The organism is Fibrobacter sp. UBA2449 (genome assembly GCF_002342555.1).
In the GTDB taxonomy this organism is placed as follows: Bacteria; Fibrobacterota; Fibrobacteria; order Fibrobacterales; family Fibrobacteraceae; genus Fibrobacter.
On sequence record NZ_DDQF01000006.1, the window covers coordinates 271,408 to 327,674 of the forward strand.

The following is a 56,267-nucleotide window of genomic DNA, read 5'->3' on the forward strand; positions in this document are numbered from 1 at the left end:
ACGATGATCGTGATGCCAATGATTCTGGGCATCGCCGTCGATGACACCATCCACATGAACAACCACATCAAATACGGTTACGAGCGCACGGGCAGCTACAGGCACGCGCTACTGCTCTCTTACCGCGAAATCGGAAAGACCATGGGCATGACCACCTTCATCCTTTGCGCGATGTTCTTCGTGTTCATCTTCAGCCCCATGGGGGCCCTCCACAACGTGGGTTTGCTCTCCATCGTGGGTCTCGGCGCCGCACTCCTTGCCGACTACACGCTCACCACGGCACTTGTTTACCTGAGCAAGCCATACGGGAAAGGTTAATACTATCTTTATGGCATGAACGAGCCTGTCTTACAAATTGCGCAAGGTCTTGCCATCCCGTTTTTAGGGACGGTTCTCGGTGCCGCCTGCGTCTTCTTTATGAAGAAGCAGATGGAGCAAAATCTCAAACGAGGCCTTTTGTCGTTTGCGGCGGGCGTCATGGTGGCAGCTTCTGTATGGAGCCTGCTTTTGCCCGCAATCAGCGCGAGCGAATCGATGGGCAAACTGGCTTTCATCCCGGCGACGGTCGGATTCTGGGCCGGCATCCTGTTCCTGTACATTTTGGATAAAATAACGCCGCACTTGCATCTGGGTAGCGCCACGCCCGAAGGCCCCAAGGCAAAACTCAAGCGCACGACCATGCTTACGCTGGCGGTAACATTGCACAACTTGCCCGAGGGCATGGCTGTCGGTATCGTTTTTGCGGGTTGGCTTTCGGGGAATGTGGCCATCACGCTTTCGGGTGCGTTTGCGCTTGCCATAGGCATCGCCATCCAGAATTTCCCCGAAGGGGCGGTGGTTTCGCTCCCGCTCCGTGCCGAAGGGGCTTCCCGCAAGAAGGCATTTGCCCTTGGCGCACTTTCCGGAGCCGTAGAACCCGTAGGCGCGTTAATCACGCTGCTTGCGGCTGAGGCACTCTCACCGTTCATGCCCTATCTGCTCTCGCTTGCGGCAGGCGCCATGATTTATGTCGTAATCGAAGAAATGCTCCCCGAAGTCAGCGAAGGAGAGCATTTTGATGCCGGCACCATCCTTTTTGCCGTGGGCTTCACGCTCATGATGGTGCTCGACAGCGCGCTATAAAATTTCACTTAGAAAATCAGCAATCCGATGTGGTAGCCGATAAAGGCTAGCCCGAGCGAAAGTGCCAAGTAGTAGCCCATGATGGTGGCTAGCCACTTGAACGAACCTGCCTCGCGGTAGGTCGTACCCATCGCCAGCACGCAGGGAACGTTGAACATTGAGGCAAACAGGAACGCGAGCGCTTCGGGCTTGCTGATGGTACTTGCAAGGGCCTCGCCCAGGTTTTCGCTTGCAGCCACGCGGGTCACAAGAGAGAACGCCTCGCCGGTGTGGTTGAAGAGCGTGCTCATGATGCCAAGCGAAGCTTCCTTGCTGAACATGCCGCCCAGATAAGAGACAAACAGTTCCCAGCGCATTCCGAAGAACATCGTCACGGGCTCAATCGCATTGCCAATTTTGTAAAGGAGCGTATTTTCCACATTCCCGTCGCTTGCGTAAGAGAGCGCCCAGAAAAGAGTCGCCACCATCAGGATCATCTTCAAGGCCTTCTTGAATATGCCCCAGGTGCTGCGCCCGACCATCGCAGCAATCATCTTCCAGTGCGGCTTGTGATACGGCGGGAGTTCCATAATCATGCCCACGCGTTCATTCTGCGGGACAAGTTTTTTGCCGAACAGGCGCGAAGACAGGTAGAAGCTTGCAAAAATCAGCGCCACGTAGCCGATGCCGAACAGCGGAGCAGCAGACCCGAAGAATGTAGACGCCAGGAACAGCACCACCGCCACCTTGCTCCCGCACGGAATCGCCCACAACAGAACAAGCGCAAGCAGGCGTTGTCCGCGGGTATCGAGCACGCGCGTGCCGCAAACCGCACCCGCCGTGCATCCGATTCCGGAAAACAGCGGCATAATCGCCTTGCCCTGCAAACCCAGGCGCGAAAGCCAGTTGTCGAACGCATACGAGAAACGCGCCATGTAGCCGATTTCTTCGAGAATGCGGAATACGAAAATGATGGAGAAAATGAAACTTGTCATACAAATTGTAATACAAGTTCCACCGACGAGCACCAGATTGATGAACGAAATCACCACAGGCCAGACGCCAAGTGCGCCGCCAACACGTTCTACGAGCGACTGCAATACAGGCTGCATTCCAAAACCGATTCCCATGCCCGGGAAAGCGAGAATCATGCACGCAATCAGCGAGACAACCATGATGCCGAAAGCAAAGAACTTGCCCTTGATATGGTGCGTGGCAATGCGGTCCCACTTGCTGAAAACTTTCTCGATGGACTTGGGCGTCGCCGATTCACGCACAATCTTCGAAACCCAGCGATACTTGGCCTCGCCGGTGAGAATACCGCCGTCGCGCCCTTCTTCGCTATCGAGAATCGCATCAATCGCATTTTTGCGGGCGAACGGAAGCATTTCTTTCACGACACCGCAAATGAGCTTGTCTTTTTCAAGGAGTTTTTCTGCAATCCAGATTTTTTCGCACACGCCATATTCAAAGTCGCCGAGGGCTGCTTCGATGCGGCTAATGACATCATCCGTTTTTTCGCCAAGCTCTCCCCCGCTAACGAGTTCCTCGCGCAGGCTCCCGCTATCCAAGCAAACGGGCGTCTTGATGGCCGAAACCATCTTCTTGAAAAATTCAGGATAACGTTCCGTTTCGGCCGCACTGAAGCCAAGCACCGGAACGCCGAGGCGCTTTTCAATCGCAGCCACGTCAATCTTCTTGCCCGCCGCTTCAGCCACATCCATCATGTTGAGCACCAGCATCACGGGCAAGCGAATGCCCACAAAATCAGCCAGCATGTAAAGGCTGCGTTCCAGCTGCGATGCATCTACCAGGATGCACACGAGGTCCGCCTTGCCGCTCTGAATGTAGTCGCGAGTCACGACCTCTTCTTCGGAGTTCGCCGAAAGCCCGTAACTGCCCGGAAGGTCGATTACTTTATATATCGTACCATCAAAAACAAATTCACCCTCGGCCTGCTCCACCGTTTTGCCGGGCCAGTTGCCCACGCGCTGGTGAAGTCCCGTAAGGTTGTTAAAAAGCGTTGATTTACCGGAATTGGGTTGCCCGAGCAAGGCAATAGTCTTGATTTCGCTCATCTTTACGATTCTACCTTGACAAAAATCTGTGAACTTTCCTTGTGGTTGACAGCGATAACCGTATCGCGGCAAAAAACGAGCACCGGCGAGCGCCCGTCGTTCTTGAGGAGCGTAAAGGCGGAACCCGGCGTAAGCCCGATGGAAACGATTCTTGAAATAAAGCGGGAATCGCCCTCGATCTGGGCGACAGTCCCGCAACGATTCTCACCCATTTCGGCGAGACTCAAACGGTCAACAAATTCAGCGTTTTTCATGCGCCAAAAGTAGCCGAAACCCGCACAAAAAACCGCTCCAAATGGACTTGCGATAATCCGGAAAGATTTGCAACCCATTCGGTTTTGGGCAAAACCATTTGGAGTAGAAATTTTAGGCTCATCTCTCTACTTTTTGCTCCGCAAAAAAAGAGGATACAATGAGCCTTCCAAAGATTAACATTGAAAGAATCAATGAGCGGTTCGGCCGTTTTGGCGAATTCTTGCTCAATCACCGAGCCATTTTGCTGATGGCGTTTGTCGTTTTGCTTGCGGTTTCAGTCGTGGGCATGAAAAAAATCTACGTCGAGGCGTCGTGGGACAGCTACTTTATCGAGGGCGACCCGATGCTTGTCGAAACGGACAAGTTCAAGGAAACTTTCGGCAACGACTACTTCGTGGGCGTGCTGGTCGAGAGCGACCATTCCATCTTGACGCCGGACAACCTGAAGCTTTTGCGCGAGCTTTCGAACGAACTGCGCGACAGCCTCTCGTATTCCGACGGCAAGGCGACTTCGATTGTCGATTTGGAATACATGCTCGGCACCGAAGAGGGCATGGAAATCACGCAGATTGTGCCCGAAGAAATTCCGACGGACGAGGCGGGACTTACCGAAATCGAGAAGCGCCTGGCCGACAAGCCGGAACTGGCGAAGAAACTGATTTCAAGTGACCGCAAGCAGGCCTTCATCAACATCAAGTTGCGTCCCTTCCCCGAAGATTCCGTTTGGAAGGCCGAAGGCGAAGCGAAGGGCGTGAAGGCAGAAGCGCCCGACATGCAGACAGGCCGCGAGACAACTGAAATCATTGCGAAGGAAAAGTATGCACCGCTGCACCCGCGTGCCACAGGCATGCCCTACCTGAGTTTCCAGAAGCTGAAATACATCGGCGAAGAAATGGGCCGCATTTTCATCATGACGATTCTCTGCGCCATCATTGTGATGTTCTTGGTGACGCGTTCATTCCGTGGCATTGTCTCTCCGCTGATTACGACTTTTGCAGGCGTCATCATGACCTTTGGCCTGGTGGGTTATCTCGGACTTTACATGGATGCGACCAACATCATGGTGCCCGTGATTTTGGCCTTCGCCGTTTCGATTGCATACAACATTCACATCAATTCTTTCTTCCGCAAGAACATGATGCTTACGGGCAGGCGCAAGGAATCGGTGCTTTACGCAATGCGTGAAACGGGCTGGTCGGTGCTGTTCTCGGGCCTTACCACGATTGTCGCGTTGCTCAGTTTCCTTTCGGTGATGCTCAAGCCGATTCGCTCCGTGGGCATTCTTTCGTCGATTGCGGTCGGATTCATTTTGCTTGTAGCGTTGACCATTTCGCCGATTCTTCTGAGTTTCGGCAAAGACAAGAAGCCGAACGCCAAGGTGCTTGAACGCGGCGACACGCGCATGGGAATCATTCTCGATTCTATCGGCAAGTTCGTTCTCGGACACGGAAAGCCCATCGCCATCGTATTCGCCGTCGTGACTGCAATTTCTGTTTTCGGGCTCACCAAGATAGAACCCGCCTTTGACGTGGAACGCACCATGGGCCGCAAGGTCGAATACGTGAACAAGATGCTCTACGTGGCAGAATCCGAAATCGGAAGCTTCTACTCTTACGACTTGGTGATTGACTTTGGCGCAAATGACAAGGCCAAGGAAGTCGAGAACCTGAAAAAGTTGGACCAGTTGCAGGAATACGCAGGCAAGTACCCGCTTACCAAGCGTTCTACCTCCATTCTCGATATCGTCAAGGATTTGGACCGCACGCTGAACGAAAATCGTCAGGACAAATACGCAATTCCCGAAACAGAAGAAGAAGTCGCGCAGTTGCTTTTGCTCTACGAAAACGCGGGCGGCAGCGAAGCAACTTACTGGATGGATTACGATTACAGAAAGCTCCGTTTGATGGTCGAAATTTCAAGCTACAACTCTAATGAGCTCCAGAAGGAACTGGAAGACTTGCAGGCATACGCAAGCAAGCTTTTCCCGGACGCGAAGGTGACTGCCGTGGGTAACTTGCCGCAATTCACCGCCATGCAGCAGTACCTGGAAGTGGGCCAGATGACTTCGTTCCTGATTTCTGTAGTCATTGTGGCTGTCCTTTTGATGATTGTCTTCGGCAGCATTCGCACGGGCCTTATCGGCATGATTCCAAACATTGCGCCTGGTATTTTCGTGGGCGGTTACCTCGGGCTTACGGACATTCCGCTTGACATGATGACCGCAACACTCATCCCGATGATTATCGGCCTTTCCGTTGACGACACGATTCACTTCATTAACCACGGGCATGTGGAATTTGACCGCACCCACGATTACCGCGAATCGATTCTCAATGTGTTCCGCACGGCGGGCCCGGCTCTCGTGATGACGACGATTATCATGGTGGCGACCTTTGCGGGCTTTACCACCTCAGCCGCAACGCAGATGTTCAACTTCGGTTTCGTGGTGTTCGTGGGTCTTGTCTCGGCACTGCTCGCAGACCTCTTCGTGACACCGCTTTTAATCAAGAAATTCAAGATTTTTGGAAAATAGGAGAAAAATATGAATATGAAATTCGCAAAAACAGCCGCGACAATTATTGTCGCCTTGAGCGCCATGGTGAGCGCAGAAACATTGACCGGCCGCGACATTGTGCAAAAAGTGCACGACCGCCCCGATGGCGACACACGCAGTTCCGAACTCTCGATGACACTCATCAACAAGAGCGGAGCCAAGCGCGAACGCAAGATTACCTCGTTCGCAATGGATGTGGGCAAAGATACCAAGCAAATTATGTTCTTCCGCTACCCCAACGACGTGAAGGGCACGGGATTCCTGACGGTCGATTACGACGACATCAACAAGGATGACGACAAGTGGCTTTACCTGCCCGCCATGAAAAAGACGCGCCGCATTAGCGGAAAGAGCTCCAAGACGGATTACTTCATGGGTTCCGACTTCACTTACGACGACGTGGGCCAGCGCAACATCGACGAAGACACCCACAAGCTCCTCCGCGAAGAAAAGGTAGACGGAATCGATTGCTGGGTAGTTGAATCCGTGCCGAAAAAGGGCGACGAAATTTTCTCGAAGAAAATTTCCTGGATTCGCAAGGACTGCCTGATTGCCGCCAAGGTGGAATACTACGACAAGCTCGGCAAGTTGCACCGCGCGCTGAAGGTCGAAAACGTGGTTCAGGTAGACGGATTCTGGTCTATCGCCAAGATGAGCATGGAAAACGTTCAGACCAACCACAAGACGCTCCTTGAATTCGGCGACATCAAGTTCAACATCCCGCTGGATGCGAAGACATTCACCGTGCCGAGATTGGAACGAGGATTGTAACAATGTCTAAAATCTGGTGGTTAGCGATTGGGGTGGCGGCGACGGCCGCTGTCGCCCAAGAAAGCCCGTTTCAATTCAACGGGTTCGTGGACACGTATCACGCCGTGCAGACGCAGCATCCGCACGATTTTACCACGTCGCGGACGCGCCTGCGTGCGGAACTCCGCGTGGATTACGAGAACGCATACCTGTTTGCAAGTCTGAATGGCGTGCACAACAGCATTCTCGAAGACCGCACCGGCGTGCAGTTGCAAGAAGCGTATTTTAACTACCAGAATGACTTCGTGGAAATCAAGGCAGGCCGCCAGATTGTGGTGTGGGGCGTCGCCGATGGGCTTCGCGTCACCGACCTGATTTCGCCTGTAGACTACACCGAATTCATGTCGAGTGATTACGATGACATGCGCATGGCTGTCGACGGTTTTCGCATCAAGTACCCCGGCGAACGCGTGAATGCCGAAATCGTTTACGTGCCTGTACCGCGATACTTCCAGATGCCCATGCAAGAAGAAAACCCCTGGCGTCCGGACTTGCCTGAAAAAGCGAGCATCGATTTCCCTGAAGGTCCCGATGCCAAATTCAAGAACGGAGATTTCGGAACGCGAGTTTCGTTCTTCCTCTCGAATCTGGATTTCTCCATTTCGGCGCTTCATACGCATAACCAGTCGCCCGTTACGGTCGCAGGCTACGACCCCGTCAAGGATTCCATTGTCATCCATGGCATTCACGAAACCATGACCATGTTTGGCGGTGACCTTTCGATGCCCCTCGGAGAATTTGTGATTCGTGCCGAAATCGCAGAATACTTCGGTGAAGCGCTCGGTTACGCAAGCAACCTCGATTACGCCCGCAAGAACACGTTCAATGCGCTCGGTGGAATCGACTGGTACGCCGGCGACAACTGGACTTTCATGGTGCAGTATTTACACAAGTACATTGCCGACTATTCGCACAACTTGGCCGCCGAAAAGAATTCTTCTGAAATGACCTTCCGTATTTCAAAGGAACTGCTGAACAACACGCTCAAGCTTTCGCTCTACGGCATGTTCGACATCGACAACCTTGCCTATTACGCGCGTATTTCGGGAGATTACTCCGTCACCGACCAAGTAATGATTTCACTTGGGTACGACCACTTTGGTGGAAAACGCGGACAGCTCGCAAGCTACGACAAGAACCGCGAAATCTGGGCGAAAGCGAAGTATTACTTCTAATAAGACCTGATGAATTTTGAAATTGAACCGACATCGCGCCCGCGCAATCCCTATTCCGCATTCACGATGCGGCGCGTATTTTGCATTGGCATTGTCGTTGCCATTTTGCTGCACGTGGGCTTTTACGCCTGGGGATTCCTGAAGCGGACGCAGGTGGTTACCACCCGCGAAGATGCCGAAGTGATTCATGTGGAGCGTTTGCTCTTGCAGCCGCCTCCGCCTCCACCCGAAGTCAAGAAAATCGTGAAGAAAGTGGTCCGCGCGAAAATTATCCCGAACATTGTGCAAGATACGGTGCCAGAACCTGAACCCGAGCCAGAGTCGGAACCGATTGTGGTTACAGACGCGGAACCCGTCGTCGAAGCGCCTCCCGAGCCCGTGGCACCTCCTCCACCCCCGCCGCCACCGCCACCACCGAAACCATCGAAGGATTCGCTGATGAAGGTGACTCGCGCTTATCTGATGGGGCTGAGCAAAGCTTTTGAAAAGCAGAAGGACTACCCCGCTACGGCCCGCCGCCTAAAGCAAGAAGGCACCGTGCGCGTGCAGTTTACGGTTGCAAAAGACGGAAGCATCAGCGGTGCGGTTGTGGCAAAGCCCTGTCCGTATTCTTCACTGAACGAAAGTGCGCTTGCCGCTGTGCAGGCCGTGCCCAAGTTTGACCCGATTCCAGCTGTACTTGGCAAGGACACCTGGAAAATGGAGATTCCAATCAAGTATAACCTTCATTAAACAGGAACACAATGAACTACATCTTAGACTTTATTCAACAGGGCGGCGTTATCGCCTACGTGCTCGTGGCGATGAATTTCGTCGGTTATTCCATCATCGTATGGAAAATCATCTCGCTGATTCTCTTTAACAGGAGCATCCGCAAGCGCCTTCCGGCGAAGATCCTGCATCGCGTTGTCACGCACAACACCGACCACCACATCATCATCGAAAGCATCCGCACCGAAATCGCGCTCGCCTTTTCGCCTCTACAGAAGGGCATGACCACAATCGAAAACGTCGCAAGCATCTCCCCGCTGCTCGGCCTTTTGGGAACCGTATTCGGAATCTTCAATGCCTTCAGCGTCATTGCAGTTTCGGGCCTCTCTGACGCGGGTGCATTCGCAACAGGCATCAAACTAGCACTCATCACGACCGTCATCGGCCTTGTGGTCGCCATTCCGCATGTCATCGCATTCAACTACCTGAACGCCCGCATGGAATCCGAGCAGGACAATGTGGAAAACGACGTGCTTTTGCAGCTGGGCCGCATTCTCAAAGAAAAGGACCACATCCGTTCTCAGAGCGCCGATTCCGCAAACGAGGATGCATAAATGGCCAAGCGCACACGCCGAATCCGGCCCGACATGACGCCGCTCATCGACTGCGTCTTTTTGCTACTGGTGTTCTTTCTGGTGACATCCGTCTTCAAGCAAGACGAATCAGTGCTCAAGCTGATTCTGCCCGAAACTCAGACCGAAACCAAGCGCGATACTCCCGAAGGCCTGTACATCGAACTTTCCGAGACGGAACTTGCCTTCAACGGCCAGCGCGGCACTCCCGACGAACTCCGCGAAAAGGCCGCCACGGTGCAGAACAAGAAATCCCCTGTCGCCATCAAGATCGACAAGGGCACGACTTACGAACGCATCGCCGTCATTCTGGACATTCTACAGGTGCAAAAACTGTACAATATCCAGCTGATTAACGAGATGGAAAAAGAATAGCCTACTTACACGCGCCCACTTGCCAACTTCATTGAAACTATATATATTTATGCATGTATTAACATATTTGCATAAACCTCGGGTGCCGGTCCGACCCGCCCCACGGAGAGACGATGAAGATTATAGACATTCTGAAGCAAGACAAGATGAGCCTTTCGTTTGAAGTGTTCCCGCCCAAGAAAGAGACGAGCTTCGAAAACGTGAAGGCGGCCACCGAATCCATCGCGGCACTCGGCCCCGCATTCATGAGCGTCACCTACGGCGCAGGCGGTGGCGTAAGCCATTTCACCCTCGACATCGCAAAGAACCTCAAGGAAAAGTTCAACATCCCGATGCTCGCCCACCTCACATGCGTCTCGAGCAGCAAGGAAACGGTCCACCAGCGCATCGAGGACATGAAGGCAGCGGGCATCAAGAACGTGATGGCGCTCCGCGGCGACCTCACTCCCGAACTCATCGAGAAGGGCCGCGACAACTGCGACTACCACTACGCCGTCGAACTCATCCGCGAACTCAAGGCTGCCGACGCCGACTTCTGCATCGGTGCCGCCTGCTACCCCGAAAAGCACCCCGAAAGCGCAAACCAGGCCGAAGACATCAAGCACCTCAAGGAAAAGGTCGACGCAGGCGCGGATTTTCTCACCACACAGATGGTTTTCGACAACAACCTGTTCTTCAGTTTCCTCTACAAGTTGCGCGATGCGGGCGTGAACTGCCCCGTGCTTCCGGGCATCATGCCCATCACGAACGCAAACCAGGTGGAACGCGCCATCAAGCTATCGGGCTCCTTCATGCCGCAGCGCTTCAAGTCGCTGGTCGACAAGTTCGGGAGCGACCCCGAGGCCATGAAGCAGGCGGGCATCATCTACGCGAGCGACCAGATTATCGACCTGTATGCCAACGGGATTACAAACGTGCACGTTTACTCGATGAACAAGCCCGACGTGGCCGAAGGCATCCTGAAGAACGTTTCCGCTATTCTCGGGAAGAATTTTGCCTAAAAAATTGTCCTCTTTTCCTGCCTTTATGCTATATTAAGGAAGGAAATACCCTCCAAAGGACAATCAGATGACCGACGAACAATTCCGCCTTTTCCTGGATGCGATAAACGCCCAGACAGACGCCATCAAGGCCCAGACCCAGGCTTTAGCACAACTCAAGAGCGTCCTTGTTTTGAACACGGCTCTCAGTCTCAGCAAGACCCGTTCTACCGAAAACATTCCCCTCCAGGAAGAAGGCGGACTTGCCGGTGCTATCGAGGATATCGGCAAATTCCTCGAAGAATCCAAGGTTCCCGAAAACTGGAAGGGCAACATCACTAACGAGATTTACGTGAAGACGTTCTCCGGCAAACCGCTAAAAATGGAAGAAATCTGACAATCATTCCATTTTGGACGATAACGCAACAAACTCTCCGGTTCATTTTATATATATTGTGCTAGAGCCCACCGGGCAAACAAGTTTTTTATCACAAGGAACAAACATGCTCTCTTACGCAGACGCCTACAAGATTGCCGCCGAAGTCCACAAAGACCAGAAGGACAAGGCCGGCGGCCCCTACATTGACTTTCTCCAGAACGTTGCGGATTACCTCAAGAACAAGGGCGAATCCGAAGACGTGCAGGTTCTTGCGATTCTGCAGGACCTGATTACGGGCGCCACCAAGAAGACCCCCGAAGAAGTCATCGCGATGGGCGTTCCGGCAGACATGGTCGAACTTATCCAGAAGATGACCTACCACAAGAACCAGGGCTGGATTGACGAGTACAGCTGCAGGCTCATGGAAAAGGGCGTACCCGCAGAAGACGCGACTTACGACGCCCGCGAGAAGGACTTTGTGCGCTTCGTGGAAACCCTCAAGGACAATCCCGTCGCAGCAAAAGCCAAGAGCGCCATCTTGAACGTGCTCATGGAAGACAAGTACATCCACAGGCAGGAACGACGCGAACTCAAGACGAAGTTCCGCCTCAAGAAGTACAAGGCCGCCATCGAAGCCCTCGGCGTGTAGGCCACAAAAGACACCTTTTCGCCCCGCACTGCGGGGCATTTTTTGTAAGGGAAAAAGCAAGGAATGATTCGAATAAAGGAACAGATTGTAAGCGGGCTCGTCGCATACCCCAAGGCGCTCCGCCTGATATGGACAAACAAGCTCACCAAGTACCTGGTGCTGCCCGTCGTTTTCAACATCATTGTGGTTGTCGCGCTCATTTTCGCGGGATTCGGTATCGGCGACTGGATCAACGGCACCATCGAACGACACACCGAGAACATGAACGGCTGGATACAGGCCGGCATGGTCGCCATCAAGATTGTCCTCCCCATCATATTCTTCATCGTCTTCATTTTCATCGGCGGCACCATTGTGAACGTCCTGATGTCGCCCATCTACACGATGCTTTCGGAAAAGGCCGAAACCATCCTCACCGGCAACGAGTTCCCGTTCGACGCGAAGCAGACCCTGAAAGATATCTGGAGGGCTCTGCTCATCGCCCTCCGGAACACGGCGAAGCAGCTGGTCCTGACCGCACTCTGCCTCCTCCTGAACCTGATTCCCGTCGTCGGGAGCGTAATCTCGATTTGCCTGATTTTCATCATCAACGCCTACTACTTCGGGAGCGGCTTCATGGACTACACCTTCGAGCGCTGGCGTTACTCCGTCAAGGACAGCCTCAAGGGCACGAGCGAACTGAAGTACCTGGCTGTTGCGAACGGGGCCATCTATTCCCTGCCGCTATACCTGTTCTGCGGGACCTTTATCGCGGCCTTTATCGGGGGCGTTTCGGCAGTCGCCGCGACAATTTCGCAAATAGAGATAAAGGGAAAATAGAGGCGACAGGAAGCATCTGCAGACCATTGCCGAGCATGGCGCATTTTGCTATTTTTACGCGCGTAATTTAAGAGTCCCCGTAAACCATGCGGGGCAAAACAAAAAGGAACACAACCATGGCAAATAAAGTCTATAACTTTAGCGCAGGACCGTCTGTCCTGCCCGAACAGGCACTCAAGGAAGCATCTGCTGCATGCATCGACTTCGAAAACAGCGGCATCAGCATTCTCTCCATGAGTCACCGTTCAAAGCCGATTGAAAACATGTTCGCCCAGACGGAACAGTACCTCCGTGAATTGATGGGCATCCCTGAAGACTACGACATCGTTTTCCTCGGTGGTGGTTGCTCCCTTCTGTTCTGCATGCTCCCGATGAACTTCTTGAACCAGGACGCTACAGCAGACTACGCTCTGACTGGCGTTTGGGCAAACAAGGCTTACAAGGAAGCCAAGCAGTTCGGTAACGCTCTCGCCGCTTGCGACACCAAGTCCGAAACCTACAGCCGCATCGACAAGAACCTGAAGCTTTCCGACAACGCGACCTACCTCCACGTGACTGCCAACAACACCATCTACGGTACCGAATGGCACAACTTCCCGAAGCCGAAGTCCGGCTTCCTCATGGCTGACGTGAGTTCCGACTTCCTCGCCCGTAAGATCAACGTGTCCGACTTCGGCGTTGTGTACGGCGGCGCCCAGAAGAACATCAGCTGTGCTGGCGTGACCGTGACGATTATCAAGAAGGGCCTCCTCGGCAAGGTGAACCGCACCATCCCGACGATGCTCAACTTCCAGACCCACATCGACGCTGCCAACATGTTCAACACGCCTCCGGTATTCGCCGTGTACGTGATGAACCGCACCCTCAAGTGGCTCAAGGAATTCGGTGGTGTCGAAGCTATCGAAAAGGTGAACCGTTCCAAGGCTGCTCTCCTTTACAGCGCCCTCGACAATTCCAAGGTGTTCGTCGGTACCGCTGCCAAGGAAGACCGTTCCATCATGAACGTTCCGTTCGTGTTCAACAAGGACGTGGTTGCCGCCGACAAGGCTGACGATCTCGCCAAGGAATTCCTCGAATTCGCAAAGGCTCGCGGTCTGCAGCAGCTCAAGGGTCACCGCTCCGTGGGTGGCTTCCGCGCATCCATCTACAACGCGATGCCGGTCGAAGGCGTGCAGGCCCTCGTTGACTGCCTCGGCGACTTCGAAAAGAAGGTTCTCGGCTAAAAAAAGATCCCCGTGCAAACGGGGATGACAAGCTGTTTTAATCGTCACCCTCGCAAAAGCGAGGGTCTTTTTTATTCTGCGTCAGACTTCTTGAATTTGTTCACGACGTCGGGAACGATGTCCATGACCTTCGACACAAGCGAGCTGTCCTTGCTGATGGGCATCACGCGCACATCGTCGCCCTTGATGACGAGGAAGGCGACCGGTTCGACCGAAGCGCCACCGCCGGAAGCGGACGTATCGCCCTTGGACTGGTGACCGCCAAAACCGAAGCCCACGGACACGCGGCTCACGGGCACAACGGTAGATTCACCGGCCTGGATGGGGTTACCGATAACCGTTTCTGCCTTAGTGATGAAACGGAGCTTTTCCAAAAGAGTTTCTGCAAGTTTTTCAATAGCCATATTTTTAATATAGATTAAAGATTAGAACCTGGCTTCATAAATGCGGTCGCTCGCCGTGAAAAAGCGACGTTCCAGGTCAAACCAGCCAAGGTAGCCCCACACGACAACGATTCGCCCACCAGGTAGACGCGATGCGATGCCGTTCACTCCTTCGCCGGCGTTGAAGTAAGTATTTTCCACATCGCGGACAACGCCCTTGGGTTCAACCTTTTTCAGTTGCGCAGCCCACCGGTCATAGGTATCGGAATCCACCTGTTCCCAGCTTCGCGCAACGTTCCACTGCAAATTCGCATCGCGATAACTCTGCACCAGAACCGGGAAATACGACTTGACGCCCAAGAAATTCTGCGTCTGGATCGAAGTCCGTCCCGCCTCGCGATGTTCGAAGGGCAGGCTCAGGAATTCCTGCGGGAACCCGCCGCGATAGCCGGGGAAATTGCGGACATACTGTTCGAGGTCGCTCCTTTCGTACCGGCGGAAGCTATCGTGACGGAATATGAAAATGCGAGCGTCGGAGCGAATACTTTGTTCCAAGAACGAGCCGCGGAGGATTGGAACAATCCCCTGGAAACGACCGCTGTTGGTGTAATAATCCATCGCATAGACATCGCTCTTGAATTCGAGAATAGACACATCGAGCGTATCGCCCGGCATTACCGGATAGCTAAAGTCCACCCGCTTCACAAGCGAAGGGATGTTCTCACCCACCGGATTTTCGTTCACGTTCACATGCGACGGACGAATGTTCTTATAAAGAATCGAGGCATGGTCCAGCGGCGGGACTTCCTTTTCCTTGCATGCGCAAACAGCCATCGCCACGAAGGCGAAAGCGGCAAGCAGGCAAAGGCGAGAGACCCGGCAATTCATGACGTTAAATTTAGAATTGAAGGATCTAGTCATGCCGAACCGCATTGTTGCAATGTTCATAGAGAGGGCATTTTGCGCACCGGCACGTCGACTCGCGACAAATAAAGTCGTTTTTTCCCCATTCCAGGTAGAACTGGAGCGCATGCGCTGCCACATAGGGGCAATCCGGACTAAGGATCTTGCAATAATCGTCCAGCATCTTCTGCTTTTTTTCCGGTTCCAGGTCCGCAAAAGAATCGTCCCGAGCAGGCCCCAGCATCGCAAGGAAACGCCTCGCCCCCATCGTCAAGGGGAGGGGCGCCGGACGTTTGGGAGATGCGCAACCAAGCCCCAGGCCAATCGGAGCGGGAATCAGCAGACGGTAGATGGCGGCACAGGCCTTCGGCCTCGGGTTTCCTTTTCCAACAAAATAAATTTCACCGAGATCGCGCCATATTCCCTCGGGGGTTCTGGAATTGAGCCACTCCAGCATGTTGCCGTGACGACGCACAAAGAGCCCGACACTCCAGAAAATTCCGGGAACATCCGGCAAGAGTTTCCATTCGTAGCCTTCGAGGGCAGATTCCGCGCACGACTGAATTTCCTTGACACTCGGCACAGGGAGATTCCAAAGGCGGTCGCCCGGGAACTGCTTCTGTAGCGCCGAGAGAACCGAGACAAACGCCGGATAATCGATTCCCTGGAACAAAGTCGTCCCCAAAAGCGTCCACGCAATTTTGGCCGAGACGTCGGATTCCCTAGACGAAACGGCGACAACCGGATCGGGGACTTTGCTGAAATGTCGTATAAAATCGACGGTCGACTTGAAAAGCGCAGGCTCGTCGCTTGCAAACCGCCTCGCCGAAACCATTAGAGTGCCTCGCCCACCTTGACCGCCATACCCACGCGGCTCTGGAAAAGGCCCGGGTTCCTTTCGCGGATTTTCTTGTCCACCACGAGAATCACGGTGCTACCCATCTCGAATCGGCCCAACTCGCCACCTTTTTCCACCTCGATTTTTTGAGGCGGATTCCAGTCGTAGCGTTTGCAGTCCCTGGGAAGCTTGCCCGCGTTCACCAGGAGGTCGTCAGTATAGGCGACCCCGATGCGGCCCACGTTGGTTGCACCCACCTTCACCACGAGCATCTCGGAACCGTCGTCCAGGCGGATGTGGCTCGTGAGGCGTTCGTTGATGCAGAAGAGGCCTTCCACTCGTTCCACGCTCCCGACATTCACCGGCCAGAGCGTCCCGGGACAGTAGCTCGCCCCCACCACTTCCCCCTTCACGGGACTATGGATGCGGTGGTAGTTGAACGGAGCGAGGTAAATCGTAGCAAAGGCGCCGCCCTCAAAACGTTTCGCCATTTCTTCGTCGCGGAGCAAATCCTTGAGCGTATAGGTCTTGCCCTTCGCCTGAATCAGTTCCTGTTTCTCATCGAAAGTGGCGGTCTGCGAAAGGACGCCATCGACAGGCGAGACAATCTCGGAATCCGCAATCGGACGCATGCCGGGTTTGAGCCTGCGGATGAAAAGTTCGCCAATATTCCTGTAATGCGAAATCGGGTATTCCGATTCCTCCATGTTCAGCTTGTAGTAAGCGGCAAAGGCGTTGCGCGCAAGCTTCGAGAAAACGGGAATGCGGAGGCGCGTAAAGACACCGAAGGCGCGGCTCGCGGCGTTCTTCGGCAAAAGCTTCATGAAAACGTAAAAAGCGGTATTCATAATTTGCAAGATAGAAAAAAGTCGCTAGTGATTTTCGAGTTTGCCCACATCCGTGCTGAACATCTTCCACAGGCGAGGTGCAAAGGGGCGAGACCATTCCTTCTCGGGAGCGACCCGGCTTGTCGTTGCTGCCGTAAATTGCGAATACGTCAAGAAAACAAGCTCCCCATACCGCACATCCCACATGGTCCAGAGGATTTCCCAGGTAAAGCCGCCCTTCTTGCCCAAATCGGGAAGCATTTCAACCTTGAGGTAAATCGGCATGGTGACATACCTGATTTCGTAGCGGGATGCGATATCGTTCAACAGGTTTTTGAGCTTGGCAGGGACCTCGCGCTGCAAATCCTGCTCTACGCTGTCTCGCGACACCCAGGGAGCCATATCCGAAAGCGGCTTCCCATCGGCGAAGACGCTTTTCAGCAAGCGGAACGACAACGTGTCCAGATAGAGAGAGTCGGCATCGGGCAGCCTCATCCCCGGAAGCAGTAGTTCTCGCCGCATTTTAGGGAACGCTTTCGCGAACAGGGAATCCTCGACATGCGCAAGGTCGAAATCGAGTGCATCTGCGCTAAAGCTGTGGCACATGCGGCAATCATCCGGACGTTTCGCCACCACCTTGAGCGTCGGGAGCACCCCCACGACCGCCGAAGAATCCAGGCGCGAATAGGCAATGCCGTTCCATTCGCGATACGACTTTTCGTCGCTGATCTTGAGTTCGATTTCGCCACGGGTCCCGCATTCCTCGCACGGCGCATCCCGCATGCCGGAATCTCCGTCACCGGAGCCGCCGCGGGCATCGTCGCGAAGGCCGGCACAACCCACAAGCGAACAGATAACAAACAAAGCAAAAAAACGTTTCATCTTCATCAAAATAACAAAAAAAGCTACAGGGAGAAAATCCGCCGCAAGTCACTCACCCTGTCCGTCACAGTCAGGGCGAGGCGCAAAAGGACTGCGGCCTTTTGCGGCGGGAGCCGTCCGGCACATATCCGGCCTGGGGCCAGGCGCTCGTTAAGCGTAACGAGCCCGTGGTGGATCCGCGTCGAGACCACCACGGGGATATCGATGCCGGACAGGGCTTCCGCCCAGCCACGGCTGAACTCGCCCGACCCCGCACCCGCAATCACGAGCCCGTCCGAAACGCTAGATGCATACAGGAGGATTTTCGGGTTCGCATCCACAGAGAAATACACGACGTTCACGCGCGGGAGCGAATCGAGCCCGGAGACATCGAAAAAATTCTGTTCCTTGAGCGCATTCCAGTTGGAACCTTCGCCGGGATAGTTCACGCCCATGGGATTCATGGCGCTCGCGCTGCACTTCTGCACGCTGCGGGCATCGAAAAGTTCGCCACCGAAATAGACCCACACCTTGTTTTCGGGAGGGTCGTCATCCACGGCAAAACCGGCTGCAGCACGCACGGCACCAAGGAGATTCGCAGGGCCATCCGGATTCTTCGCCGTCGAAGGTTTCATCGCTCCCGTCAGGACAACCGCCTTTTCGCACTTGACGGTGAGACTCAGGAAATAGGCCGTCTCGTCCATCGTGTCGGTCCCATGCGTTATCACGATTCCATCGACCGCATCGTCTTCCTGCAGTTCCTTCACGCGGTTTGCAAGCGAAATCCATATTTTGTCTGTAATATCGTCGGAATTGACATTGCAGATTTCTTCGACCCGCACGTCCGCATATTCCAAAAGTTCCGGCACGGAGGCCACCAGGGTTTCGCCCGGAATCTGGCCAGAAACGTATCCCGTATCCTTGCCGCTCTCGCCGACGCCCGCAATCGTTCCGCCCGTCGTAAGGACAACTATCCTCTTCTTCGCCATCACATCACCTCTTTTATCAGCAAGTCCGTATCAACGCCGTAGAACTTTTGCAGGGCCTCGTCGACACTCATCGTGCGCAGGCTCTTGACAAACATCTTGAAATGCGAGAAGTCCGCATTCCGCGAAAGCATGCGTTCCACCATTTTTTGCGAATACCAGTACAGACGATTGGCCACGTCGGCATTCGGCTCCTTGACAAACGGTTCCGTGAGGGCTTCCTTCGAAGGAATCCCCCCAGCCGGACGTGGATTCCCCGTCCGCGAGCCGTCTATAACCTGCGCTATGCCCTCGTTGATCCACAAGGGCACCTTGGCATGCGTCATCGCCCGCACAAAGGAATGCGTGAGTTCATGGAAAAGAACCGGACGGTATATTTCGCGGTAACGCATCATCTCTACGGGTACACGGAGCTTTCCATCGTAAACCGCGCCAACCCATTCGGGCCGCGGCCCCATGCCCTGGTACTCGTTCGACCTGTAAAGCACGAGGCTCATCTTGTTCTGGGGCCTAAAATCAAACAGGCGGCAGAGGGAATCATAGGCGACTTCGAGAACCGCAAGCGCTTCCATCACATCGCTTTTCGAAGGATGACCCTCGAATTCTACGCGGAAATGCATCGAGCGCTCTATTCCGAGTTCTTCCATTTCGCGTATGAGCTGCGCCGACTTTTTCTTCAGGAAATCGAAATCGGGGGTTTTTGTCCCGATGCTGTCGACATAGCGGATACATTCCTCGTACCTTTCCTGCTCGTACAGGATGCCCGCCAGGTGGAGTTGCAGGTTCGAATCGTGAGGATCATCACACAAAAGGGCTCGGACGCTCTTCTCCGCACATTCCCAATTCTCCGATTCCAGGCATTCCGTGGCGTTACGGACGAGAGCTTCCCTACGCTCGAACTCGAATTTCTCGGCCCTCTGCGCCTCAAAAAAACGCCAGCCCGCATAGAGCAAAAGCATTGACAAAAAGGTAACGATTAAATTTTTCATTTCGGGAAAACCGCCCTGTCCAAAATATATATTTTTTTACAAACGGCCACTTCCCGTGGCCTTGGGACAGCAACATGACCATATACGACTACACAGATTACCGTGACATCATTCGGGATTTCTATCTCGAAAAGAAGAACGGCAACGGCCGGTATTCCTATAGCGTACTCGGGCAGGCCATCGGCCTCAACGCGAGCCACGTCTTCTGCATCGTCGAAAAAAAGAGAAACCTCCCCGTCCGCTGTGTTCCCGCCGTCAAGAGAATTTTGGGCCTTACCGGCCGTGCCGCACGCTACTTCGACTTACTCCTCGCCGCATCCCGCACCAAATCCGAAAAGACAAAGACCGAAATCCTTGCAAAGGCCTTCCTGCTGCGCGATGTCAAGACGCACAGCCTCGCCGACAAGGAACAGAAATACCTGAGCGACTGGTGGACCCCCGTCATCCGCGCCCTCATCGAGGTGAACCAGGGCAAGGTCGACGCGAAGGAGATTTCCGAAAGCCTTGAACCCTCCATCGAGGAGGATAAAGTCCAGGAAAGCATCGATATCCTGAACGAACTCGGATTCATACAGGACCTCGGGAACGGCCGCGTGAAACTCGCCGACGCCCATATCAACATCGCCGGAGAGCAGAGGGCGCAGGCCATACGCCAGTTCCAGGCCAACGTCATGCAAATTGGCGCCCGTTCCCTCAACACCATCGACCCGGCCGACAGAGATATTTCTACACTTACAATGGCTGTGGACCAACAGGGTTTCGAAGACATCAAGGCCATGATCCAGGAATTCCGCAAGGACGTCCAGATCCGGGTCGACAAGTGCGGCAAGCCAACCCGCGTGTTGCAGATGAACCTCGCCCTGTTCCCCGTAGCCTTCAATAAGAAGAAAACAAAATAATGAAGTTCGCGTCGAAAATATTATTAGCGGCTCCCCTTGCGTTTTTCGCGGCCTGCACAAACTCCGGCACCGCCGGCAGCACGACAGAAACCGAAAACGCAATAGCCAAGGAAGAAGGCGGCACCGTCTCCATCCAGGTATTTAGCGGCACGGACAAGGCAGAAAAGGCCTCCTACAAGGTTCTACCCAGCTGGTTCGTCACCGATTCTACGGAAACCATCCATTCTGAAGACTACGCCTACATCGGCGAGACGGACAACCTCGGCAAGATTTTTATCGAGAACCACAAGGAAGGCTCCTACACCATCCAAATCGAGAAGGGCGATTCCGCCGCGGTGTTCCAGTACACGCTGAACAGCCTCACCAAGAACTACACCCTTTCCAAGGCGAACCTCCGCAAGCGCGGCGCCATCAAGGGATGGATTTCGCTTCCCGAAAACGCGACTCACGCCTGGGTCAACGTGGAAGGCATCGGCCGTATCCAGAAGACGGATTCACTCGGATTCTTCCAGTTCGATTCGCTCCCTGCCGGCAAGCTTTCGCTCAAGTCGTGGAGTCCAGAAAGCAACGAATGCATCGCCGACGCGAACGTATCCGTCGTCTCCGACGAGACAACCCATGTCGGCCATGTGCTCTCCCCGGCAAAGAAGGGCTACGTCCATTCCATGAAGTTCAAGCCCGTCGACCTCGTCTCCGACTGGATGCGCCCGATTAAAGCCCCCTACGTGCTTGTCCTCCGGCTCGATTCCACGAACTTCAAGTTTGCCGAAGCAAGCGAAGACGGCAGCGACCTGCGGCTTTACGCAAGCAACGGAGCCGAAGTCGAAATGGAAGTCAACGGCTGGGATGCATCCATCAAGAGCGCGACCGTCAACATCCGTCTCGAGAACCTGAAGGACACTTCCGACACCTGGACGCTCGAATGGGGCAACACCGATCCGAGCGACAGGGAGCCCGCCGATATCTGGAGGGACATCAGCGATTCGCTGTGGTACGACCTCAATACCGTCGAGATATTCCATTTCGACAGCGGGACCATCCGCAGCGACCTTCCCGCCCCCCTGACAAGGGACAACTGGTACATCCAATTCCACAAGAAGGATTCGCTGACCGATTCCGTAACGACTTCGTTCCTCAACTCCCTGAGCGTTCTCCAAAGCGATACAAAGGGCCGTTCCGGCAAGGTGATGCATATCGAATACGATGTCGAATACCCGGACATCGTCGTCTTCGGCACGCGCCTCACCCGTCACCCGCACGACTGGAGCCGCATGGATTCCGTAGTCGTATGGCTGCGCGGCGACTGTGAATTCGAAGTCATCCTCGAATCCCTCGACGAAGATCTCAACTACAAGGCCTCGTACAAGGGCGAAGCCAAATCGAACTGGCAGAGGCTCGTGCTGCACCCCGAAGACTTTACCTACAAGCTCCGCGATTACCACGGCTGGGACATCACGCGCAACAAGATAACGAACTTCACCGTGTTCATGTACAACGGCTCCAACCTCTGGCTCGACAACGTCCGCGTCTACGGTATCAACCGCGACGACCTGCGATAAAAGCAAACAACATAAAGCAACGCAAAAACCTCGGCATAATCGCCGGGGGTTTACTATATTGTAAGCACAAACACCCTCATTGGGGTAAAAAAGGAGACAAAACGTGAAGTTCAAATCCATAGCTCTATTTCTGTTCATTTTCGCGCTCTTCGGCAATGCGTTCGCAGATGACGGAGATGTCAAATTATCCCCCTCCATCGCAGGCAAGAAGCTTTCCTTCCATGACAGGAATTGGTTTATGGGCGAACAGATTGTCGACGCCGATGTCGCCATCAACGCCATAAAGTCGAAAGAAGAATCTTCAAGCGCCTACAGCACTGCCATGGGATTCTACTATCCGGGCCTGGTGCTTGCCTATGCAGGCGGCGCTGCACTGGGATACGGAGTCGTAGAATGGATCTGGGGAGACGGAGACCTCGGCATGTACCTCACCCTCGGCGGTGCCGGAGTCATAGGAATCTCGCTTCTGCTCTCGCATATCGCAGACGGCTACATGCACGACGCCATCGACCTCTACAACAAGGGAATCGGCATTTCGGAAACATCGCTCCGCCTTAAGCTCGTCCCCACAGAACAGGGTGGAATCGCCGTGGCGCTTGCATTCTAGAGCCACCCTGCAGCTCGCTTTTTTCTAAATTTACCCGCGTTCAAAGAGCGCGGGTTTTTCCGTGCATTTTCAATCGGAGTTTACCATGGGTTTCAAATGCGGTATCGTAGGCCTCCCGAACGTAGGCAAGTCCACCATCTTTAACGCAATCACCAACGCCGGCGCCGAAGCCGCGAACTACCCCTTCTGCACTATCGAGCCGAACGTAGGCATGGTGAGCGTCCCGGACAGCCGCCTCGACGAACTCGTGAAGGTCTACAACCCGAAGTCCATCGTCCCCGCCGTCACTGAATTCGTGGACATCGCCGGCCTCGTGAAGGGGGCCGCCCAGGGCGAAGGCCTCGGCAACCAGTTCCTCACCCACATCCGCGAATGCGAAGCCATCATGGAAGTCATCCGCTGCTTCGACGACGAGAACATCGTGCACGTGAGCGGTTCCGTGGACCCGGTGCGCGACGTAGAAGTCATCGAGACCGAGCTCATCCTCAAGGACCTCGACACCGTCGAGAAGCGCCTTTCTACCGAAGCGAAGGGCGCCCGCACCGGCAACGCCGAAGCGAAGGCTCGCCTCGCCGCCTGCGAACTTTTGAAGAAGACCATGGAAGAAGGCAAGGCCGCACGCACCGTGATGCACGACAGCGACGAGATGGAGCTCATCGTCAAGGACCTTGCGCTCCTCACCGCAAAACCGCTCTTCTACTGCGCCAACGTGAAGGAAGACGACATCCTCACCGGAAACGCCTACGTGGACAAGCTCAAGGAATACGCCGCCGCAAACGGCCACGAAGTCATCGTCATCAGCGGCAAGATTGAAGAAGAACTTTCCGCGATGGAACCTGCAGACAAGGCCGAATTCCTGAAGGAACTCGGCATGAAGGAATCCGGCCTCGACGCCGTAGTGCGCAAGGGCTACGAAATCCTGGGCCTCCGCACGTTCTTCACCGCGGGTGAAAAGGAATGCCGCGCCTGGACGTTCCATGCTGGCTACAAGGCCCCACAGTGCGCAGGCGTCATCCACACCGACTTCGAACGCGGCTTCATCCGTGCAGAAACACTCAGCTATGCGGACTTCCTCAAGCACGGCAGCTGGAACGCCGCCAAAGAAGCGGGCCTCGTCCGCACCGAAGGCAAGGACTACCTGGTACAGGATGGCGACATCATGTACTTCCTGTTTAACGTGTAACTAAGATAAGTCGCGCAAAGCTTTTTCGCATACGTTCTCGTATGCGTGAGGTAAGCTTGCTTGCCGAAATTTTTTTCGTGTTTTAGGAGGGTCTTAGGGAGGGCGGAGCCTTCCCTATTTTCTTTTCGCTTTGAATTCTACGATAATCGGGCGGATGATTGCGGCGAGGTTCATCGCCGTTCCGATGAGAATCAGCACGGACGCAGCATAGATTCCAGCGCCCGGCTCCACATGCAGAACCTGCATGCCCATATTGACACAGGCGCGCCCTATCTGCGAGAAGAACGCCCATAGCGCAAACATCGAGAGCATGCCCATTGTCAGTGAGCCAAGCGCCGTAAACCAGGCAAAGGCAGCCGCGAGCACCAACGCGCCAACTATCCCGAACAGATGCGGAACCGGTTCCAGCTGCGGGAAACCGGGGAGCGATTCCTTAAACCTTTCCAGGGACTTCGGGTTGCTCTGTTCCATCTTCTCAAGGTAACCCTTGGCAGGCTCCTTCAGCGCTTCATGCATGTCGAGTCCGGAAGCAATCTCGTAGAACGACGGTTCCGCAATGACCTGCGTGTCGCCACACGATACCGTCATAAGCGGCATCAGCAACCCGAGAAGGGCCAGCAGGTAGGGAACCGAGATAATCTTCCGGAATAGCTTGAATCGCTTGTCGCTCTTGAGTTCTTCAGCGGCAGTCGCCATTAGCGTCCCTCAAAAAGTTTCTTCGGGAATACGCAGCGGAACCCGATGGCGTCGGACCAGTAGCGCGGGTCTTCGTCGTCGCTTTCCGTCAGGTTCTGCATCGATTCCTTGTCCTTCCAGGAACCGCCCTTGTAAACCTTGGTCGAGCCCATCATCGCACCCGTCGGGTTAGAGGATTCCACCCAGAACGAGAACATGAAGTACTTGTCGCGGGTCCATTCGGCAACGTTTCCGGACATGTCGTAGATGCCCCATGCGTTCGGCTTCTTCGATGCGACAGGCTGCGGGCCGTAGGCTGGGCTCTTCTTGCCCATCTTGTACGAATTCTCGCGGTAGATGGCGTAATCGCCGACATCGCCGTCCTCGTCCAGGACCCAGATGGCGCCTTCGTTATTGTCGGCACGGCCGGCAAATTCCCACTGGGCTTCCGTCGGCAGGTCACCGCCAAGCATCTTGCATGTAGCACGAGCATCATCCCACGTGATATTGTGGACCGGCTTCGAAGGATTCTTGTAGACAGAGCGGTTCTTGATATGCTTGGTCGTATCCGGTTCGCGGAGCATGGTCTGGTCGAAGAGCTGCTGGCTCATCTCGGTCGTCATGATAGCGAACGGGGACATCTTGACTACGCGGCCCTTGTAGCGGAAGGAACCCGAATCAATCAGAGCGACCGCGCCGTAGGTGTTGTCGCGGATAATGCGCGGAATGCTCATCTTGCTGAAGCCCGGCATATCGACATCCTTCGCATAGACGGTATCGTTCTTCTGCTGCGCGGCGACAGCCTTCGCCTTCGCTTCGGCGGCGGTCTTCTGCTGGAGAGCAATATCGTCCGCATCATACTGGTTCAGCCATTCCTGCACCTCCGGTTCGTCCACGATATATTCCGGCAAGATGAAGTCGCCCAGTCCCACCAGGTTCTGGCCATTGTATTCGAACTCGATGCGAGTGTAGCGGTAATGGTGGCGGCCAGTAATCACGCCGTCCTTACGGATCCACACCGGCTTGTTCTGCTTGAGGCTTATAAACACCTTGACTTCGCCCGCATGGTTCTGGAAGAGGGAATAGAGACTGTCAGCATTCATGCCCTTGGCCGTTCCCTTCCACATCACGTCGAAGCGCTGGCCATCCTGGCCGAACTTGAACTTGACTTCTTTCATGGGTGCCGACGCAGAATCGACGCCTTCCCCTTCGACCACCCTTTCACGGACGGGCTCAAAGGAAACAGGAGCCATCGTTCCACGGAGCGGGAGCGCCTGCAAGCTGTCGAGCTTTTTCTTGAAGGCCGTATTGATTTCGCTAACGCCCTTCATGTGGGAATTGCGCCACGCTTCTTTCGCCCTAAGACGCACGCCTTCATAAGCGGACCTGTAATTTTCATAAGTAGCATCGCCTTCGTAGAGGCCAACCGCCACAGCAGGCTTGACCTGGGGATAGCCCTTCGCAAAAGCGTTCGTATCCAGGATATCCACGACCTTCTGCAGTTCGGCGATGAACTTGTCATAGAGGATTTCCGTTTCTTCGAGGTTCTTGGCCGCCTTGACAGAAGCTTCATCCATCGAAAGTTCGACCTTCTTGTCGGCCTTGGAGGAATCAATCTTCATTAGCTTGGGCTGCATCACGAGAATTTCGCCGGACTTGACCGATCCGATATCCACCAACGGAAGAAAACCCGGGGCAGAGAATTCGAACACGTAGGCGCCTTCCTTGAGCGGATAAATTGCCTTCGGAAGCTTTTTCAACGGAGCCTCTTCGAATGCGGACTCGAGCCCCTTCACATCGCTCTTGAAGACCACGACACCGGGCAAGGCAGTCTCATTCAGAATCTGCCACTTGCCGTTCTTGATGAACAGGAGCTTCGGCACGCGGGGAGAATAAATGAAATACTTGTCGAAGTAGAGATCGTCCTCGTCCTGGAAAGCCTTCTTGTTCTGCGAAGCGTAGAAACGCATCTGGGCAACTTCGAAGGAGTTCAAATGCGCATCCTCGAGGCTAAAGGCGTGAAGTTTCTTGAAATTGTTGTAGTTCAGCTGCCCCGGAACCCACTGGTATTCCTTCGGACCCTTCTTGTGCCTCCAGTAGAGGGTATTTGTCTTCAGCGGGAAGACCGGCTTCTGCGAAACGAGGGACGGCCCCTTCATTTCGACAGCCATGTTCGCAATGGGATCAACCACGCTTCCGGTCGTAAACTGGTTCGGTGCGACCTTGAAATTCTTGTCGGCATCGGCAAAAGAAAGCGCCGGGACCAACAGCAATAGAGGCAGCAAACGGGCAAAGGACATAACTTCTCCTGTTAATTACTCACGGCTACAGAAAAAACCATAGCCCAACCATATTTAAAGATAACATCTTTGTAAGGACTTTGTTCGTGATTATTGGTTGTTTTTGCCCATTTCGAGCAAATATCCGCCCTTTTCGCCACCGACGGGCCCGAGTTCCACCTTCCAGTCGGCGAGGCGGATAATGTCCGGGTGGTGTTCGATGACAATAATGGTATCGCCACGGGCCGAAAGCTTGCGCAACATGTTCCAGAGGATCTGAATGTCCTTGAGGTGGAGCCCTGTAGTCGGTTCGTCGAGCAGGTAGACCATTTCCTGGGCAGGCTTGCGGGCAAGTTCCGCCGCCAACTTGAGGCGCTGGGATTCGCCGCCGCTGAGCGTGGTGACGGACTGGCCGAGTTTCACGTACGGGAGACCCACATCGCGCAGGCATTCCAGCTTCGGAAGAATTTTAGGCTGGTCCTTGAAGAATTCGCAGGCTTCGGCAACGCGCATGTCGAGCACATCGGCGATATTCTTGCCCTTGAAAGTAACGGTGAGGGTTTCCTGGTTGTAGCGTTTGCCACCGCAGACATCGCAGACTTCCCACACATCCGAAAGGAAGTGCATTTCCACCGAAATGGCACCGCGGCCTTCGCAGGCCTCGCAGCGACCGCGAGCCAAGTTGTAACTGAAGCGGCCATAGTCGAAGCCCTTCAACTTGGCTTGCGGCAGTTTGGCGAAAAGCCTACGGATTTCGTCAAACACGCCCGTGAAACTCGCGGGCGTGCTGCGAGGCGTCCCTGAAATCGGGCTTTGGTCCACCAGCAACACTTCGCCGCTCTGTTTTTTGCGGCCGCGGGCCTGGAACTTCTTCTTGAGCCGCGGGTAGATTTCGTCCATGACCATGGAGCTCTTGCCCGAGCCAGACACACCGCAGACCACGCTAATGGCACCCTTCGGGAACTTTACAGACAAATTCTTAAGGTTGTTATGATTCAGTTTTTCGAATTCGTAGAATTCCGTGGAATCGGTAATAGGTTTTGCCGCGATCTCGTTTGCCATCGGGATGGTGTGCGTCAAATACTTGACCGTTTCGCTGCGCGGGAACTGCTGCAAGGCATACGGCTTGGAAAGCTGTTCCGGAGAACCTTCGGCGACGACCTCGCCACCGAACTCTCCCGCCGCCGGACCCATATCGATAATATGGTCCGCCGCCTGCATCATCTTCATGTCATGTTCCACAACGACAAGCGTATTACCGAGGTCGCGCAGGCGGTAAAGCGTATCGAGCAACATGGCGGTATCGCTTTCGTGCAGGCCCACCGTAGGTTCGTCAAGCACATAGAGCACGCCTTCGAGGCCGCTACCGATCTGGCTTGCGAGGCGAATGCGCTGCGATTCACCGCCACTGAGCGTGTCGCCCGCGCGGTCAAGGCCGATGTAGCCGAGCCCCACGCCCTTGAGGAAGTTGAGACGTCCGACAATTTCGCGGAGCAAAGGTTCGGCGACCGTCATCTTGCCATCGGGATTTTTGTCTTTTCCGAAATTGTCGCGTTTGAAGTTTTCGTTGCTGAACCATTCGAGCGCCTGGGCGATGCTCATGTGGTTCACATCCATAATGTTCTTGTCGCCGATGCGAACCGCAAGGTATTCGGGTTTGAGGCGTTCGCCGTGACAATCCGGGCAAACTTCGCCATCTTTAAAGTGACCGAGGCCAAGGCAGGTTTCGCAAGCGCCCCAGTGCGTGTTGAAACTGAAGTGTTTCGGGTTCAACGCCGAATCCATGTACCAGCCGCAATCGGGGCAGCCCGGCTTTTCGGAGCAGGCCAAGCGACCGCCCTTTTCATCTTCCACGTAGAGAATTCCGTTGCCGTCGCGGTAGCCGCGTTCAAAGGCTTCTACCAGGCGGGCACGGTTTTTTTCCTTGACCACCACCGTATCGACCACAGCGAACAACTGTTTTTCGCGGGTCGGAATCTTCGGCAGCGGAAGTTCCTCCAGTTTATTGCCGAGGTAAACCTTGCGGTAGCCCTTCTCAGTGAGGATTTTCGAAAGTTTGAGCACATCCTTGATTTCGAACGGAGCAAGCACAGTGACTTTCTTATTCAAGTCGCGGTCGAAGGCGTATTGCATCAGGTCGCCCGCGCTGTACGAAGACACAGGCTTCCCGCATTTTAAACAATGCGGGGTGCCGACCCTCGCCCAGAAAATGCGGAAGTAGTCATAAATTTCGGTGAGGGTCGCCACCGTAGAGCGCGGGCTCTTGCTCGCACTCTTCTGGTCAATCGCAATCGCAGGTGCCAAACCCGAAATGGAATCGATGCTCCCGTGGTCAGGGCGGCCCAAGAAGCGGCGGGCATATGTGCTCAACGTCTCTACAAAGCGGCGCTGGCCTTCGCTAAAGAGCGTATGGAACGCGAGGCTCGACTTGCCGGAGCCCGAAACGCCCGTCACGACCGTAAGCTTGTGGCGCGGAATCGTCACGTCAATATTCTTCAGGTTATGCTTGCGGGCGCCATGCACCTCGATATCCAGCGACAAGTCTTCGCCGCCCTTGAGCGTGCGGTCGAAATGCTTGTTCTCGCCATGCTTTTTCGCAAGCACCGGCGCGAGATAGCGGCCCGTCTCGGACTTCTTGCTCTTCGCAATCTGTTCCGGCGTTCCCGTCGCAATCACGCGACCACCATGAATGCCTGCATCCGGGCCCAAGTCGATAATCCAGTCGGCGCACTTGATCACGTCCAAATTGTGTTCGATAATCACGACGCTGTTGCCGAGGCTACGCAGACGATTCAGGCAATCCATGAGCTTGCGGATATCTTCGAAATGCAAGCCCGTCGTCGGTTCGTCGAGCAGGTAAAGCGTCTTGCCGGTACCCGGGCGACGCAGTTCAGAAGCAATTTTAATGCGCTGCGCCTCTCCCCCGCTCAGCGTTGTCGAAGGCTGGCCCAAAGTAAGGTAGCCGAGACCCACTTCCACAAGCAAATTCAGCGGTTCTGCAATCTTCGGGATGTCCTTGAAGAATTCCGCCGCATCGGCAATGCTCATATCGAGAATTTCGGAGACGTTCTTGCCCTTATAATAGACTTCGCGCGTTGCATCGTTAAAGCGCTTGCCGCCGCACACATCGCAAGTCACCTGCACGCTGGGCAAAATGTGCATATCCACAATTTTCACGCCCGCGCCTTCGCAGGCATCGCAGCGGCCGCCCTTCACGTTAAAACTGAATCGGCTCTTGCTGTAACCGCGAATTTTGCTTTCCTCCATGCTCGCGAAAAGGTCGCGGATATCGTCCCAAATCTTGGTATACGTCGCCGGATTGCTTCGCGGCGTGCGGCCAATGGGCGTCTGGTCGATTTCAATCACCTTGTCGATGTTTTCGAGGCCTTCCAGATGGTCGAACTTGCCTATCGGTTCTTCGGAATTGTAGAACACGCGGGCCAGTTCGCGGCGCAAAATCTGATTAATCAGCGTACTCTTGCCGGAGCCCGAAACGCCCGTCACCACGGTCAACGCACCGTCCAGCGGAATTTCCACATCGATGTTCTTGAGGTTGTTTTCCGCCGCACCGCAAATCTTGAGTTTCGGCGTATTCTTGTCAATCTTCTTGCGCTTCTCGGGAATCTCGATGGCCTTGCGACCGCTCAAGTACGCGCCCGTGAGCGAAGCCTTGTTCTTCTCCAGCTCCTCAACGGTTCCTGCCGCAATCACGCGACCGCCTTCCACGCCGGCACCCGGCCCCACGTCAATCACGCAGTCCGCATGGCGCATGGTGTCTTCGTCGTGTTCCACGATAATCAGGGAATTGCCCTGCGCACGCAAATGCTCCAGCATCCCGAGCAGTTTATCGTTATCGCGCGGGTGGAGCCCGATGCTCGGCTCGTCAAGCACGTAAAGCACGCCCTGCAGGCCGGCGCCCACGGCACTTGCAAGCCTGATTCGCTGCGCTTCACCGCCCGAAAGCGTGGACGCCTTGCGGTTGATAGTCAGGTACCCCAGCCCCACCGCATTGAGGAATGAAAGTCGCCCGCGGATTTCTTTCAGAATCTCCTTGCCGATTCGCTTTTCCTTTTCGGACAAGTCAATCTTATTGAAAAATTCCACCGACTTCTCGACGGACCATTCCGTCATCTCGGTCAGATTCACGCCATGGAACGTGACCGCATTCGCCGTACGGTTGATGCGCGTGCCGTGGCATTCGGGGCAAACGCCAATTTGCATGTACTTGCGGAAGTGGTAGATGTGCCACATGTCCCACAGTTCCTGCATAATCGGGATAATTCCGCGTTCCGATTCGCTCGGCGTTCCGTAAAGCACGGCATCCTGTTGCGCCTTCTTGAGCTTGTTCCACGGCGTATCCAGCGAAAAATGCATCTCGTTCGCGATGTTCCTCAAGTTGCGGCGCCCGAAGTCGCTGAAAATCAGCGTACCGTCATCCTTCTTGATGGTCGCGATGCAGCCTTCCTTGATGGATTTCGTCTTGTCTGGGATAATCAAGTCCAGGTCGAACTTGTAACTTTCGCCCATACCCTTACAGGCGGGACAGCGGCCCTTCGGGTCGTTAAAGCTGAAGAACCGAGGTTCCAGTTCCGGGATGGAGATGCCGCACTTGGGGCAAGCGAGCAGCGTTCCCTGCAGGCGGTATTCTTCCTTGCCCTCACCTGCCGACAGCAAGAAGCTCACCAACTTTCCGTCGGTCAATTTCAGTGCGCCTTCCAGCGCCTCGCGCAGGCGGCTCATGTTCTTGCGTTCCAGCGTCAAGCGGTCAATCACCGCCTCAATCGTGTGCTTCTCGTAACGCACCAGCGCAGGCACTTCTTCAAGCCTGTAAATCGTCCCGTCCACGCGGGCACGCACAAATCCGTTTTCCTTGAGTTCCGCCAGTTCCTTGCGGTATTCGCCCTTGCGCTCCTGCACAATCGGCGCCATCACCGTAATCTGCTTGCCTTCATCGCTCACATACAAATTATCGACAATCTGGTCCACCGTCTGCGCCTGGATTACTCGCCCGCAATCGGGGCAATGCGGCACGCCGAGGCGGGCAAAAAGCAAGCGGTAATGGTCCAAAATTTCAACCACCGTACCCACCGTCGAACGCGGGTTTCGGTTCACCGTCTTCTGGTCAATCGAAATCGTCGGAGAAATGCCGCGCACGCTCTCCACCTCGGGGTGTTTCATGCGGCCAATGAACTGGCGCGCATACGCCGAGAGCGACTCCACAAAACGCCGCTGGCCTTCCTGGAACACTGTATCGAAGGCAAGACTCGACTTGCCCGAACCGGAAACGCCGGTCACCACCACGATGGAATCGCGGGGAATGGAAAGGTTCACATGGCGTAAATTATGCTCGTGCGCATCGCGGATTTCGATAGACTTGGTCATGCCCCAAATATAAAAAAAGACGGCCTAGCCGTCTAATTTTTAGTGAACATTTGTGCAAAATTTCAATACAAAGCGACCTTTTTACGGAGCATCTACTTCAGCACAATCTTCTCGGTCAGTTCCAGATTGCCCTTGACCTTGAGCAGGTAGCTGCCAGACTTTACCCCGCCGAAATCGATGCGTCCAGCGGCATAGCCACTACGGACCACGTTGCCCTGCATGTCGAAAAGTTTGTATTGCGCCGTGCGGCCAAGTCCGTTCAAACTTACGATACGACCATTTACAGTAACAGAATGCGAGGCCGCCCAAACGGATTTTCGCAAATTACTGACACCACACCTATCCCGGCCCCTGCAAACAGCATGTCCATCGCCATCGGACTTACAATACGACCAGCATTCATCAACGATAGATTTTCCGCCCTTACAAGTCCCTTTGGGACCGACCTCGAAAATACGAAGTGCGCCTTCCATCACAGACGCACCGCCATCGAGTTTAAACATGACCGACCGAGCCGCCTTGAACGCCTCCATGCAACTGGCAACTTTGTTAGAATCCGCAGCCCACGACGGCTGAGCAAAATCCTCGATCGCCTTGTCGACCGTCGTCGGCTCTACAGCCTTGGGAAGCTTCGCAAAACATGGGGTGTTGCCGGTTTTGTCTGTAATGACCTCAAGCCATACTTCCATATCTGAGGTATAAGTGGCACAAAGCCCCCCGGTCGACGAAATGTCGAGCCCAGGGTCGCCCATTTGAACTATATTAAAACCGAACTTGACGAAGTTGTAAGGATATTCTTCTGATTGCCCCGTAATTGCCGGATCTTCCAGATAGTACTTGATAACCAGGTAGCCGAGACTGTCAATCATCGGAGCAATCAACGAGCCGTTATAACCCGTGGTGTCGTACGGATAAAGTGCGTAGGATCCACCACGGTCATTCTTGCGGTCATCAAGATCGTACCAATAGCTGCCAAGTATTCCTGGGTCATGCGAAAGATTTTCTGGATTAGGGGTACTTATCCACATTTCTGCATCAGTTCCATCGAACCAGATTTCAGGATTCACATACTCTGCAAACGCAAACGACGCTGCAACGGCCATACCAACAGTAAGAACTTTTGCTTTCATAGACTCCTCCGTCTCTAAGGATTGGTGATCCCAATACCATCCTTGCCGAAATATAACTTTCTTTTCGAATAAAAGAAATTTTTTTTCAAAAAAAACTTTCCGACTTGGAACATGCCCGACGACCGGCCAAAAGTAATAAAATTGTAAGTTTTTTGACCTTAAGCGAACACTTCCCTATATTCTACATAATTCTATTATTAAGCATCTTTTCGAGGATCTATGAAACTGAGCAAGTACCCCAGCGTCTTCGCGTTCCTGTTGTTCGTCTTTTGCAGCATTTTTGTGCAGATGGGCCTGTTCGTCCACTTCCAGCGCTGGCTGTCATTCTCATTCGAGGGGTCCGCGTTCTGGTGGCGCAGTATGTTACTCCAGGTCGCCATTTTTGCCCCGAGCATATTCATGATGCCCGCGGCAAGCTACTTCGCAGGCCACTTCCACAAGGGTCGCGTGATGGCATGGTCGTCCGTGGGGATGCTGGCCTCCGTCATCGCGATTGTCGTGTGCTACGTGGCCGGCGCCGAATGGGTCGCCTACGGTCTTCTCGGCCTCTACGGCATTTTCCTCGCGGTACTGAGCCCCGCAAAGCTCGGCATCATGAAGGAGATGGTCGAAAGCGAAGACCTCGTAAAAATCAACTCCTGGTACATGGTGCTCTCCGTCCTCGGCACGGCGGGCGCGGCGTTCTTCGCCATGGGGCTTTCGGGCAGGCCCGATTCCCCCGTAAGCATTGACCTTACTCTCTGGATTTACCTTGGACTCAGCGTCGTCGCGACCATCGCCGGGTTCTGCATCCGCGTCGGAGCACACCACGATTCGCTCAAGCTTCGTTCCCCGATGCGCAACTTCTCCGCCACCTGGAGCCACCCCATCGTGCGCCTTTCCATCCTCGGGCTTTCCGCGTTCTGGGGCGTGACGCAGATATTCCTCATCCTCATCCAGAACATGACCGACATGCTCAACACGGCGGTCATTCCCATCTCGATGTTCATCGTCACGCTGGGCTACGTCATCGGCGCCCTGTCGGCAAGCTGGGCATCCAAGGGATTCGTCGAGACCGGATTCATCCCCTTCTCGGCCGCCGTATCGGCTGGCACGATGGTCGCACTACCCTTCGTACACAACGACTGGCTCCAGGGCATCCTCTACGGCATCATCGGATTCTGCGCCGGCTCCGCATTCGTCATCCTCCGCACGGTCATCCAGAGTTTCACGCGTCCCGACACAGCAGGCCGCATCCATGCCGTCGCCAACTGCATCCAGATGGCGTTCCTCGTGCTCATCATGGGCGGGCAGACACTATTACTCATCTTTACGCCAATAACGGTCGACCACTGCTTCATGATCCTCGCGGTCATCCTGGCGCTGACCTTCATCACGAACCTCAGGCAGACCCCGATGGCCCTGCTGCGCGCGGCACTGCGATTCGCATTCGCTTTCGTATTCCGCTACCGCGTCAAGGTGATGGGCGTGCAGAACATCCCCGAGACGGGCCCCCTCCTCCTGGTGGGGCCGCACTTCAGCTTTATCGACTGGGCCGTACTCCAGATGTCGAGCCCAAGGCCTCTCCGCATCGCAAGCAACAGGAACACGTTCGCCGACTGGTACCTACGCTGGCTTTCGCACGGAAAATTCGTCATCGACATCAACAGGCGCGACCCGGCCCCCGCCATGGAAGAAATCCGCAAGGCGCTCCTGAATGGCGAAGCTGTCGTCATCTTCCCCGAGGGCGAAGTCTCGAAAACTCCCTTCGTTTCGACATTCTCCCTCGACTACTCCAAGGCAATCGAGGGTACAGGCGCCCAGATTGTGCCGTTCTACATCCAAGGGCTCTGGGGCAGCCGCTACAGCCAGGCCTCCGAATGCGTCAACCGTCCGCAATCCTTCAACCGCGTCATCAGCGTCGGATTCGGGAAGCCGCTCCCCACAGACGCCAGCGAGAAGCAAATCCGCAAAGACCTGCAGTTCCTCGCCACCGACATCTGGAACATGGCGATGGACCACTCCGAATCGATTGTCCCGCTCTGGTTTAAGGCCATGCGCAAACGCCGCAGCCGAGTCATCCTTATCGACCCCGCAGGCAACCACGTGAGCGGCTACGGAATGATTCGCCTCTGCCACTACTTCGGCAAGAAAATCCGCTCCGTCGCAAGGAACGACCAAAACGTGGGATTCATGCTCGCGACCAGCCGCGACGCGGCACTCGGCATCATGTCCATCCTGGGCGCCGGAAAGACCAGCGTGAACCTCAACTATTCCTCCCCCGTCGACACCATCCTCGGCTGCATCGAGAAGGCCGATGTTTCCACGGTCGTCACGACACACGCGTTCTACGAAAAAATCTGCGGCAGGAACCCCGCGTTCGGGCAAATTGCCGGGAAATGCAAAATGATCTACCTCGACGAGGAAGAAGCGAAGATTACCACGTTCGACCGTATCTTCTCAACGTTCATAGTCATCGCGACTCCCAAGCCCATCCTCCGCAGGCTCTGGTTCACTTCCGCCAAGCTTTCCGACGATGCAGTCATCCTCTTCAGTTCCGGTTCCGAAGGTTCGCCGAAGGGCGTGGAGCTCACGCACAAGAATGTCATCTCGAACGCGCAGCAGGGCGACCACATCATCAAGCTCTGCCGCACCGACGTAATGACGGCGCTCCTGCCCCTGTTCCATTCCTTCGGCTTCACGCTCACGTTCATGATGCCGCTTTTGGACGGCGTTCCCATGGTGCTCTGCCCCGACCCGACCGACATCAAGACGCTCGCCCGCGTGTGCGCCCAGTACAAGACGACCATCCTGATGGGAACCCCCACATTCCTGCGCGCCATCGTCGTGAGCCGCTGGGTCCACCCCATGTGCCTCGATTCGCTCCGCTACATCATCGCAGGTGCCGAAAAGCTCCGTCCCGAGATGCGCGAGACATTCAAGCTCAAGTTCGGAAAGGATATCTACGAAGGCTACGGCTGCACGGAACTCACGCCGCTTGCCACGCTCAATGCCCCGAACGCACTGCTCGACGACTTCCTCACCCTCGAAAAGTGCTGCGACCTGTCGAGCATCGGCATGGGAGTCCCGGGTTCCATCGCGGCAATCATCGACCCCGAGACCAACGAGTTCATGCCGCAAGGCGAAGAGGGCATGCTTGTCGTGTCCGGCCCGCAGGTAATGAAGGGCTACCTCAAGGATCCGGAAAAGACGGATTCCGTCGTCATCGAGATCGACGGCAGACGCTGGTACAAGACGGGCGACAAGTGCAAGCTCACCCCCGACGGGTTCGTCCAGATTCTCGGCCGCTACAGCCGGTTCGCGAAACTCGGCGGCGAAATGATTTCGCTTACCGCCGTGGAGCTCCGCATTGCCGAATCGAAAATCCTCGACAACATGGAATTCGCCGTGACCGCCGTCCCCGATTCGGTGAAGGGCGAACGCATCGTGCTGCTCGTGAATGGCGACTGCGACGTCGAGGAAATCTCGCGCAGGCTGCGCAAGTCCGGAATTCCCCCGCTGATGCTGCCGGGTTCCGTATTCAATGTCGAAAGCATCCCCAAGCTCGGGAGCGGCAAGTGGGATTTCAACGGCATGAAGAAACTCGCCACCGAGCTCGTGGAAAACAGGAACAAATAGCCAGTAGACGAATCTATCGCCAAATCTGCATCAAAATGCGATTTTTGAGGCATCCACACTTGACGGAAGCGCACTTATAAGATATATTTGGCATCACTTACGGGGATATAGCTCAGTTGGTAGAGCGACAGGTTCGCAATCTGTAGGTCATGGGTTCGACTCCCACTATCTCCATGAAAAGAGGACGGTTCATCCGCCCTCTTTTCTTTTCCCCAAAATCAGCATCAAATGCTGCGCTAGATGTCGAATTTCACCCCGAGTTTCACTTCGTTCACGAGGCTGTTGTCGGGGAAATAGTTCTTGAGGCTGTTGGGAAGCCAGTAATGCAGGTAGAGCTGCTCGAAGCCAACGTAAAACGTGAAAATGTTCGGGTTCCATCCGAGCGAAAGGCCCCACGAGACAGAGAACTTGCGCATCTTCTCGTATTCGCTAGACGCGCCATCCACCAGGAACGCGTACAGAAGGTTCATCTTGGATTCCAGGGAAAGCCTGTTCCGGAACCGGTACGAAATCTTCGAGCGGACCGTAGGGCCAATCCAACGGCTCATACGGTATTCCATTTCCACATCGGAAGTTTCCGCCTGCGCCATCTGTTCTAGCCAGTCGGCGTAGGCAGCATCCATATACGATTGCAGGATGCCATTCCTGGAATCGGCGCAGACTTCCTCGCCATGGTCCCTGACGCACTCCCCCCAGAAATCCGTAAAGGGGGGCATCGTCCCGGGAGGCATGCTTCCGTCGACGCACATTCCGAATTCGTTCCGCTCGCAATCTTCCGAGAGCTTGTCGACATAGCCGATGACATCGGCGAGGGAATCGGCCTTGTACTTAACACCCGCATAGACCTGGCCGTTCAGGCCCAGCGGCACAGTCCGGTGCCACGTCGCATAGACGGCCGCAGTCGTATTCCCGCCCCAACGGGTATAGCCCCAAATCGCGGCTCCGATACGCTGTTTCTCGAAGCGTTTCGCATCGAACTCGAACCATAGGAACGCGGCGGGTTCAAACTTATCCATGTCGTAGATGTTGTATTCCATGCCAACATCGAGCATGAGGCTTTCCCCAACAAGGGAATACTCAATCCCGGGCACCAGCATCCAGGTACAAGTGTCCAGCACGGGGACGTTGTCCGCAAAAATGCGGTCCATCGCAAAAGAGAGGCCAAAGGAGTGGATCCAGTCGCCCACGTTCCAGTCCAGGAACGCGTTCAGCGTCAGGTAAGCATCTCCGCCATATCGGGCGCTCGAATCCGAAGCGGAAAAATCATCGTAGCGCAGGGCATAGCCGCCCACATCGCCCTGAAGACGGAACGAGACCGAACTGCCGTCACGGGAGATTCCCAGGGCATCGTAGTATTCGTTCACAATTCCGCGGATTTCGTCGGTATATTCGCCGCCGATATCGATGGCGCGTTCAAACAACGAAAGGGAGCCGGAAACATCCCCGGCTTCTTCTGCCTTCAACGCCTGATAGTAAACCTCCTCCTGGGTCTCGGCCAAGAGGACAGACGAAAGCAATAGTATCAGTACTACTGCGATTTTATTCATTTCGGAGGCATCGGACCCCAGCCCCACCAAGGAAATGGCATGAAGCCGGGATTGCCCCGCATCGGATTCATTTCGGGAGAATCAGCGCGTTCCGGACGTTCAGCCTCCGGACGACGCTCGCGAGGCTCTTTTTGATGCTTTTTCCCTTCGAAGTGAGACTCTTCGTTCCGATTTTTCGAAACCTTCTGACGTATATCCTGCTTCTCGACGTTGGAACTTTCCCTCAACCTGGAGAGGATCTGTTCCCTCGCCTGCTTTCTTTCTGCACGTAGCTTTTGCCAGTCTGCACTTTCCTTAGCGCCCAAATCCGGGGTTCCTTGCGAAACTTCCGTCCTTTCGGCAGGGGTCGGAATGCTGGACTCCGGAGCAGCAAGGCCATCGCGGGCGAACGAGAGCGCCGCCGCGATGAGAACCATTGATATGAAAGTCAAGCGTTTCATACTCTTTCTACTGCAAAAACCGTGCCAACATCCCTTTAGGCTTTCTTTCTAGGTTTTTTAGCCACCTATCGTCAATAATATAGATAAAATGCATCCAAAAGCAAAGTAAAAATTGATACCCATTGTCCCACCGGGTTCAAAAGTCCCGTTTTTCCAAATTACGCATCAGTTCCGGAAATCCTCTTTCTTGATACCCAGGCGCTCCATCACCTCGCGAAGCACCTTGCGGTCAATCCCGAGGATCGTGGCCGCCAGCGTGAGGTTCGCGTTGCTGTCCCGCAGGGCCCTAGAAATGACATCGCGTTCCACGGCCTCGCGGGCTTCCTTGAGCGTGCGGGGACTTTCCTTCGTCTGCTCCTGCAGGTCGTCGAGCCCCAGATCCTTGGGCTGGATGACCCCGTGGACCGCCTGGACAAGCGCCTTCTGGATGCGGTTCTCGAGTTCGCGGACGTTTCCCGGCCAATGGTAGCCGAGCAGCGCCTTCTCGGAATTGCGGCTTAGCTTGAACTTTCCGCGGCCGTATTCAGCGCCATACCTGCGAATAAATTCTTCGGCCAGAAGAACCACGTCCTGTCCGCGTTCACGCAGGGGCGGAATCGAGAGGGGCATCACCTGGATACGGAAGTAGAGGTCCTCGCGGAACTTCTTTTCGCGCACGGCCTCTTCCAGGTCCACATGTGTCGCGGAGATGACGCGCACGTTCACCGGGATTTCGCGGTTATCGCCCACGCGCGTGATATGCTTTTCCTGCAGCACGCGCAACAGTTTCACCTGCATGTTCAGCGGCAGGTCGCCGATTTCGTCGAGGAATATGGTGCCGCCGTCGGCTTCCTCGAAAAAGCCCTTGCGAGAATCGATGGCACCCGTGAACGAGCCCTTCGCATGCCCAAACAGGAGCGATTCGATTAGGTGTTCCGGGATGGCGCCGCAGTTCACCGCAATGAACGGGCGTTCGGCGCGCGGGCTCTGCCTGTGGATGAACCTCGCGAAAACTTCCTTGCCCGTACCCGTCTCGCCACGGATAATCACCGGGAGCGGGAGCGGTGCGAGCTTTTCGGCCAAGGCGACAAGTTCGGACATCGCCGGGCTCGAATACACGATTCCATCCTTGCGGACAACGTTCTTCAAAACGTCCAGGGATTCCTTGTCGCGCAGGCGGTCGTAGGCCGCAAACGCAAACTTTTCGCAGACAGCGACAAACGAATCAAACAGTTCGCTGTCTTCATCGGTAAAGGGCTCCTTGCGGGCGGCGCGCTGCAAGTAGAGGTAGCCCGATTCGCTATCGGGAGTGCGGAAAGGCGACACCATGATGCTCGTGAGCTGGTTTTGCACAATCGACTTCGAGAGGTCCGCCCCATCGTCGTCGAGCTGGTTCCACACCACCGCCTTGCCTTCGCTTTTGGCCTGTTTCACCGCCGAGATAGAAATGGATACCTGTTCCGGATTCGAGAAGTGGAGCGGAGAATCGCCGGCGATATCAAGGACACCGGCATCCGCATGCAGCACACCCTTCGCGACCGAAAGTATCTTCGGGAAGAGCTCTTCCGGCTTGTCCTCGTCGAGAAGCGTCTTCACCACATCCAGCATTTTCTCTGTTGCAAGCATCGATTCCGATTTCATAAACATCCTTTCCTTATTCTTCGCCGTCATTCGTTCCCGGAACCGGCAAGGATTCCAGGACAGCCTCGGGCATCTTTTCGAAAGGTTCCGGGGATTCCGCTTCCGGAACCTCGGTCTCAAGAGCCCTCGACTTTTCAAGCATCCGCTTGCCCGTTTCGTCTACGGAATTACCCGCAGGCAACAGCAGCAAGAATAGAGCCATTACAGACAATATAAGAACAATCGCAGCAAGAAGCAGCGCAACTCGCCGACGCCCTGTGCGTTTGGTCACGGCAAACGCTACAGGCAAATCGCACGTTTCACCTCTATTGCAACAATTCGTTCCGATTTTTGATTCGACCGAAGCCATGAACGCCTTGCGGGTAGAATTCCAGACAACCTCGCCGCCGCATTCTGCATCGAAGGCGATTTCGAGAAGTTCGTCGAGCTCGTCGAAATCTTCTACGCGATCTTCGGGACTTGAACGGAGCAGCCCCTTCCACAAAGGTTCGAGCCTCGCAAGTGTTTCCGCACCCACGCCCTTCGCATATAGCAAGGTCGTCGGGTCGAGACCATCCGCAGAATTCGCGGCAGCCGCATACGCGTCGAAATCCGCAACCGAAAGCAGCGGTTCCCCCGCGAGCCAGCAATACAGGAGCATGCCCAGGCTGTAGAGGTCGCTCTTTTCCGTGGCGGGCTTCCCCTGAAAGCGTTCCGGAGCGGCAAAGGCGGGAGCACCGGGACCGACTATTCCGCAGTCGATAACGACGGGTTCGCCGTCGCGACCGAAAATCACGTTCGAGGGGTTCAGGTCGCCATGATGGACACCCTGCCTTGCAAGGTCCGAAAGGGTCCGCGTCACCTTCCGCAAGGAATAGAGCGCGACCGCAGGCGGCAGCGGCGCGACGGCATCCGATTCCGCACCTTCGATAAATTCGTAGACCAGGTAGGCTCGACCCTCGCGCACCCCCGATTCAAAAATCCTGTAGGCACCGGGGAAACGGCCACGCAGCAGGACTTCGACCGAGCGACTGTCGATGCGGACGCCTTCCGCATACCACTTCAGGACAAAAGAACGTCCGCCGGAATTAAACTTGTAAATCCGGGCCTCGCCGCCTTCGTGCAGGAGGGTGCATCCGCAAGCATCGTCGAGTACGCTCATAGTTCCCCGGATTGGACCATGGCCTTGAGGGAATCCTCGGCAACATGAGTCCAGCGTGCAAGAGCGGCATCCTTAGGCAGGGCCTCGTGCCCCATCGACCAGATATCCCAGGCCGATTCCACATCGTGCTCTTCCCAGTAGATATTTCCGAGGTTCAGGTACGCAGACGCGAATTTCGGTTCCTTCGTCACGATGTAAACGTAAATCTTTTTGGCTTCCTCCACGCGGCCCTGGTTTGCAAGGATCAGAGCCTTGAGGTTATAGCTGAAGTAGTTCGCCGTATCGAGCAGGATGGAATGGTCCAACAGCGGCAGCACGTTCGTGCGGGAATCCTCGGCAAGGGTCGCACGGGCAAGGTAGAAGAGCCCCGTCGAGTAAGCGGCGTCAATGCGGCCGCTGCTATCGACATTCGAAAGGATGCGGAATTCCTTTACGGCACGTTCCCAGAGGTCGCGGGTGGCCCCCTTGAGCCTCTCCCTGTCCTCGGCGATAGCGTAGTACGCAAGGGCCAAGCCGTAGCGGGCATCGCGGTCAGCGGGTTGCACGTCGAGCGCCTTCGAAAAGTTCAGGACGGCACGGTCATAGTCGCCAATCCGGAGCGCCTCGTTCCCGCGCTTCACGTCGTCTTCGACGCATGCGCAAAAACAGACTGCGATAGCCAATACCGCAATCAGACGTCCCAACTGTAGAAAACGCCCTGTCATACCCCCAAAATACATTAAAATTTCGGATTTTTTCGATTTTTCTAAAAAAAAAGCGCCCGTAAACAAAGTTTTTCGGCAATTCCATAGAAAAAAAGAAATCCCCGCCGCAAAAGGCAGGGATTCCGAAACATTTTCAAAGTAGAATTACTTTTCGATGTCGTACTGAGCAACGAGGTTGCCTTCAGCGTCGAGAGCGCGGACGACGTTTTCGTCGCGCTGGAGCGTGAGGTTAGCCTTTTCACCAGCAGCGGTGGTCACTTCGACAGACATCGTGCCATCGGCGTTCTTCACAGCGGCGATGGAGTTGCCCTGAGCATCCTGCTCGAAGTAGGAGTCACCAGCAGCGAGCGGGTTGGAGCCAGTCCAGAATTCGACAGTGTTGAGGACGAGGCCGTCGATGAGGCCCAAGCAAATCCAGTAAACACCGAAGATGTTGAGGATGAAGTGAACGATGGAATTGAGCCACTTGTTACCAAGCGTGCCGTTCCACTTGTGAAGCTTTTCGAAGCAAGCGTTGCTGCCATAGCAGCCGGTGAGGGTGATGAGGCTTGCGCAAATGAGGGTAGCGATACCTTTTTTCATTTTATTTACTCCTTAAGGATTGAGTTCATCGTTTTTTACGACTATGGGAAAATATAACTAAAAAAACATCTTATTGCGGGAAAAATACGATATTTTTTTGCAACACTTTGACAAGCGTCACAGCGTCCGGAATGAGCGGAAAACGCTCCAACTTCTTGATATGAACCCATTTAGCATCATCGTAGCCCGAAAGCACCATGGAAAAATCGGGGCATTTTACCCTAAAGGCGTGCACCCGGACGCCCCGGGCGCAAACCGAATCAAAGGCCCCCAAACAGCCAAATTTTTCCAAATTCAGCGAAAGTCGCTCAAAAAACGACCTTTCGAGGCTCTCTTCGAGGGTCTCCCCGGCATCGAGAACCGCGGTCGGAAACTCCCAGCGGCCCGCATAGGGCCCCCCTTGAACCCTCTTACAGATAAGGATATTTTCGCCGGACACGGCTATTCCACAAGCAACATGCATCTGCTCCCCTTTTTTCAATTTTTTGCCAAGGAAAATACAAATTATTTGTTATTTTGAAAAGGACTTTTATTCAAAATCACTTTTTTTGTCTTTTTGGGGTTCAGTCAAGGAGTTTTTATGTCATTTTTCACAAGGACGCTCGCCATCGCGGCAGCTCTTTCCGCATCCGCCGCTTTTGCCACCGACACGCTTTCGGTATGGATCATGCCCAACGGCGCCTCCCCGCAAGAGAAGCTGGAACAGCAGCTTGCCAAGTTCACCGAGGAGACGCATCTCCCCGTCCAAGTCCAGGTTCTCGACTGGGGCGAGGCCTGGAACCGAATCGCATCCACCCTCGAGACAGGCAAGGGCGCACCCGACGTGCTGCAGCTCGGCACCTCGTGGATTCCCTATTTTGCCTCCCGAGGCGAAATCAAACCCCTCAACCCTTACCTGGGCAAGATTATGCCCGACAGGTTTGTCGCGGCAAGCTGGGGCACCACGCACATCGATGCCGACACCACCATCTATTCCGTTCCCTGGTTCATCGACATCCGCCCCGTCCTCGCCAACAAGCGGATTCTCAAAAAATACGGCATCGGGAAAGATGACATCGCCACCTACGAAGGCTTTTCTGCGGCAATCGCCAAGGTGAACCAGGGCAGGGAACTGCTCGAAGACGGAGCCAAAGTCCGCGGCTACGCCTTCCCCGGCAAGAGCGACTGGAACATTCCGCACAACTTCGCGCCCTGGGTCTGGAGCGAAGGCGGAGACTTCATCGCCAAAGACAACGACGGCAAGTGGCAGGCGAACATCCTCACCGAGCCCACGCTGAAGGGTATCGCCAAGTACCTGAACTTCATCCTCGACACTCTAGTCTCTAGCGAAACACTGCAACTCAACACGGCTCAAATCGCCCAGCAGTTCAACAACGGCGAACTCGCCTTCATCGTGAACACCGCCGAAATCGTGATGCAGACACGGTTCAACGGTTCCATGGGTGGCCTTTCGAATGCGCGTATCGGAGCGGACAGCGTCACCGTATTCCCCATCCCGAAGGGAGCTGCCGGAAGCATCAGCTTTGTCGGCGGATCGAACCTCGCCATCCCGGCAAAGAACAGCAATCCCAACGCACTCAAGCTGCTCCTGTACCTCACCAATGACGCAAACCTCGATGCCTACACCAAGCAAATCGGGTTTTTGCCCCCATCCAAGACGGTCCTAGAATCCTGGGCCGACGACGAAGCCTACGGCGAACTGGTCCAACTCCTCGAAAACGGTCGCACCTACACCGCCATTCCCGAATGGGGCGACATCGAGCAGGCGCTCGTCTCCATGTTCAGCGCCGTATGGGAACTGCTCGAGATTCCCGCCCTCTTCTCCGAGGAAAAGCTCTACCAGACATTCAAGGACTACACCGACAACATCAACAACCGCCTAGGCTACACGCCCACGAAAACGATGACTTTCGCCGAATTCCAGGAAATCTGGAAAAGGGCCAAGCAAGCCGGCAAAAAGCAGGTATCCCCAAAGAACGACGCGAAAGACGGAAGCGGATTCAATCCCACGGTGTTCATTTTCTTTTTCGTCCTGGTCATCAGTTTCCTGTTCTCGTACACGCGAAAAAGGAAGCAATAACCGATTTCCGCATGGATTAGGCCTATGAGCAAGACGAAGACAGCGAAAGTAACCAAGTTCTCGAAGAGTATCATTCTCAAGAGCATCTTGCTCTTGACTTTTGCGATGGTGCTCATCATCACTGGCGGCACCTACATCTCCTCGAGCAGGCAAATGCAATCGACCCTCGCAGGCGCATTCGAGACAAACTACGTGCAGCTCCAGCAGATGGCGACCGTTGTCCACAACGAACTCCTGCAGTTCGGCAACCAGCTTTCGCTGCTCGCAAAGACATCCGAAATCCGCAGCATGGATCCGACTGTATCGGCCGGCTACCTCAAGAGCTACAACATCTCGCCGCTGTTCACTTCGGGCGAGCGCGTTTCGCTGTTCGACCGCAAGGACAGCCTCATCAGCGACAATTCCATGGTGGGCGCAACCGCCGTCGCCAAATACCCTGTCGATCTTTCGAAGCTCACCCCGCACCGCATCCACGTGTCCCGCTGGTACCGCGACCCCGACAACATGAAGCCCAAGTGCGCCTTCGCGACCGTCGTCGCCGATGCCGCCAAGGGAAACGGCAGCCTCGTCGCCAGTTTCTCGGCGCAAAGGCTCTGGAAGCTACTTGCCGAAAACAAGGTCGGCAAGAATGGCTACTTCGTCGCCATCAACGGCCAAGGCGAAATCCTTTACCATCCCGACCTCGAGACCTGGCTTGACGGGCACCACAAGATTTCGGAGCTCGGAATCGAGGCTTTCGACCCGAAGACCTTCGAGATATCGACAGCCACGTTCCTCAGGCTCAAGGACGGCGAGTCCTACCTTTCGACATACCACTATGACGCCACCTACGACATCGGGCTTCTTTCTCTGCTACCCAAGGCTGAAATCGACGCGCAGGTGACATCCATCAGGCTTTCGAGCCTCATCATCCTCGCCGCAAGCTTCATCGCAATCTTGCTCATCGCCTTCTGGATGTACCGGACACTCGCCGTCCCGATGAAAAAGCTCATCGTCCACACCATCAAGATTGCGAACGGCGACCTTTCTAGCGAGGACATCGACCTCGGCAACCGGCAAGACGAAATCGGCATCCTCACCAAGCATTTCAACGACATGAGCCGGACCATCAACCGCCAAATTCACGAACTGAACGCTCACCGCGAACTGCTCGAACAGGAGGTCCAGGCCCGGACCAAGGAACTGGAAGAGGCGAACAAGAAACTCGACCTGATTTCGAGGACCGACGAACTCACCGGGCTTCCGAACCGGCGCGACATGCTGCGAACCATCGACAACGAAATAGGACGCGTGGCAAGAACCCGCAAGTCGTTCTGCTTCATCTTTATCGACATAGACCACTTCAAGGAAGTGAACGACACTTACGGGCACGCCTGTGGCGACGAAGTGCTAAAAGCCGTATCGCACACCATCCGCGGGATGCTCCGCAAGTACGACGTCATCGCGCGCTACGGAGGCGAAGAATTCCTCACGCTGCTTCCCGAGACCGACCTTGCCGGAGCGGCCATCGTTGCCGAACGCTTCCGCAAGAAAATAGAGAACATGACCGTCGAATACGGGAAGCTTTCCATCAAGGTGACCATCACGCTCGGAGTCGCGCAGTTCGATTCCGCCCTCGGTGCCGACAAGAGCATCCAGATGGCCGACAAGGCCCTGTACGAAGGCAAGGAGAGCGGCCGCAACAGGGTGGTGCTCTGGCAACCCGAAAAAGACGCAGCAAACGCCGCCAAGCAACACGAGCAAAACGCCTAAAGCAAAAAAGCAACAAAAAAGCCCGCCAGTTCAAAACTAGCGGGCTTTTCATCGGGATGACTGAATTCGAATCAGCGACCTCTTGAACCCCATTCAAGCGCTCTACCAGGCTGAGCTACATCCCGAGGTCTCTCGTAAGAGTATGCCAAAGTTAGTTAAACCTCGGCATTTTTTCAAGGCAAAACAGCGAAAAAAGCGAAATTATCGCCAATTCGGGGCCGGACTACTCGTTCCAGTAGCCCACGATAAGCACTTCCGGAGTCGCCTTCGGATACTTCTTGCTCTTGAATGAAACAATCTTCCTGATGCTCTTCTGCTTTAATTCCCAGCCCTCGCGAGTGAGCCCCTTCGTCGAGAGAGTCACCTTGATTCCGGGAACCTTGCCGCCTTCCTTGATCTTGTCGAGCTTGTCGACATTGAGCATCACGGGTTTCGACTTCATTGCGAACTGCTTCGCCGATTCGGGCGAAAGTTCTATGTCAGGGCGGGCCTTCTTGTCGGTCTCCCACACGTAAAACGTCCACTCGCGCTTCTCGCCTGCCTTGTAGAAACCGGCATCGAAAAGTTTCTCGCCGAAGAACACGGGAGCCTTCACCACGCCGGAGAGCTTTGCCGTGTAAGGTTTGCCTCCCGCAGTCACCAGTACGACCGTCGGATCAATTTTTCCGTCCATGCCGGCAAAATCCATGTCGAATTCGATAGTGACAGCCGCTTTCGGGGCAATTTTCTGCGGGAACTTGAAATTCGACATGCCGATGCCCTGTCCGAACACGTTTTCGAGCACAATCTCTGCACCCGTGGTGTTCGCGCCCTGCAGCACGTAGTGTTTCTGGTCGCCCTGGGCAACCTCGCCCATCGGGTAAACCTCGGGAACAAAGCGGATGGCCTCGTCGGCAAAGGAGGCTGCGGCAAAAGCGAGCGCCGCGATGAATGCGGATTTCAAAATCTTTGATGTCATGGGCAAGAATATAGCAAATTCAACGCAGGGGCTGCCCGTGCGGAGAAGCAGGCTTTTGCGGGTGGAGATTGGGAGGGGAACGCGACTTTCGAAATAGCCACGGGGCTCGAAAATAGCCACGGGGCTCGAAAATAGCCGCCGGAGGGCTGAAAATAGGACTAAACGGCATCTTTTCGCCCATTTAGTCCTATCGCCACTTTGACTGCGACGGCCTCGGTAGGACTAAACCGCAATTTCACCCCCGTTTAGTCCTACCAACCTGCAACTTCAAAAAAATTTTCTACCTCTTTCAGCAAAAAATCAGAGGATTGCGGGGATTCTGCATACGAAAATGGAGGGAGGAGCGCCCGGAAATAGGACTAAACCACAATTTCACCCCCGTTTAGTCCTATTTTTTCAAATACCGGCCCAACCACTGGTCTGCGGGCTCCATATTTTATACATTACACCCAACACCATTAATCTGAGGGGAAAAAATGGACAATCATATACCCGAGCTGATTTCCAGGGAATCGCTTTCGTTCCAGGTGGCTGCGCGCCTGCAGGAGTTGCAAGCCCTCCGCAGCGAAAAACAAAAGGCCCTAAGAAATGCACCCAAAGGGCGGCTTAGAATTTCAACAAGCAAGAGCGGCTATGCCAAAGCGGAAGTAATGAGACAAGCAATAAATCAGTGAATATGGCTGGAAGCCTTGATTTTATTGGGTTTGCTTGTCTCATTTAACCCGATTAAAGTGTGTTTTTTGATTTTGCCGTTTTTTCGCGAATTTCGCGGTTTGTTCTTTGAGCTCGAAAATTTCTCACGACTTGTGAGAAATTTTTATTTATGTGAATTGGCGTTTTTGAGCCGTTAAAGGCGTTTTGAATTTTTCTTGAAAATTGGGGTGCGGACATTTGGTGCGGACATGTTTTTGAGGCTTGTCGCATTTCGTGAGATAAAGTATATTTAAAATATGATAGATGAATTCGTAGAATGTAAATTTGCCGAAAAGGCTGAATCTGATGATTTAAGCATTATTGAAATTCTTGGAAATACATTCAATGGAGTAGCAGCTGGAAAGGCTTATTCTCCAGATCTTATGTCGTATTCAGAAGATGTAATGAAAAATAAATTTCGACAAATGATTTATGGTCAGGATATAGCTAGTAATCTATCTAAAGAAGAATTGAAGGAATACTCGGAAAAATTCATCGGTTTAATTATTGCATCTACATTTGGTGATAAGGTGATTTTAACAGAAGAAGAATTCAAGTTTTTCAAGAAATATGCTGGTATGACTCCGAAACAATTTATTGAGAGCACCAATCGCAGAATTGACAAATTGAATGTAAGTATTGAATTGAAACTATAGAAAAAGAGGCAGGATTTTGCATCCTGCCGTTAAATTTTTCGCAGTGTAGAAAATCAGCCTTCGGTTTTATCACCTTTTTTCTTCTGGAGTATGGCGGAGAACTCTTCGATGGTTGGCACCTGGAGCGTTCCCTTGCCGTAGGGGTTCGGGGAGCGCATCTGCGGGCAGCCGGTGCCGAGTTTCTTGCTGGTGGCGTAGTGCTTGACCATTTCGCGGACTTCGAAGGCGTTGAAGGGGTATTCCAGGCGGTCGAAGCCGTAGAACTGGAGTACGGTGCCGATGTGCGGATCGTGGAAAACGAGCTTTTCTTTCTGCTTGGCGAGTCCAGCCGTTTTCTTGAGCAGCATGGGGAGCAATAGTTCGAGCTGGCTGTCGGTTTCGGCCTGTTCGGGGGTCTTCTGCGTGCCCTGGAAATCCTTCCAGTTCCTGAGTGCGGCATGCCAGTCGGAGAGCGGGAGCCCGGATTTCATCTTCCAGCCGGTCATCGAATAGTAGTTGTAGAAACGCCTTGCGCAGTCTGCGGACTTGCCGAGCTTCGCGGCATACTCGACGGCTTCGTCTTCGCTTGCGGGGCGGTTGCCTACGTTCGTGCGGGTGTTCTTCCCGGAGCGCTTGACGGACACGACGCAGTAGTCGTCCTTGATGCCCATGGAGTCTTCGGCGTGCATGATGTAGGTGATGCGCACGGTAAGGCTGCGGCCTGTTTCGTTGCCGCCGTCGGTCTCGAAGAGCACCAGGCGGTCGCCTGCACTGTAGAACTTGTCAACCTTGTGGATGACGAAGGTCAAGTCGCCGTTCATGAGCGCTTCAAAGTTCCTTTTTTTGACTTTCATGACATATTCCATGGTGTTTACCTCACGAATTGCCAAGATTGCGGGGCCCTCTTGGCTCCCAAATCCTTTAAATGGAGCCAATCTTTGCCAAAATAGTCGGCTTCCACGATGTGCCAGGCATAGAGTTTGCCCTTTCCCTGGGCCTTGTATTTCTCGATTTCATCGCGGTTTACGCAGCTTTGAGAGACGATTTCGTCTGAAATTTCGGTAATTTCAGTAATTCTGTCGATGTAAATGCGTCCTGTGACGCTTTTCTGGTCGGTATCATAGATGTAAACTACAAGAGCTTCGCTGTCGAAAAGTAATTCCCTGCAATGTATGGGGTTATTGACTGAATTGCGAATTACTGGAATGTTTTTCCGAAGTTCTACGGTCTTCTTGTGACTGAATATCAGTTCTGCCCATTCATTGTGGATGCTCATCAGGATTTCTTTCATCTTTCGACTCCTTTACAGTAGCGCGTTGACCTTGGCGGCGATTTCGAACATGCGTTCTTCCAGGTATTGCCCCGGGCAGGCCTTGTTCTTGAACCACTTGTGGAGCGTCATGTTCTGGATGAGTTCGCCGTCGCTGTCCTCTTGGCCGACCAGGGCCTTTTCGTTGTGCCAGCGGAGCTTGGTGATGCCGTTACGTTTGCAGATGTCGGCAACCAGGTAAATGAGGCTGGAAAATGCCGCGGCGGTCACGGCATACGGTGCGGTGTCGTCGCTCGATACCTCGATGGTGACGGCGCGGTTGTCGTTGGCGGCGTTGCTAGAACACCAGCTGCGGTCGGCTTCATCGACATAGAGCGCGATGTGGCCCAGGTCGTCGATGCCGTAGTTGCTTGACGCCATGCGGCCCTTGGCAGAGAAGAGCTTGCCGAGCGCACGCACGTTGATGTGGCCTGCGGTGCAGTGGATGGTGATGGTGTCTATCTTGTGGTTCCGGGGCGTTGTCCTGTTCGGGCTTATCTCGGTGTGCGATACTAGCGGGCTGTTCATTTCGACTCCTATAGTGAGGTTGCAACCATGTAGAGCACGGTTATTGCGAGTGCAACAAAGGCGACGCAGTAGGCCGCCTTTGCCGTGGTCTTTATGACCTTGATTATGCCGTTTGCCGTAATCATCTGAATGCGTTTTCGGTGATGGTCCTGCCGCCCCAGCGCTTGAGCGTCATGCCGTTCTGGTCGAGCCATTGCAGGCGCACCAGCGTCTTGTTCCGGTTGTAGATGTCGCCCTGGTCCTCTTCCAGGGTGTTGTAGTGGGAACCGGCGAAGAACTTGACGGCGTAGTAGACGGCGTTGCGCTTGACAGCGCCCATGCCTGCGTGTTCGAGCATTTCGAGCAGGAGCCGGTCGGCAAGTTTCTTCGAGAGGAAGCCGTGGTAGTTGACATCGTGGATGAGCCACGCGAGCGCGAGCTTGATGTCGCCGATTTTCGGGATGAGCGGGTTCACGATGGAAGGGCCGCTGCGGAAGTCGGTGACGTAGCTGGGGCGTATCTGGTAGACCAGCGTGCCGGGGACGCACTTCGCCTGGATCTCGATGCGGAGCGGGTTTCGGATGCTGTACATTTCTTCGCACCTGGAATACTTGTCCCAGGTGGGGACTTCCGGCTTATACGCGAGGTTCATTTTTTTGTTTCTCCTTGTCCTTTTCGGATCGTTTGGCAATCTTTTCGAGAGCCTGGGCAATGCGAGGCAGATACTCGCAGATGATTTCCATGGTATTCTGTTCGATAACGGTCATTTAGTCTCCTTATAGCGCGTCCAGAAGTTCCTTTACTCCTTCCGCAAATATCTTGTAGTAATGATGATTGTCCTGTTCCTTCGCGGAGCGTTCCGCTTTTTCAAGTCTGTTGCTGACGGCAATGGCAAAATTGCGGAGTATATTCAGTTCCACGTTCATCGGGGCCATACGGTCGAGTATAAATTTCGATAGAATCATCTCCCACCGTGTCTTGTAAGCTCCGTGTCCGGCGTTAGCCTTCACGTTGCCGAGAAACTCCTTCATCTCGGCGTTCGCGAGTCGGTCGATTTTCGCCTTGCGGTTATCCTCGTCAATCTGCTCCTGCGTGCGGGTGTCCGCGAAGGGCGTGGCATCGCCACGCTCCTCCGCCTCGATTTCGGCGAAGATGGCGTCAAGGCGTGCCCGTTCTTCTTCTGTCTTGATTTTTGCCAGAGCCATAGTTCTATGCCAGTTTCTGTGCCTGTTGGTCAAGTGCTACGCTTGCGGCAAACAGCGTCTTGCTAGCGCCTTGCAGATCCTTTAACCTTTTGTTTTTCAGGTCTTCACCGGCTGCATTCGTCGCCTTGACATAGATGCCGTAAAGCGCCTCGAAGAGAGTATTCTGCCTGTTGTTGACGGAATCCAGTTTTTCATGGATAGCGATGGCGTGCTTGGCGAGGGCTACTTCGAGTTCGGAATGCTTACCCCCCCCCCTGCAAATTTTCGTTTACAATATCCTGGCAATCCTTGAGAGTGATTTTGATGTACATGTTTTACCTTCCTTTTTGTTGATGTTGTTCGGGGCAGTGCGGGGGCTCGAACCCCGCCGTGTCCGGGTCACAACTCCCGGCACGTGGCCAACCGCAACCGCCCAGAGACTACCGCCACGACAATGGCTCAAAACGTGACGGTAATCGTGAGAACTGCCGCCGCTACCCAGTAGACGACCTTGCGCACGTCCATGTCTGTCACTCCGTAGACGACGGCTGCCAAAAGGTCGAGGATGATGAGTACCAGCGGGAAGATTTGTTGTTTGGTCACTAGCCCTTCTCCCACGTTTCGGCAAGGTCTTCCATCGCCTTGTGCGGGGTGGAGCCCACGCCCCGGAGGAGCGGCTTGCCTTGGTTCTGCCTGAGCACGACCGCGTAGCCGAACTGGGAGTCGGCTTCGAGTTCGAGCTGGTCGCGGAAGAGGTCGAGTGTCCTGTAGGTTTCGCTATTTTGCATCGTCCTTTTCCTTTTTCTTTGCGGGTGCTGCGGGGCGCGGCACGTCGTTGAAGTTGAGCACGATGACTTCCCAGGTCTCGCCAGCCTCGGTCTTCACCTTCCGCTTGAAGGTGGTGGACTGCTTGGAGGACTTGACGATGATCGACTCTTTCAGCATGCGCATGGCCTTCTTCCATTCGGAATCCTCGATTTCGAGGTTCAGGAGCTTCATGAGCATGGCGGTGTTCACGCGGCCCTGCTTGTCCACGTTGAATGCCTGGGCGATGACCTTGCCGAGGTTGTCGTCGATGCCGTCGAGGCGGCTTGCGATCCACTTGTCCACCAGGGTCTTCACCATCTGGAGGCGTTCGTCGAAGCCGATGTGGTCGTTGATGCGGCGCTCGATGACAAGCGACTTGTCGAAGTTGTAGAGCAGGATGTTTCCCTTCCAGTTCTCGCGGGTGCGGTTCTCCTTCGCGAGTTCTTCGAGGTACTTGTCGATGCTGCCTTCGATTTCGATACGGTGTTCCGCGATTTTCTCGGCGAGCTTCACGACCTTCTTGAAGGTGCGCTCGACAAGGGCGTCGCGCTTCTTGTCTGTCGCGGGAATGTACTGCTCGGGGATGGGGCGTCCCTTCTCGTCGAGCCAGTTCCCGTCTTTGTCTTTTGTTGCCATAGGTTTACCTCTGGTTGTTGTTCTTGTTTCGGTTAAATTCTTCGGGGCTCTGCGCCCCCATGGCCTGTATCGCCTTGATGAGCGTCTTCGCGTCGTCCTTGCAGATCCAGGTGATGACATCGACCCCGGTGAGGCGCTTGCAGAATGCGTTCAGCGCCTTGCGGCGTTCTTCGGAAGTCTCTGCGCGGCTGACCTGCGCCCACATCGCCTCGATGGCGCGGAGCTGTGCGGGGCTCGCCTTGTGCTTCGACCTGCCGGAGAGGTGCGCGAACTTGGTGGCCCCCGCGTGGACCTGCGTGCGCAGGCTTGCGATGAGCGAGTTCCTCTGCTGTGTCGAGAGCTGCTTGGAGCTTTCGACCTGGTAGCGGTCGCGCAGCATGTCGCGGTAGGCTTCGTCGTTCATCCCGAGCAGGCGCACAAGGCCGTGGATCTGCCTGTACTGTTCGGCCCTCTTGTCGGCTGGAGTAGTCATCTTGCCCTACCTTGCCACTACGAGCATCTGGGATGCGCTTTCGAGGATTTCGTTGTCGAGCGTGTCGCGGTCGTTGTTGCGCATGAGTTCCTTGCTCCACATCACGAGGTGCGAGAGCAGGCGGAAGTTGCGGCGGCAAATCTGGGCGGCGCGTTCGATGCAGTTGCCTTCGTACTTGGGGAACCGGCTTTCGATGAACGCCTTTACATCGGCGTTATCCAGAAGCTTTGCACGGCACGGTGCGCTGATGCGGCTGTTCAGCTGGGCGTAGTGGTTCTTGTCGCCCTGCACGTTCTTTTCGAGGCGCGGCATGCCGCAGAGAGCGATGCCGACGCCTGCCTTGTCGTGGACGCGGCGGATGAGTTCGAGCGCACGGTAGGGCAGGTGCTCGGCCTCGTCGATGATGACCAGACGGCCCGAGTCGTTCAGCTTGTTCACGACGCGCACGAGCTTTTCGTGCAGGCTTCCGCGTTCGTCGAGACCGAGTTCCGCGCAGAGCTCGTCGAAGAGAGCCTTGGCGGTGTAGCCGTGGTCCGCCTCGATAAGGATGACGCTCGGGTGGGCCTTGGCGAATGCCTTGAGCGCGGTGGTCTTGCCGCAGCCCGCGTCACCCGTGAGCATCCCGCAGATCTGGTGGCTGAGCACCAGCGAGCAGAACTTGTGGATGGTCTTGAAGCACTTGGTCTGCACGATGCCTTCGCTCTGCTTGATGGTGTCGCGCTGCGCCTCGATTTCGAGGAAGTCCTTCACCTTGTCGCAGATGGCGTCGATGTCGCCGGTGTAGGTGCCCTTGATGAAGTAGCTGAGCGTGGCGGGGCTTATGCCCATGGCGTTCGCCACCTTGGTCTGCGATGCCCCGTTTCGGGCCATGTAGTCCTTGAGTTGCTTGATGATTGCGTCCATATTCTATCCTTTATGGTTGCTGGGTTAAAAAGGGGTGCCTCCGGGGGCGGTTTTCAGGGAGACAAGTGTTGTGTTGCGGCAAAGTGTGCCTGCCCCCATCGGCTAAGTTCTAGATGAGTCCGTGTTCGGCGAGCCGTTCCTTTACCCGGAAGTAGGTGCGGATTTCGCTTTTCATCAGGCAGGGCGGCATCTTGCCGCCGTTCCTGATGATGCGGAGCGCCTTGTCCACGTTGTTTTCGGCAACGGGGCCTGCGACCGCACGGTAGATTTTCAAGAGCTGTTCGGTGTCCATTACATTGCCTCGCTTGTGGTGAGTTCGTCCCAGAGGTCGGTGCTGGGCTTTTCTTCCACGTCGCCGTCGAAGATGTTGTAGATGTCGGCGTTACCGACCTTCTTGTCTGCCTTGAGTTCCTGCGCGTCCTTGTCGTGGCGAGTGAGGTGCGTGGGGCCCTGCGGCACGAAGATGTCCTGCGGGCCCACGGCGGAGCGCATGGCGCTGATGTAGTCCGCCGCCTGCTCCTTCGTCATGTCGGGGCAGATTTCCTTGAGGAGCTTTTCTTCGTGGCGCTTGCGGGCGACCCCTTCGGCAATCTGCGCCTTGCCCACGGCATCGTCGTCCTTGACCATGGCACCCACGGCGCTCTGCAAGGTGCATTCGCCGATAAGCTTCTTGTTCAGGTCGTAGCACCAGGCGGTGCGCATGTCGTCGGGGTCGTAGCGGAAGATGACCTCGCGGCCCTTCCACACGGGCATCCATTCCGCCCAGTACCAGGTGTCGAGCTGTGCCAGGTGGAAGCCCATGTGCATGATGCGGCCCGACACGGTGCGGCTCACCAGCATGGAGAGCGTTTCCTTCGAGACTCGGCGCATGGGTTCGCGCTTGACGATTTCTTCGTTCCAGAGCTGAGAACGCGTTTTGCCGTTGTGGTGCTTGCCCTGGCAAGGGAGTCCGGGGAACACGTTCTGCATGTAGTCCTGCGCCATGTCGTAGAACTCTTCCCAGGTGGCGAAGTCGCCACGCTTGAGCACGCCCTTCAGGGGCTCCGGCTTCTCGACAACTGTGCCGCCCTTGAAGCTGTTGAACAGCCTGTCAAAGCCGTTTTTGATAATCAAGAAATTGCGTTCAATGATCTTCGCGCGGGCGTTACGCACGATGGCGAAGTGCATCTTGATACCGAGACGGCTTGCCATGGATTCGGCATACTGCTCGTCTTCCACGATCTGGTGGCCACGGCTTTGGCCGGAGAAGTCGCGGTTGCGGTATTCGCGACCGTTGTCCACGTAGATTTCTTCGGGGAGACCGTAGCGCTCTATTCCGTTGCGCATGGCTCGCAGGGTGTTCTCGGTGCCCGGGGCGTCGTGGTGCAGGCACCAGCCCATGGGCATGTAGGTCTTGAAGTCCATGAAGAGCGTGATGTAGCAGGTGGCGGGCTTTTC

The 56,267-nt window shown here is 54.9% G+C and carries 56 protein-coding genes and 2 tRNA genes (1 of these 58 running past the window's edge); 23 read left to right on the top strand and 35 right to left on the bottom strand.

The features are described 5' to 3' along the window. Window positions 1-318 (top strand): MMPL family transporter (locus B4B27_RS04470; protein WP_290724091.1); only part of this gene is annotated, 318 nt, incomplete at its 5' end. A gap of 15 nt (window positions 319-333) precedes the next feature. Then, window positions 334-1,122, top strand: coding sequence for a ZIP family metal transporter (locus tag B4B27_RS04475; protein WP_290724093.1), 789 nt, complete (start codon window positions 334-336; stop codon window positions 1,120-1,122). Window positions 1,123-1,130: 8 nt separating this feature from the next. On the opposite strand, the gene feoB is transcribed toward B4B27_RS04475, so the two are convergent. After that, window positions 1,131-3,179 (bottom strand): ferrous iron transport protein B, encoded by a 2,049-nt coding sequence (feoB, locus tag B4B27_RS04480; protein WP_290724094.1) that lies wholly within the window; start codon window positions 3,177-3,179, stop codon window positions 1,131-1,133. A 2-nt stretch (window positions 3,180-3,181) separates the two neighbouring features. Further along, a complete protein-coding gene (locus tag B4B27_RS04485) occupies window positions 3,182-3,433 on the bottom strand; it encodes a FeoA family protein (protein WP_254794573.1) in 252 nt (83 codons plus the stop codon). Between the two features lie 158 nt (window positions 3,434-3,591). Here B4B27_RS04485 and B4B27_RS04490 point away from each other — a divergent pair, with 158 nt between their 5' ends. The 11 genes from B4B27_RS04490 to serC all read left to right on the top strand — a co-directional run bounded on the left by B4B27_RS04490 (window position 3,592) and on the right by serC (window position 13,741). Beyond that, complete coding sequence (locus tag B4B27_RS04490) at window positions 3,592-5,967, top strand: efflux RND transporter permease subunit (protein WP_290724100.1); 2,376 nt, start codon at window positions 3,592-3,594, stop codon at window positions 5,965-5,967. A 9-nt stretch (window positions 5,968-5,976) separates the two neighbouring features. Next, a complete protein-coding gene (locus tag B4B27_RS04495; RefSeq protein ID WP_290724102.1) occupies window positions 5,977-6,759 on the top strand; it encodes an outer membrane lipoprotein-sorting protein in 783 nt (260 codons plus the stop codon). Between the two features lie 2 nt (window positions 6,760-6,761). Continuing rightward, window positions 6,762-7,973 carry a DUF1302 family protein gene (locus B4B27_RS04500; RefSeq protein ID WP_290724104.1) on the top strand — a complete coding sequence of 404 codons (1,212 nt, stop codon included), beginning with the start codon at window positions 6,762-6,764 and terminating at the stop codon, window positions 7,971-7,973. A 9-nt stretch (window positions 7,974-7,982) separates the two neighbouring features. Continuing rightward, window positions 7,983-8,705, top strand: a complete 723-nt coding sequence (locus tag B4B27_RS04505) for an energy transducer TonB (RefSeq protein ID WP_290724106.1) — start codon at window positions 7,983-7,985, stop codon at window positions 8,703-8,705. A gap of 11 nt (window positions 8,706-8,716) precedes the next feature. After that, window positions 8,717-9,298: a MotA/TolQ/ExbB proton channel family protein gene (locus B4B27_RS04510; protein ID WP_290724108.1), complete on the top strand. Its 582-nt coding sequence runs from the start codon at window positions 8,717-8,719 to the stop codon at window positions 9,296-9,298. Next, on the top strand, window positions 9,299-9,691 hold the full coding sequence (locus tag B4B27_RS04515) for an ExbD/TolR family protein (RefSeq protein WP_290724109.1): 393 nt from the start codon (window positions 9,299-9,301) through the stop codon (window positions 9,689-9,691). Between the two features lie 113 nt (window positions 9,692-9,804). Further along, a complete protein-coding gene (gene metF / locus B4B27_RS04520; RefSeq protein ID WP_173380941.1) occupies window positions 9,805-10,692 on the top strand; it encodes a methylenetetrahydrofolate reductase [NAD(P)H] in 888 nt (295 codons plus the stop codon). A gap of 67 nt (window positions 10,693-10,759) precedes the next feature. Continuing rightward, window positions 10,760-11,068 (top strand): hypothetical protein, encoded by a 309-nt coding sequence (locus B4B27_RS04525; RefSeq protein WP_173380940.1) that lies wholly within the window; start codon window positions 10,760-10,762, stop codon window positions 11,066-11,068. A 106-nt stretch (window positions 11,069-11,174) separates the two neighbouring features. Further along, window positions 11,175-11,699, top strand: coding sequence for a hypothetical protein (locus B4B27_RS04530; protein ID WP_290724113.1), 525 nt, complete (start codon window positions 11,175-11,177; stop codon window positions 11,697-11,699). A gap of 63 nt (window positions 11,700-11,762) precedes the next feature. Beyond that, window positions 11,763-12,518 carry an EI24 domain-containing protein gene (locus tag B4B27_RS04535; protein ID WP_290724115.1) on the top strand — a complete coding sequence of 252 codons (756 nt, stop codon included), beginning with the start codon at window positions 11,763-11,765 and terminating at the stop codon, window positions 12,516-12,518. 116 nt (window positions 12,519-12,634) lie between these two features. After that, window positions 12,635-13,741 (top strand): 3-phosphoserine/phosphohydroxythreonine transaminase, encoded by a 1,107-nt coding sequence (gene serC, locus B4B27_RS04540; protein WP_073320460.1) that lies wholly within the window; start codon window positions 12,635-12,637, stop codon window positions 13,739-13,741. A gap of 71 nt (window positions 13,742-13,812) precedes the next feature. Here serC and B4B27_RS04545 read toward each other — a convergent pair whose 3' ends face one another. Genes B4B27_RS04545 through B4B27_RS04575 form a run of 7 tightly spaced genes read right to left on the bottom strand, consistent with a single transcriptional unit; the run spans window position 13,813 to window position 19,498 of the window. Continuing rightward, window positions 13,813-14,145 carry a GerW family sporulation protein gene (locus B4B27_RS04545; protein ID WP_290724119.1) on the bottom strand — a complete coding sequence of 111 codons (333 nt, stop codon included), beginning with the start codon at window positions 14,143-14,145 and terminating at the stop codon, window positions 13,813-13,815. Between the two features lie 21 nt (window positions 14,146-14,166). Next, window positions 14,167-15,012 carry a hypothetical protein gene (locus tag B4B27_RS04550; RefSeq protein WP_290724121.1) on the bottom strand — a complete coding sequence of 282 codons (846 nt, stop codon included), beginning with the start codon at window positions 15,010-15,012 and terminating at the stop codon, window positions 14,167-14,169. Window positions 15,013-15,037: 25 nt separating this feature from the next. Further along, window positions 15,038-15,862 carry a hypothetical protein gene (locus tag B4B27_RS04555; protein WP_173380935.1) on the bottom strand — a complete coding sequence of 275 codons (825 nt, stop codon included), beginning with the start codon at window positions 15,860-15,862 and terminating at the stop codon, window positions 15,038-15,040. Further along, window positions 15,862-16,713, bottom strand: coding sequence for an archaetidylserine decarboxylase (gene asd / locus B4B27_RS04560; RefSeq protein ID WP_173380934.1), 852 nt, complete (start codon window positions 16,711-16,713; stop codon window positions 15,862-15,864). The genes B4B27_RS04555 and asd overlap by 1 nt, the downstream gene beginning before the upstream one ends. A 24-nt stretch (window positions 16,714-16,737) precedes the next feature. Next, on the bottom strand, window positions 16,738-17,574 hold the full coding sequence (locus tag B4B27_RS04565; RefSeq protein ID WP_290724123.1) for a hypothetical protein: 837 nt from the start codon (window positions 17,572-17,574) through the stop codon (window positions 16,738-16,740). A 23-nt stretch (window positions 17,575-17,597) separates the two neighbouring features. Further along, a complete protein-coding gene (locus B4B27_RS04570; protein WP_290724125.1) occupies window positions 17,598-18,542 on the bottom strand; it encodes an asparaginase in 945 nt (314 codons plus the stop codon). Beyond that, window positions 18,542-19,498, bottom strand: coding sequence for a hypothetical protein (locus tag B4B27_RS04575; RefSeq protein WP_290724127.1), 957 nt, complete (start codon window positions 19,496-19,498; stop codon window positions 18,542-18,544). The genes B4B27_RS04570 and B4B27_RS04575 overlap by 1 nt, the downstream gene beginning before the upstream one ends. A gap of 104 nt (window positions 19,499-19,602) precedes the next feature. On the opposite strand from B4B27_RS04575, the gene B4B27_RS04580 reads away from it, so the two are divergent. From B4B27_RS04580 to ychF, 4 genes are all read left to right on the top strand, one after another. Continuing rightward, window positions 19,603-20,427 (top strand): TIGR02147 family protein, encoded by an 825-nt coding sequence (locus B4B27_RS04580; protein ID WP_173380930.1) that lies wholly within the window; start codon window positions 19,603-19,605, stop codon window positions 20,425-20,427. After that, entirely contained in the window at window positions 20,427-21,986 is a 1,560-nt protein-coding gene (locus B4B27_RS04585) for a hypothetical protein (RefSeq protein ID WP_290724130.1), read from the top strand. The genes B4B27_RS04580 and B4B27_RS04585 overlap by 1 nt, the downstream gene beginning before the upstream one ends. Before the next feature lie 103 nt (window positions 21,987-22,089). Further along, the gene (locus B4B27_RS04590) at window positions 22,090-22,593 is read left to right on the top strand and encodes a hypothetical protein (protein WP_290724132.1); all 504 of its coding nucleotides are present in this window, start codon (window positions 22,090-22,092) and stop codon (window positions 22,591-22,593) included. 85 nt (window positions 22,594-22,678) lie between these two features. Then, on the top strand, window positions 22,679-23,776 hold the full coding sequence (gene ychF / locus B4B27_RS04595; protein WP_173364943.1) for a redox-regulated ATPase YchF: 1,098 nt from the start codon (window positions 22,679-22,681) through the stop codon (window positions 23,774-23,776). A gap of 114 nt (window positions 23,777-23,890) precedes the next feature. Here the strand turns inward: ychF and B4B27_RS04600 are convergent, their stop codons facing one another. From B4B27_RS04600 to B4B27_RS04615, 4 genes are all read right to left on the bottom strand, one after another. Continuing rightward, complete coding sequence (locus B4B27_RS04600) at window positions 23,891-24,472, bottom strand: hypothetical protein (RefSeq protein ID WP_173364944.1); 582 nt, start codon at window positions 24,470-24,472, stop codon at window positions 23,891-23,893. Then, complete coding sequence (locus B4B27_RS04605) at window positions 24,472-26,751, bottom strand: formylglycine-generating enzyme family protein (protein WP_290724135.1); 2,280 nt, start codon at window positions 26,749-26,751, stop codon at window positions 24,472-24,474. The genes B4B27_RS04600 and B4B27_RS04605 overlap by 1 nt, the downstream gene beginning before the upstream one ends. Window positions 26,752-26,841: 90 nt before the next feature. After that, window positions 26,842-32,112, bottom strand: a complete 5,271-nt coding sequence (gene uvrA / locus B4B27_RS04610; protein WP_290724137.1) for an excinuclease ABC subunit UvrA — start codon at window positions 32,110-32,112, stop codon at window positions 26,842-26,844. Between the two features lie 92 nt (window positions 32,113-32,204). Continuing rightward, on the bottom strand, window positions 32,205-33,242 hold the full coding sequence (locus B4B27_RS04615) for a T9SS type A sorting domain-containing protein (RefSeq protein WP_290724139.1): 1,038 nt from the start codon (window positions 33,240-33,242) through the stop codon (window positions 32,205-32,207). A 219-nt stretch (window positions 33,243-33,461) separates the two neighbouring features. Between B4B27_RS04615 and B4B27_RS04620 the strand changes: the two genes are divergently transcribed. Together B4B27_RS04620 and B4B27_RS04625 are read left to right on the top strand one after the other, a co-directional pair. Beyond that, on the top strand, window positions 33,462-36,860 hold the full coding sequence (locus B4B27_RS04620; RefSeq protein ID WP_290724141.1) for an MFS transporter: 3,399 nt from the start codon (window positions 33,462-33,464) through the stop codon (window positions 36,858-36,860). 101 nt (window positions 36,861-36,961) lie between these two features. Next, window positions 36,962-37,034: transfer RNA gene (locus B4B27_RS04625), tRNA-Ala, on the top strand. Window positions 37,035-37,096: 62 nt separating this feature from the next. Here B4B27_RS04625 and B4B27_RS04630 read toward each other — a convergent pair. The 7 genes from B4B27_RS04630 to B4B27_RS04660 form a co-directional block, all read right to left on the bottom strand. Next, the gene (locus B4B27_RS04630) at window positions 37,097-38,407 is read right to left on the bottom strand and encodes a hypothetical protein (protein ID WP_290724143.1); all 1,311 of its coding nucleotides are present in this window, start codon (window positions 38,405-38,407) and stop codon (window positions 37,097-37,099) included. Continuing rightward, window positions 38,404-38,847: a hypothetical protein gene (locus B4B27_RS04635; RefSeq protein ID WP_173380921.1), complete on the bottom strand. Its 444-nt coding sequence runs from the start codon at window positions 38,845-38,847 to the stop codon at window positions 38,404-38,406. The genes B4B27_RS04630 and B4B27_RS04635 overlap by 4 nt, the downstream gene beginning before the upstream one ends. Window positions 38,848-39,012: 165 nt before the next feature. Continuing rightward, the gene (locus B4B27_RS04640) at window positions 39,013-40,467 is read right to left on the bottom strand and encodes a sigma-54 interaction domain-containing protein (protein ID WP_290724145.1); all 1,455 of its coding nucleotides are present in this window, start codon (window positions 40,465-40,467) and stop codon (window positions 39,013-39,015) included. Between the two features lie 13 nt (window positions 40,468-40,480). Then, a complete protein-coding gene (locus tag B4B27_RS04645; RefSeq protein WP_290724148.1) occupies window positions 40,481-41,608 on the bottom strand; it encodes a serine/threonine protein kinase in 1,128 nt (375 codons plus the stop codon). Then, entirely contained in the window at window positions 41,605-42,312 is a 708-nt protein-coding gene (locus B4B27_RS04650; protein ID WP_290724150.1) for a tetratricopeptide repeat protein, read from the bottom strand. Before B4B27_RS04650 ends, B4B27_RS04645 begins: the two co-directional genes overlap by 4 nt. 144 nt (window positions 42,313-42,456) lie before the next feature. Continuing rightward, a complete protein-coding gene (locus tag B4B27_RS04655) occupies window positions 42,457-42,894 on the bottom strand; it encodes a DUF3332 family protein (protein ID WP_173364955.1) in 438 nt (145 codons plus the stop codon). A gap of 70 nt (window positions 42,895-42,964) precedes the next feature. Continuing rightward, window positions 42,965-43,357: an NUDIX domain-containing protein gene (locus tag B4B27_RS04660; RefSeq protein WP_290724152.1), complete on the bottom strand. Its 393-nt coding sequence runs from the start codon at window positions 43,355-43,357 to the stop codon at window positions 42,965-42,967. Window positions 43,358-43,474: 117 nt separating this feature from the next. Between B4B27_RS04660 and B4B27_RS04665 the strand changes: the two genes are divergently transcribed. Together B4B27_RS04665 and B4B27_RS04670 are read left to right on the top strand one after the other, a co-directional pair. Beyond that, complete coding sequence (locus B4B27_RS04665) at window positions 43,475-44,974, top strand: extracellular solute-binding protein (protein WP_290724154.1); 1,500 nt, start codon at window positions 43,475-43,477, stop codon at window positions 44,972-44,974. A 24-nt stretch (window positions 44,975-44,998) separates the two neighbouring features. Further along, entirely contained in the window at window positions 44,999-46,726 is a 1,728-nt protein-coding gene (locus B4B27_RS04670; protein ID WP_290724156.1) for a sensor domain-containing diguanylate cyclase, read from the top strand. A 51-nt stretch (window positions 46,727-46,777) separates the two neighbouring features. On the opposite strand, the gene B4B27_RS04675 is transcribed toward B4B27_RS04670, so the two are convergent. Beyond that, a tRNA-Pro gene (locus B4B27_RS04675) sits at window positions 46,778-46,851 on the bottom strand. A 98-nt stretch (window positions 46,852-46,949) separates the two neighbouring features. Beyond that, window positions 46,950-47,684: a hypothetical protein gene (locus B4B27_RS04680; protein WP_290724158.1), complete on the bottom strand. Its 735-nt coding sequence runs from the start codon at window positions 47,682-47,684 to the stop codon at window positions 46,950-46,952. Window positions 47,685-48,160: 476 nt separating this feature from the next. On the opposite strand from B4B27_RS04680, the gene B4B27_RS04685 reads away from it, so the two are divergent. Continuing rightward, complete coding sequence (locus tag B4B27_RS04685; protein ID WP_290724159.1) at window positions 48,161-48,358, top strand: hypothetical protein; 198 nt, start codon at window positions 48,161-48,163, stop codon at window positions 48,356-48,358. Window positions 48,359-48,634: 276 nt separating this feature from the next. Then, window positions 48,635-49,033: a hypothetical protein gene (locus B4B27_RS04690; RefSeq protein ID WP_073116431.1), complete on the top strand. Its 399-nt coding sequence runs from the start codon at window positions 48,635-48,637 to the stop codon at window positions 49,031-49,033. Window positions 49,034-49,086: 53 nt separating this feature from the next. Here B4B27_RS04690 and B4B27_RS04695 read toward each other — a convergent pair whose 3' ends face one another. The 13 genes from B4B27_RS04695 to B4B27_RS04755 form a co-directional block, all read right to left on the bottom strand. Beyond that, complete coding sequence (locus B4B27_RS04695) at window positions 49,087-49,866, bottom strand: DUF3850 domain-containing protein (RefSeq protein WP_290724164.1); 780 nt, start codon at window positions 49,864-49,866, stop codon at window positions 49,087-49,089. Window positions 49,867-49,883: 17 nt separating this feature from the next. Beyond that, window positions 49,884-50,303 (bottom strand): hypothetical protein, encoded by a 420-nt coding sequence (locus B4B27_RS04700; protein WP_290724168.1) that lies wholly within the window; start codon window positions 50,301-50,303, stop codon window positions 49,884-49,886. Between the two features lie 12 nt (window positions 50,304-50,315). Next, entirely contained in the window at window positions 50,316-50,849 is a 534-nt protein-coding gene (locus tag B4B27_RS04705; protein WP_290724170.1) for a peptidoglycan recognition protein family protein, read from the bottom strand. Between the two features lie 121 nt (window positions 50,850-50,970). Further along, window positions 50,971-51,480 (bottom strand): DUF1353 domain-containing protein, encoded by a 510-nt coding sequence (locus B4B27_RS04710; protein ID WP_290724172.1) that lies wholly within the window; start codon window positions 51,478-51,480, stop codon window positions 50,971-50,973. Next, window positions 51,464-51,595 (bottom strand): hypothetical protein, encoded by a 132-nt coding sequence (locus B4B27_RS04715; RefSeq protein WP_290724174.1) that lies wholly within the window; start codon window positions 51,593-51,595, stop codon window positions 51,464-51,466. The genes B4B27_RS04710 and B4B27_RS04715 overlap by 17 nt, the downstream gene beginning before the upstream one ends. Before the next feature lie 9 nt (window positions 51,596-51,604). Continuing rightward, a complete protein-coding gene (locus tag B4B27_RS04720) occupies window positions 51,605-52,033 on the bottom strand; it encodes a hypothetical protein (protein ID WP_097035776.1) in 429 nt (142 codons plus the stop codon). 438 nt (window positions 52,034-52,471) lie between these two features. Beyond that, window positions 52,472-52,615: a hypothetical protein gene (locus B4B27_RS04725; RefSeq protein WP_173823592.1), complete on the bottom strand. Its 144-nt coding sequence runs from the start codon at window positions 52,613-52,615 to the stop codon at window positions 52,472-52,474. Beyond that, window positions 52,615-52,800: a hypothetical protein gene (locus tag B4B27_RS04730; protein WP_290724179.1), complete on the bottom strand. Its 186-nt coding sequence runs from the start codon at window positions 52,798-52,800 to the stop codon at window positions 52,615-52,617. The genes B4B27_RS04725 and B4B27_RS04730 overlap by 1 nt, the downstream gene beginning before the upstream one ends. Beyond that, on the bottom strand, window positions 52,790-53,455 hold the full coding sequence (locus B4B27_RS04735; protein ID WP_097035773.1) for a DUF3164 family protein: 666 nt from the start codon (window positions 53,453-53,455) through the stop codon (window positions 52,790-52,792). Before B4B27_RS04735 ends, B4B27_RS04730 begins: the two co-directional genes overlap by 11 nt. Window positions 53,456-53,459: 4 nt before the next feature. Next, window positions 53,460-53,927 (bottom strand): regulatory protein GemA, encoded by a 468-nt coding sequence (locus B4B27_RS04740; protein ID WP_290724181.1) that lies wholly within the window; start codon window positions 53,925-53,927, stop codon window positions 53,460-53,462. A gap of 6 nt (window positions 53,928-53,933) precedes the next feature. After that, a complete protein-coding gene (locus B4B27_RS04745; RefSeq protein ID WP_173345737.1) occupies window positions 53,934-54,830 on the bottom strand; it encodes an AAA family ATPase in 897 nt (298 codons plus the stop codon). Window positions 54,831-54,939: 109 nt separating this feature from the next. Further along, a complete protein-coding gene (locus B4B27_RS04750; RefSeq protein ID WP_290724185.1) occupies window positions 54,940-55,122 on the bottom strand; it encodes a hypothetical protein in 183 nt (60 codons plus the stop codon). Beyond that, window positions 55,122-56,267 carry the 3' portion of a transposase family protein gene (locus tag B4B27_RS04755; protein WP_290724188.1) on the bottom strand. The gene runs 804 nt beyond the window's last position, so the window shows 1,146 of its 1,950 coding nt (coding positions 805-1,950); its start codon lies beyond the right edge, outside the window; it ends in the stop codon at window positions 55,122-55,124. Before B4B27_RS04755 ends, B4B27_RS04750 begins: the two co-directional genes overlap by 1 nt.

What these genes read in the sequence shown, in the direction of transcription:
- B4B27_RS04710 (WP_290724172.1), bottom strand. Translation starts at nt 51,480, where the DNA reads ATGAACCTCGCGTATAAGCCGGAAGTCCCCACCTGGGACAAGTATTCC.
- B4B27_RS04605 (WP_290724135.1), bottom strand. Translation starts at nt 26,751, where the DNA reads ATGTCCTTTGCCCGTTTGCTGCCTCTATTGCTGTTGGTCCCGGCGCTT.
- B4B27_RS04740 (WP_290724181.1), bottom strand. Translation starts at nt 53,927, where the DNA reads ATGACTACTCCAGCCGACAAGAGGGCCGAACAGTACAGGCAGATCCAC.
- B4B27_RS04535 (WP_290724115.1), top strand. Translation starts at nt 11,763, where the DNA reads ATGATTCGAATAAAGGAACAGATTGTAAGCGGGCTCGTCGCATACCCC.
- B4B27_RS04495 (WP_290724102.1), top strand. Translation starts at nt 5,977, where the DNA reads ATGAATATGAAATTCGCAAAAACAGCCGCGACAATTATTGTCGCCTTG.
- B4B27_RS04680 (WP_290724158.1), bottom strand. Translation starts at nt 47,684, where the DNA reads ATGACATCAAAGATTTTGAAATCCGCATTCATCGCGGCGCTCGCTTTT.
- serC (WP_073320460.1), top strand. Translation starts at nt 12,635, where the DNA reads ATGGCAAATAAAGTCTATAACTTTAGCGCAGGACCGTCTGTCCTGCCC.
- B4B27_RS04565 (WP_290724123.1), bottom strand. Translation starts at nt 17,574, where the DNA reads ATGAAACGTTTTTTTGCTTTGTTTGTTATCTGTTCGCTTGTGGGTTGT.
- B4B27_RS04700 (WP_290724168.1), bottom strand. Translation starts at nt 50,303, where the DNA reads ATGAAAGAAATCCTGATGAGCATCCACAATGAATGGGCAGAACTGATA.
- B4B27_RS04705 (WP_290724170.1), bottom strand. Translation starts at nt 50,849, where the DNA reads ATGAACAGCCCGCTAGTATCGCACACCGAGATAAGCCCGAACAGGACA.
- B4B27_RS04695 (WP_290724164.1), bottom strand. Translation starts at nt 49,866, where the DNA reads ATGAAAGTCAAAAAAAGGAACTTTGAAGCGCTCATGAACGGCGACTTG.
- B4B27_RS04575 (WP_290724127.1), bottom strand. Translation starts at nt 19,498, where the DNA reads ATGCTTTTGCTCTATGCGGGCTGGCGTTTTTTTGAGGCGCAGAGGGCC.
- B4B27_RS04655 (WP_173364955.1), bottom strand. Translation starts at nt 42,894, where the DNA reads ATGAAAAAAGGTATCGCTACCCTCATTTGCGCAAGCCTCATCACCCTC.
- B4B27_RS04730 (WP_290724179.1), bottom strand. Translation starts at nt 52,800, where the DNA reads ATGCAAAATAGCGAAACCTACAGGACACTCGACCTCTTCCGCGACCAG.
- metF (WP_173380941.1), top strand. Translation starts at nt 9,805, where the DNA reads ATGAAGATTATAGACATTCTGAAGCAAGACAAGATGAGCCTTTCGTTT.
- asd (WP_173380934.1), bottom strand. Translation starts at nt 16,713, where the DNA reads ATGAATACCGCTTTTTACGTTTTCATGAAGCTTTTGCCGAAGAACGCC.
- B4B27_RS04670 (WP_290724156.1), top strand. Translation starts at nt 44,999, where the DNA reads ATGAGCAAGACGAAGACAGCGAAAGTAACCAAGTTCTCGAAGAGTATC.
- B4B27_RS04485 (WP_254794573.1), bottom strand. Translation starts at nt 3,433, where the DNA reads ATGAAAAACGCTGAATTTGTTGACCGTTTGAGTCTCGCCGAAATGGGT.
- B4B27_RS04690 (WP_073116431.1), top strand. Translation starts at nt 48,635, where the DNA reads ATGATAGATGAATTCGTAGAATGTAAATTTGCCGAAAAGGCTGAATCT.
- B4B27_RS04570 (WP_290724125.1), bottom strand. Translation starts at nt 18,542, where the DNA reads ATGGCGAAGAAGAGGATAGTTGTCCTTACGACGGGCGGAACGATTGCG.
- B4B27_RS04665 (WP_290724154.1), top strand. Translation starts at nt 43,475, where the DNA reads ATGTCATTTTTCACAAGGACGCTCGCCATCGCGGCAGCTCTTTCCGCA.
- B4B27_RS04630 (WP_290724143.1), bottom strand. Translation starts at nt 38,407, where the DNA reads ATGAATAAAATCGCAGTAGTACTGATACTATTGCTTTCGTCTGTCCTC.
- B4B27_RS04600 (WP_173364944.1), bottom strand. Translation starts at nt 24,472, where the DNA reads ATGGCGACTGCCGCTGAAGAACTCAAGAGCGACAAGCGATTCAAGCTA.
- B4B27_RS04620 (WP_290724141.1), top strand. Translation starts at nt 33,462, where the DNA reads ATGAAACTGAGCAAGTACCCCAGCGTCTTCGCGTTCCTGTTGTTCGTC.
- B4B27_RS04745 (WP_173345737.1), bottom strand. Translation starts at nt 54,830, where the DNA reads ATGGACGCAATCATCAAGCAACTCAAGGACTACATGGCCCGAAACGGG.
- B4B27_RS04515 (WP_290724109.1), top strand. Translation starts at nt 9,299, where the DNA reads ATGGCCAAGCGCACACGCCGAATCCGGCCCGACATGACGCCGCTCATC.
- B4B27_RS04660 (WP_290724152.1), bottom strand. Translation starts at nt 43,357, where the DNA reads ATGCATGTTGCTTGTGGAATAGCCGTGTCCGGCGAAAATATCCTTATC.
- B4B27_RS04585 (WP_290724130.1), top strand. Translation starts at nt 20,427, where the DNA reads ATGAAGTTCGCGTCGAAAATATTATTAGCGGCTCCCCTTGCGTTTTTC.
- B4B27_RS04645 (WP_290724148.1), bottom strand. Translation starts at nt 41,608, where the DNA reads ATGAGCGTACTCGACGATGCTTGCGGATGCACCCTCCTGCACGAAGGC.
- B4B27_RS04505 (WP_290724106.1), top strand. Translation starts at nt 7,983, where the DNA reads ATGAATTTTGAAATTGAACCGACATCGCGCCCGCGCAATCCCTATTCC.
- B4B27_RS04715 (WP_290724174.1), bottom strand. Translation starts at nt 51,595, where the DNA reads ATGACCGTTATCGAACAGAATACCATGGAAATCATCTGCGAGTATCTG.
- B4B27_RS04555 (WP_173380935.1), bottom strand. Translation starts at nt 15,862, where the DNA reads ATGGTTTCGGCGAGGCGGTTTGCAAGCGACGAGCCTGCGCTTTTCAAG.
- B4B27_RS04545 (WP_290724119.1), bottom strand. Translation starts at nt 14,145, where the DNA reads ATGGCTATTGAAAAACTTGCAGAAACTCTTTTGGAAAAGCTCCGTTTC.
- B4B27_RS04490 (WP_290724100.1), top strand. Translation starts at nt 3,592, where the DNA reads ATGAGCCTTCCAAAGATTAACATTGAAAGAATCAATGAGCGGTTCGGC.
- B4B27_RS04475 (WP_290724093.1), top strand. Translation starts at nt 334, where the DNA reads ATGAACGAGCCTGTCTTACAAATTGCGCAAGGTCTTGCCATCCCGTTT.
- B4B27_RS04685 (WP_290724159.1), top strand. Translation starts at nt 48,161, where the DNA reads ATGGACAATCATATACCCGAGCTGATTTCCAGGGAATCGCTTTCGTTC.
- B4B27_RS04635 (WP_173380921.1), bottom strand. Translation starts at nt 38,847, where the DNA reads ATGAAACGCTTGACTTTCATATCAATGGTTCTCATCGCGGCGGCGCTC.
- B4B27_RS04650 (WP_290724150.1), bottom strand. Translation starts at nt 42,312, where the DNA reads ATGACAGGGCGTTTTCTACAGTTGGGACGTCTGATTGCGGTATTGGCT.
- B4B27_RS04580 (WP_173380930.1), top strand. Translation starts at nt 19,603, where the DNA reads ATGACCATATACGACTACACAGATTACCGTGACATCATTCGGGATTTC.
- B4B27_RS04640 (WP_290724145.1), bottom strand. Translation starts at nt 40,467, where the DNA reads ATGAAATCGGAATCGATGCTTGCAACAGAGAAAATGCTGGATGTGGTG.
- ychF (WP_173364943.1), top strand. Translation starts at nt 22,679, where the DNA reads ATGGGTTTCAAATGCGGTATCGTAGGCCTCCCGAACGTAGGCAAGTCC.
- B4B27_RS04525 (WP_173380940.1), top strand. Translation starts at nt 10,760, where the DNA reads ATGACCGACGAACAATTCCGCCTTTTCCTGGATGCGATAAACGCCCAG.
- B4B27_RS04510 (WP_290724108.1), top strand. Translation starts at nt 8,717, where the DNA reads ATGAACTACATCTTAGACTTTATTCAACAGGGCGGCGTTATCGCCTAC.
- B4B27_RS04750 (WP_290724185.1), bottom strand. Translation starts at nt 55,122, where the DNA reads ATGGACACCGAACAGCTCTTGAAAATCTACCGTGCGGTCGCAGGCCCC.
- B4B27_RS04720 (WP_097035776.1), bottom strand. Translation starts at nt 52,033, where the DNA reads ATGGCTCTGGCAAAAATCAAGACAGAAGAAGAACGGGCACGCCTTGAC.
- B4B27_RS04735 (WP_097035773.1), bottom strand. Translation starts at nt 53,455, where the DNA reads ATGGCAACAAAAGACAAAGACGGGAACTGGCTCGACGAGAAGGGACGC.
- feoB (WP_290724094.1), bottom strand. Translation starts at nt 3,179, where the DNA reads ATGAGCGAAATCAAGACTATTGCCTTGCTCGGGCAACCCAATTCCGGT.
- B4B27_RS04550 (WP_290724121.1), bottom strand. Translation starts at nt 15,012, where the DNA reads ATGAATTGCCGGGTCTCTCGCCTTTGCCTGCTTGCCGCTTTCGCCTTC.
- B4B27_RS04500 (WP_290724104.1), top strand. Translation starts at nt 6,762, where the DNA reads ATGTCTAAAATCTGGTGGTTAGCGATTGGGGTGGCGGCGACGGCCGCT.
- uvrA (WP_290724137.1), bottom strand. Translation starts at nt 32,112, where the DNA reads ATGACCAAGTCTATCGAAATCCGCGATGCGCACGAGCATAATTTACGC.
- B4B27_RS04615 (WP_290724139.1), bottom strand. Translation starts at nt 33,242, where the DNA reads ATGAAAGCAAAAGTTCTTACTGTTGGTATGGCCGTTGCAGCGTCGTTT.
- B4B27_RS04530 (WP_290724113.1), top strand. Translation starts at nt 11,175, where the DNA reads ATGCTCTCTTACGCAGACGCCTACAAGATTGCCGCCGAAGTCCACAAA.